The organism is Pseudomonas sp. TSO6, assembly GCF_056098905.1.
Map to the genome: position 1 here is coordinate 1 of NZ_JBLZWV010000031.1, position 57,522 is coordinate 57,522.

Consider the following 57,522-nt stretch of genomic DNA (forward strand, 5'->3'; position numbering starts at 1 on the left):
GCGTAGCGGCCCTAGGGTTTATGCAACTGCAGAGATTGCCGGGGCCGCTACGCGGCCCTATCGCGACGCAAGGCCGCTCCCACAGGGATTTCGCACAACTTCCTGAAGATCAGTTGTAGATATCGAAAGCGAAGTACTTGCTGGCGATCTTCTGGTACGTGCCGTTGGCCACGATCTGTTGCAGCGCGGTGTTCAGGCGCTGGCGCAGGGCTTCGTCGTCCTTGCGCACGGCAATGGCGGCATCGGCCTTGGTGTCGGCCACGTCGCCGAGGATCTTGCAGCAATCCCCGCCGTTCTTGGTCATCCACTCGTGCAGCGGGAATTTATCGGCAATTACCCCGTCCAGGCGCCCGGCGGCCAGGTCGGCGTTGGCTTCATCCATGGTCGGGTACAGCTTCACATCGGCCCCGGCCTTGCCATACACGTCTTCGGCGTAAATAGCCTGGGTGGACGACGACTGGGCACCGACGGTGTAGCCAACGAAGTCGGTCTGGGCGCTGTCGATCTTGCTGTCCTTGGCGACTGCGACGGTCAGCGGGGTGCGGTAGTAGTGGTCGGTGAAGGCGATTTTCTTGCGGCGCTCTTCGGTATTGATCATCGACGCGACGACGGCGTCGTACTTGCGCGCCATCAGGGCGGGGATGATGCCTTCCCAGTCCTGGGCCACCAGCGTGCACTCGACTTTCATCTGTTCGCACAGGGCATGGGTGATGTCGATATCGAAGCCGTGCAGCTTGTTATCGGCGTCTACATAGTTGAAGGGCGGGTAGGCACCCTCGGTGGCGAAGCGCAGGGTTTCGGCACTGGCGGCGCCCGTCAGCAGCAGGGCACACGCACCCACCAAGGCCATGGTCTTGTTCATCTCGCACCTCATTGCACTCTTGCTATTGTTGTTTGCCCGTCGGCCACGAGGTGTAGCCGACGAATTCGTTATGTAGAGCGGCAGTCGCTTCCAAGCGTTTTTCAACATCAGGCCCGAGTTTCTTGCAGACCTCGTTGACCATCAGGTGTACCCACGACAGCATCGTCGAGGTGGATTCCCAGAACAGATTGAACTCGGTGGGGATGCGGAACACCTCGTCGGCGTTGGCATCGGCCCAGTCACAGAAGGTGTCGGTCACCAGGGTGACCGCAATGCCCGCCTCGCGTGCCTTCTGGCACAGCAGCAGGGCGTGGCGGGAATAACGGCGCGCCTCGAACACCACCAGGGCGCTGTCTTCGGCACGGCCCAGCAGCACCTCGCCGAAGTGCCCGGCGCTGATGTCCACCAGTTGCACGCCATCGCGCAGGTACTGCAGCAGGTGGCTCATGCACATGGCGATGCCGCGCTCGGTCTGGAAACCGGCGATGAACACCCGCGGCTTGCTCGCCAGGCGTTGCGCTACGCTGTGCCAGGTGGGGCTTTGGCGGTACTCGTGCACACGCATCAAGGCGGCGATTTCCAGCTCCAGGCTGCCGGCGTTGTCACTGGCGTCCTGGTTCTGGCGGTAATCTTGCAGGCGGTCGCCCACCAGCCATGGGCCGTCGCCCAAGTCGTTCTGCAGGTCTTGCTTAAGCGCCTTGAGGTGGGCATAACCGAGTGAGCGGCAGAAGCGCCCGACGCTGGATTCGCTGACGCCCAGTTTGGCGGCAATGCTGGCCGAGGTCTGGAACGGCAGTTCGTGCAGGTTGGCGAGCATGTAAGTGGCGATCTTGCGGCCCGAGGCAGCGGCCCCTTCGAGGCTGTTTTCCAGGCGTTGCTTGATCGGTTGGCTCATGCTGCGGCTCCAGGGGTAAGGCTTGGGAAGAAAATGAATGTTTTCTGTCATCAAGTCAACATTTGACAGATTGCTGTCACATGCCGGAAAGTTTTTGTCGTTGCAACGCTGTAGCCATTCCAATACCAACAAGGAGCTTCAGATGTCCGCACCTTCCACCAGCACCGTCGTGCGTATGCCTTTTACCGAGCTGCAGGGTCTGTTGCAGGCCATTTTTCAGCGCCATGACTGCAGCGAGAGCGTGGCCCGGGTGCTGGCTTACAACTGCGCCAGCGCCCAGCGCGATGGTGCTCACAGCCACGGCGTATTCCGTATGCCTGGCTACGTCTCGACGTTGGCCAGCGGCTGGGTCGATGGCCAGGCCACACCGAAGGTCAGCGACGTAGCGGCCGGTTATGTACGTGTCGATGCAGCGGGCGGCTTTGCCCAGCCGGCGTTGGCGGCGGCCCGTGAGCTGTTGGTAGCCAAAGCGCGCAACGCGGGTATTGCCGTGCTGGCGATCCACAACTCGCACCACTTCGCCGCGCTGTGGCCGGATGTAGAACCGTTCGCCGACGAGGGCCTGGTGGCCCTGAGCGTGGTCAACAGCATGACCTGCGTGGTGCCGCATGGCGCACGCAAGCCCCTGTTCGGTACCAACCCCATCGCTTTTGCGGCGCCATGTGCCGAACACGATCCGATCGTCTTCGACATGGCCACCAGCGCCATGGCCCACGGTGACGTGCAGATTGCCGCGCGTGCCGGCCAGCAACTGCCGGAAGGCATGGGCGTGGACGCCAATGGCGAACCGACCACCGACCCCTTGGCCATTCTCGAAGGCGGCGCCTTGCTGCCGTTTGGCGGGCACAAGGGTTCGGCGTTGTCGATGATGGTCGAGTTGCTGGCGGCGGCGCTGACCGGGGGTAATTTCTCCTGGGAATTCGACTGGTCGGGCCACCCGGGGGCGAAGACACCCTGGACCGGGCAGCTGCTTATCGTTATCGACCCCGGCAAGGCAGAAGGCGAGCAATTTGCCCAGCGCAGCCGCGAACTGGTGGAGCAGATGCAGGCGGTGGGCCTGACGCGCATGCCGGGCGAGCGGCGCTATCGCGAGCGCGAGGTGGCCGAGGAGGAGGGCGTGGCATTGACCGAGCAGGAGTTGCAGGGGCTGAAAGCGCTGCTTGCCTGACCCAGCCTATCGCCGGCAAGCCAGCTCCCACAGGTACATCACCAACCTCAAGGCCTGTGGTGTACCTGTGGGAGCTGGCTTGCCGGCGATGAGGGCATCGCTGTCAGCACCAATCTCCAGCCATGCAATGTTGCATAGACAACCTTGCACAATAGTGGATGTTCCTGAGCCCACACTCCGGGTATGCTCAGGTCTGCCTTTTCGAACTGTCCTGATCCAAGGAGCTGCACGCTGTGTTCAAACATGTCGATGCCTATGCCGGCGACCCGATCCTCTCGCTGATGGAAACCTTCAAGGCCGACCCGCGCGCCGACAAGGTCAACCTGAGTATCGGCCTGTATTACGATGAGGCCGGCGTGGTGCCGCAACTGGCGGCTGTGGATGCGGTGGAAAAACGCATTGCCGGCCAGGACCACGAAGCGTCCCTTTACCTGCCGATGGAAGGCCTGGCCAGCTACCGCCAGGCCATCCAGGCGCTGCTGTTCGGTGCCGATCACCCGGCCGTGACCGGCGGTCGCGTGGCCACTGTGCAGACTGTGGGTGGCTCCGGCGCCCTGAAAGTCGGTGCCGACTTCCTCAAGCGCTACTTCCCGCAGGCCGAAGTCTGGGTCAGCAACCCGACCTGGGACAACCACCGCGCCATCTTCGAAGGCGCCGGCTTCAAGGTGCACACCTACCCGTATTTTGACCAGGCCACCCGTGGCGTGGACTTCGACGGCATGCTGGCTACCCTGCAGACCCTGCCGGCCAACAGCGTGGTACTGCTGCACCCGTGCTGCCATAACCCCACCGGTGCCGACCTTACGCAAAACCAGTGGCAACAAGTGGTCGAAGTGGTCAAGGCACGCCAGCTGATCCCGTTCCTCGACATCGCCTACCAAGGCTTCGCCGAAGGCCTGGTGGAAGACGCGTACGCCATCCGCGAAATGGCCCGCGCCGGTGTGCCGTGCCTGGTCAGCAACTCGTTCTCGAAGATCTTCTCGCTGTACGGCGAGCGGGTAGGCGGCCTGTCGGTGGTCTGCGACGATGACGCCACTGCCCAGAGCGTGCTTGGCCAGCTCAAGGCAACCGTGCGCCGCAACTACTCCAGCCCGCCCAATTTTGGCGCCCAGCTGGTTGCAGGCGTGCTCAGCGATGCAGCCCTCAATGCCCAGTGGGCCGAGGAAGTCGAAGTGATGCGCAAGCGTATCCTCGACATGCGTCAGGCGCTGGTCGATGCCCTGGCCGTGCTGCTGCCAGGCCAGGACTTCCAGTTCTTCCTGCGCCAGCGTGGCATGTTCAGCTACACCGGCTTCAGCGTCGAGCAAGTGCGCCGCCTGCGTGACGAGTTTGGCGTGTACCTGATCGACAGTGGCCGCGTGTGCATGTCCGGCTTGCGCCCGGCCAACCTGCAACAGGTTGCCGAAGCGTTCGCTGCTGTTCAGAAATAGCGCAAGATACGGGCCGTATTGCGGCCCATCCGAGGGGCGCATTGCGCCCCTTTCTCTACATGAAACGCTCCCGCCCCCCTTTGCACCTCCCCGTAGAGGTAAATATCGCCGCCCTCGAACAGGTTTGCCTGATCAAGAACACCTGATATTTCTGCCAGTTGTGCCCTGAGGCTGATCTGCCAATACTGGCGCAGCGGTAAATGAACTCAGGCGTGAGGGCGAAGGAAGGGTGAAACTATTTTATTGCGCAGGAAAAGTTCACACCCTAAAGTCGGAAGGTAGTGTTCGGCAGGTCATTCGACACGATAGGGATGTGCTTATAGAGCGGGGTGCTGTTACCCACGTGGCGTGGGGGGATAAGCAGGCTTCAGTACTTGGGGCGATAGGGCGATGGGGCCGGCAGGGGTTCATGGAAAAAGCTACGGCGTCTACGGCGTACATGAGGAATCTGCTGAATTGGCAAGTGTGATCGGCTTTTCAGGGTATTACTTCGATGCACTGTCTACATACTATCTGCTCGGTAACGGTTATCGTAGCTACAGCCCCAGTATGATGCGTTTCTTGTCACCCGATAGTCTTAGCCCCTTTAGCCGAGGCGGCCTGAATGCGTATGGGTACTGTGCCGGAGATCCGTTAAACCGAGTTGATCCGGATGGGAGATCCTGGGAATCGGCGTTTACGCTCAAGCTAGTAAAATTCAAGGTTAAAGATAGTTCTCCTGGTGTGCGGAACTTTATGAAAGCCAGGACAGGTTCGGAGAGGCCGGATATACAAATTGCAGATTTTACTGCAGCGTTCAAGGATAAATTTGATGCTACGCCTTCAGGTGAGCTAAATTTTGACGAAACGACTCCCGTTGGGGGCATTCCGGAAGTTAAGCCGATGGTTTTGTATCGGTCTATGAAAAACGCTAAGCGCGCCTATATGGCGCTTGCTGTGAATAACTTGGACATTGATTCGAAAGGGATGTTACCGCAGCATGAACGCCTAGTTAAACGGCTGGTGGAGAGGTTAAATGATGCCGGAGACTTTAGCATTTCATTCCAGGAGCATGATCGAGGATTTCAGCGCGCTCACGAAAAAAATATGACGGAAATTGATGGTTGGCTGGAGGGCATGAGAAAGGAGCGAGATGCGAGCGCCATTCAGTTAGCTGCGCGGCTTAGGCGTCAGAAGTAACTTTTAAACGTTAAGAGCGCCACTGCAAATGGGACAGGCATTTCGTCCCGATGGCTCGTCGGTGCCACCCTTGTCATGACAAGTGCAACCGCCCCTCGGAAAAGGGCTTCGCAAGTGCAACCTTTCCGTGCACAATCGCGCCCCTCTTTTCCGGTTGAGTTGGGCGAAGGCACTGTTTCGCCATTCTCAGCCTGTTACAGTCTTGCGAGTGGAGCTTCACCCGGAATGAATGAGCAGGCCCCAAGCGTTGAACAACGCTTTGTAGAATCGACCCCCGCCACTCTCGGCAGCTGGGCGCGTCACGACACCACCTGGATGCTGGGCCTGTTCGGCACGGCCATTGGCGCCGGAACCCTGTTCCTGCCGATCAACGCCGGCCTTGGCGGTTTCTGGCCGCTGCTGATCCTGGCTGTATTGGCCTTCCCAATGACCTACTTCGCCCACCGCGGGTTGACCCGCTTCGTGCTCTCCGGGCGCAATGGTGGCGACATCACCGAAGTGGTCAAAGAGCACTTCGGCAGCAACGCCGGTGCCGCGATCACGGTGCTCTACTTCTTCGCGATCTTCCCCATCCTGCTTATCTATAGCGTGGCACTGACCAACACCGTGTCCAGCTTCATGGAGCACCAGTTGCACATGCAGCCGCCGCCGCGTGTGATCCTGTCGTTCGTACTGATCCTCGGCCTGCTGGCCATCGTGCGCTGCGGCGAGCAGGCCACGGTCAAGGTCATGAGCCTGCTGGTGTACCCGTTCATCGTCGCCCTGGCCCTGCTGGGCCTGTACCTGGTGCCGCATTGGACCGGTGGCATCCTCGACAGCGCCACCCAGGTGCCGCCGGCCTCGGCCTTCCTGCACACCCTGTGGCTGGCCATTCCGGTAATGGTGTTCTCGTTCAACCACTCGCCGATCATTTCGGCCTTCGCCGTCGACCAGAAACGCCGCTACGGCGAGCATGCCGACGAGCGTAGCGGCCAGATCCTGCGCCGTGCCCACCTGCTGATGGTGGTGATGGTGCTGTTCTTCGTGTTCAGCTGCGTGCTCACCCTGAGCAGCGCCCAACTGGCCGAAGCCAAGGCACAGAACCTGTCGATCCTGTCGTACCTGGCCAACCACTTCAGCAACCCGACCATCGCGTTCGCTGCGCCGCTGATCGCCTTCGTGGCCATCGCCAAGTCGTTCCTGGGCCATTACATCGGTGCCAGTGAAGGCCTCAAGGGTATTATCGCCAAGACCGGTGCACGCCCGGGTGCCAAAACCCTGGACCGCGTGGTAGCCGCGTTGATGCTGGTGGTGTGCTGGATCGTTGCCACCCTCAACCCGAGCATCCTCGGCATGATCGAATCGCTCGGCGGCCCGATCCTTGCGGTGCTGTTGTTCCTGATGCCGATGTACGCCATCCACCGTGTACCGTCGATGCGCAAGTACAGCGGTGCAGCCTCCAACGTGTTCGTTGTAGTGGTCGGCCTGGTTGCGTTGACCTCGGTGGTGTACGGCCTGCTGGGCTGATTCGCTGCCTGAAATAAAGAATGCCCGGGTCGCTTGTCGCAACCTGGGCATTTTTTTGTCCACAAAAAATATCCGGCAATAGAACAATTTCACCTGCCCCCATAGGCACCCGGCCGCCTTCATGCTTAACTCAGTGTCCTTTTCAAACCCAGCATAAGGATTTCGTCATGGCTCAAGTGACTCTCAAAGGCGGCCCGGTTCAGGTCAACGGCGAACTGCCGAAAATCGGCGCCCAGGCTCCGGCATTCTCCCTGGTCGGTGAAGGCCTGGCTGACAAGTCGCTGAAGGACTACGCCGGCAAGCGCAAGGTGCTGAACATCTTCCCGAGCGTTGACACCCCAACCTGCGCCACCTCCGTGCGCAAGTTCAACGCCCAGGCCAACGATGTGGCCAACACCGTGGTGCTGTGCATCTCCGCCGACCTGCCGTTCGCCCAAGCACGCTTCTGCGGTGCCGAAGGCCTGGAAAACGTGAAGAACCTGTCGACCCTGCGTGGCCGCGAGTTCCTCGAAAACTACGGCGTCGCCATCGCCGACGGCCCGCTGGCCGGCCTGGCTGCCCGCGCCGTGGTGGTGCTGGATGAAAACGACAACGTGCTGCACAGCGAGCTGGTTGGCGAAATCGCTGACGAGCCGAACTACGATGCAGCGCTGGCAGTACTGAAGTAAGGGTTGCGGGGCAGGGCGGCTGAGTCCTGTGTTGGCCTCTTCGCGGGTGAACCCGCTCCCACAGGTAAAGCACAGTTTTTGAAATCTGTGCGGGATCTGTGGGAGCGGGTTCACCCGCGAAAGGGCCAGCCCAGGCAACCGAAACCTTTCAGCCCGCCACTACTCCAAGCAACACCCTGTAACGGCCCGGAACGCTTTCCGGGCCGTTTTCATTTAAAGTTCAGCGTCTTGGCAACGTCAGCCAAAGGTAAACCTCTGGTAAAGGCCCTTTGCTAAAACGATGCCATTGCTTATCGTTCACCCTCCCCAAGCCGCCATTCCGAACAAGGTTCGTTCAACCCATGCAAGTGTCCAATTCCCGTTCCCCCCGTCGCTGGCTCGTCGGCCTGCTGATCCTGCTGCTGGTGGCTGCCCTGGCCTGGTGGCTGTGGCCTGCAGCAACGCCTGCGCATAAAGAAGCCAGCGGCGGCGGGCGCGGAGGCAAGGGCATGGGCATGATCGGCGGCCGCCCAGGGTTCGGCGGCTCGAGCGAAGCGGTGCCGGTGCGCGTCGAACCGGTACGCGTGGGCGACTTCCCCCTGTATTACAAAGCCCTGGGCACAGTCACTGCCACCAACACGGTCAATGTGCGCAGCCGCGTGGCTGGCGAACTGGTGAAGATCCACTTCAAGGAAGGCCAGCAGGTCAAGGCCGGCGACCTGCTCGCCGAAATCGACCCGCGCTCGTACCGCATCGCCCTGCAGCAGGCCGAAGGTACGCTGGCGCAAAACCAGGCGCAGCTGAAGAACGCCCAGGTGGATGTAGCCCGCTACAAAGGCCTGTACGCTGAAGACAGTATCGCCAAGCAAACCCTCGACACCGCCGAAGCGCAGGTGGCGCAGTTCCAGGGGCTGGTCAAGACCAATCAGGCTCAGGTCAACGACGCCCGGCTGAACCTCGACTTCACCCAGATCCGTGCGCCGATCAACGGCCGCGTGGGCCTGCGCCAGCTGGACCTGGGCAACCTCGTTGCGGCCAACGACACCACGGCACTGGTGGTGATTACCCAGACCGAGCCGATCAACGTCGCCTTCACCCTGCCGGAAACCGAGCTGAGCACCGTGCTGGAACGCTACCGCAGCGGCGCCAGCCTGCCGGTCGAGGCCTGGGACCGCAGTGACAGCAAGCTGCAGTCCACAGGCGTGCTGGGTAGCATCGACAACCAGATCGACATTACGACCGGTACGCTCAAGTTCAAGGGCCGCTTCGAGAACAAGGACCTCGCCCTGTTCCCCAACCAGTTCGTCAACGTGCGCCTGCTGGCCGATACCCTCAAGCAGGTGATCATGGCCCCGGCAGCGGCCATCCAGTTTGGTAACGACGGTACTTTTGCCTATGTGGTGAACGCTGAAAACACGGTGAACGTGCGCAAGCTCAAGGTCGGCGCCAGCGATGGCGAGAACAGCGTCATCCTCGAAGGCCTGAAGGCGGGTGACCGCCTGGTGCTGGAAGGCACCGACCGCCTGCGCGAAGGCACCAAGGTGGAAGTGGTCGAAGACAGCTCGCAAGTACCGACCACCCCAGGCCAGCACCTGCAAGGCCAGGAAGCCAAAGGTTCGGCGCACACAGGTGAAGCGCAGCCTGGCAACGCAGCAGGCAAGGCGGGCGCATGAACCTCTCGCGTCTGTTCATCCTGCGGCCGGTCGCCACCACGCTGAGCATGCTGGCCATCGTCCTGGCCGGCCTGATCGCCTACAAGCTGCTGCCGGTTTCCGCTTTACCGCAGGTGGATTACCCGACCATCCGCGTCATGACGCTGTACCCCGGTGCCAGCCCGCAGGTGATGACCAGCGCGGTCACCGCTCCGCTGGAGCGCCAGTTCGGCCAGATGCCGGGCCTGAGCCAGATGGCCTCGACCAGCTCCGGCGGGGCGTCGGTGCTGACCCTGCGTTTCAACCTCGACATGAACATGGACGTTGCCGAGCAACAGGTGCAGGCCGCGATCAACGCCGCCAGTAACTTGCTGCCCAGCGACCTGCCGGCACCGCCGGTGTACAACAAGGTCAACCCGGCCGACACCCCGGTGCTGACCCTGGCCATTTCCAGCAAGACCATGCCGCTGCCCAAGCTCAACGACCTGGTCGATACGCGTGTGGCGCAAAAGCTCGCGCAGATCAGCGGCGTGGGCATGGTCAGCATTGCCGGCGGCCAGCGCCAGGCGGTACGCATCAAGGTCAACGTCGACGCCCTGGCGGCCAATGGCCTGAACCTGGATGACGTGCGTACGCTGATCGGTGCCTCGAACGTGAACCAGCCCAAGGGCAATTTCGATGGCCCCACCCGGGTGTCGATGCTCGATGCCAATGACCAGCTGCGTTCCCCCGAGGAATACGCCAACCTGATCCTGGCGTACACCAACGGTGCGCCGTTGCGTCTGAAAGACGTGGCCGAAATCGTCGATGGTGCAGAAAACGAGCGCCTGGCCGCCTGGGCCAACGAAAACCACGCGGTGCTGCTGAACATCCAGCGCCAGCCAGGCGCCAACGTGATCGAAGTGGTCGACCGCATCAAGGAACTGTTGCCGTCGATCACCGACAACCTGCCGGCGGGCCTCGATGTGTCGGTGCTGACCGACCGCACCCAGACCATTCGCGCCGCAGTCAAGGACGTACAGCATGAACTGCTGATCGCCATCGTCCTGGTGGTAATGGTCACCTTCGTCTTTCTGCGCCGTTTCAGCGCCACCCTCATTCCGTCGATTGCCGTGCCACTGTCGCTGATCGGCACCTTCGGCGTGATGTACCTGGCGGGTTTCTCGGTGAACAACCTGACGCTGATGGCCCTGACCATTGCCACCGGGTTTGTGGTCGACGACGCCATCGTCATGCTGGAGAACATCTCCCGGCACATCGAAGAGGGCGAGACGCCCATGCAGGCGGCGCTCAAGGGCGCCCGGCAGATCGGCTTTACCCTGATTTCGCTGACCTTCTCGCTGATTGCAGTACTGATCCCGCTGCTGTTCATGGCTGACGTGGTCGGCCGCCTGTTCCGCGAGTTCGCCATCACCCTGGCGGTGGCCATCCTGATTTCCCTGGTGGTGTCGCTGACCCTGACGCCGATGATGTGCGCGCGCCTGCTCAAGCGCGAGCCCAAGGAAGAAGAACAAGGCCGCTTCTACCGCGCCAGCGGCGCCTGGATCGACTGGCTGATCAAACATTACGGCAACGCCCTGCAGTGGGTACTCAAGCACCAGCCGCTGACCCTGCTGGTAGCCGTGGCCAGCCTGGTGCTGACCGTCTTCCTGTACATGGTGGTACCGAAGGGCTTCTTCCCGGTGCAGGACACCGGGGTGATCCAGGGCATTTCCGAAGCACCGCAGTCCACTTCGTTTGCCGCCATGAGCGAGCGCCAGCAGGCCCTGAGCAAGGTGATCCTGCAGGACCCTGCCGTGCAGAGCCTGTCGTCCTACATTGGCGTTGATGGCGACAACGCCACGCTCAACAGCGGCCGCCTGCTGATCAACCTCAAGCCACACGGCGAACGCGATGTCACCGCCACTGAAGTGATCAGCCGCTTGCAGCCGCAACTTGACCGGCTGGTGGGCATCCGCCTGTTCATGCAACCGGTGCAGGACCTGAGCATCGAAGACCGGGTCAGCCGTACCCAGTACCAGTTCAGCCTGTCATCGCCGGACGCCGACCTGCTGTCGCAGTGGAGCGGCAAGCTGGTGCAGGCGCTGCAGCAGCGCCCGGAACTGGTCGACGTGGCCAGTGACCTGCAGGACAAGGGCCTGCAGGTATACCTGCTGATCGACCGTGACATGGCCAGCCGCCTGGGCATCAACGTGGCGCAGATCACCAACGCCCTGTACGACGCCTTCGGCCAGCGGCAGATCTCGACCATCTATACCCAGGCCAGCCAGTACCGCGTGGTGTTGCAGTCGAAGGACGCGGCAGTCATCGGCCCACAGGCGCTGGAGTCGATCCACGTCAAGGCCGCCGATGGCGGCCAGGTAAGGCTGTCGGCACTGGCGCGCATCGAGCAGCGCCAGGCCCAACTGGCCATTTCCCACATCGGCCAGTTCCCGGCGGTGACCCTGTCGTTCAACCTGGCCCATGGCGCGTCGTTGGGCGAAGCCGTGCAGGTGATCGAGCAGGTGCAGAAGGACATCGGCATGCCGCTGGGGGTACAAACCCGCTTCCAGGGCGCCGCAGAGGCCTTCCAGGCGTCGCTGTCCAGTACCTTGCTGCTGATTCTGGCGGCGGTGGTGACCATGTACATCGTGCTGGGCGTGCTGTACGAAAGCTACATCCACCCGGTGACCATCCTCTCGACCCTGCCGTCGGCGGCGGTGGGGGCCTTGCTGGCCTTGCTCATCAGCGGCAACGACCTGGGCATGATCGCCATCATCGGCATCATCCTGCTGATCGGCATCGTCAAGAAGAACGCGATCATGATGATCGACTTTGCCCTTGAGGCCGAGCGCCATCAGGGCATGAGCCCGCGCGATGCGATTTACCAGGCGGCGCTGCTGCGCTTCCGGCCGATCCTGATGACCACCCTGGCCGCGCTGTTTGGTGCCGTGCCGCTGATGCTCGCCACCGGTTCCGGCGCCGAGCTGCGCCAGCCGCTGGGCCTGGTGATGGTCGGCGGGTTGCTGGTCAGCCAGGTGCTGACGCTGTTCACCACCCCGGTCATCTACCTGTACTTCGACCGCCTGGCCCGCCGCTGGCGCCCGGCCACTGACGTGAAGCAGGCAGAGGCATGAACCTGTCCGGTCCTTTCATCCGTCGCCCGGTAGCGACCATGCTGCTGAGCCTGGCGATCATGCTGCTGGGCGGGGTCAGCTTCGGCCTGTTGCCCGTGTCACCGCTGCCGCAGATGGACTTCCCCGTAATCGTGGTGTCGGCCAACTTGTCCGGCGCCAGCCCGGAGGTCATGGCCTCCACCGTGGCCACGCCACTGGAGCGCAAGCTGGGCAGCATCGCCGGCGTGACCACATTGACCAGCAGCTCCAACCAGGGCTCCACGCGGGTCATCATCGGCTTCGAGATGGGCCGCGACATCGACGGCGCGGCGCGCGAGGTGCAGGCAGCGATCAACGCCACCCGTAACCTGCTGCCCAGCGGCATGCGCAGCATGCCCACCTACAAGAAGATCAACCCGTCGCAAGCACCGATCATGGTGCTGTCGCTGACGTCGGACGTGCTGCAGAAAGGCCAGCTGTACGACCTGGCCGACACCATCCTGTCGCAGAGCCTGGCCCAGGTGTCGGGGGTAGGGGAGGTGCAGATCGGCGGCAGTTCGCTGCCGGCGGTGCGCATTGCCGTCGAGCCGCAATTGCTCAACCAGTACGGTGTGTCGCTGGACGATGTGCGCACGGCCGTGTCCAACGCCAACCAGCGCCGGCCCATGGGCTTTGTCGAGGATGCCGAGCGCAACTGGCAGGTGAGGGCCAACGACCAGCTGGAAAGCGCCAAGGATTACGAGCCGGTGGTGATCCGCCAGCAGAACGGCACCATCCTGCGCCTGTCCGACGTGGCGACCATTACCGATGGCGTGGAGAACCGCTACAACAGTGGTTTTTTCAATGACCAGAGCGCAGTGCTGCTGGTGGTCAACCGCCAGACCGGTGCCAACATCATCGAAACGGTCGACCAGATCAAGGCGCAGTTGCCAGCCCTGCAGTCGTTGCTGCCGGCCAATGTGCAACTGAACGTGGCAATGGACCGCTCGCCGGTGATCAAGGCCACCCTGAAGGAGGCCGAACACACCCTGCTGATTGCTGTGGTGCTGGTGATCCTGGTGGTGTACCTGTTCCTCGGCAGCCTGCGCGCCTCACTCATCCCCAGCCTGGCAGTGCCAGTGTCGCTGGTGGGGACTTTCGCGGTCATGTACCTGTGTGGCTTCTCGCTCAACAACCTGTCGCTGATGGCCTTGATCCTCGCCACTGGCCTGGTGGTGGACGACGCCATCGTGGTCCTGGAGAACATCTCGCGGCACATCGAGGACGGCCAGCCGCCGATGAAGGCGGCCTTCCTGGGGGCCAAGGAAGTGGGCTTCACCTTGCTGTCGATGAACGTGTCGCTGGTGGCGGTATTCGTCTCCATCCTGTTCATGGGCGGCATCGTGCGCAACCTGTTCCAGGAGTTCTCGATCACACTGGCGGCGGCGATCATCGTGTCGCTGGTGGTATCGCTGACCCTCACGCCGATGCTGTGCGCCCGCTGGCTCAAACCACACCAGGCCGAGCAGACCCGCGTGCAGCGCTGGAGCGACAAGGTGCACCAGCGCATGGTCAACGCCTATGACCGTAGCCTGGGCTGGGTCTTGCGCCACAAAGGCCTGACCCTGCTCAGCCTGCTGGCGACCATTGCTATCAACATCGCCCTGTACGTGGTGGTGCCCAAGACGCTGATGCCGCAGCAGGACACTGGCCAGCTGATGGGCTTTATCCGCGGTGATGACGGCCTGTCGTTCAGCGTGATGCAGCCGAAAATGGAGATCTACCGCCGCGCCTTGCTGGCCGACCCGGCAGTGCAGAGCGTTGCCGGTTTCATCGGTGGCAACAGCGGCACCAACAATGCCATGGTGCTGGTGCGCCTGAAGCCGATCAGCGAGCGCAAGATCGATGCACAGAAGGTGATCGAGCGCCTGCGCAAGGAAATGCCCAAAGTGCCAGGCGGGCGGCTGTTCCTGATGGCCGACCAGGACCTGCAACTGGGTGGCGGCGGGCGTGACCAGAGCTCGTCGCAGTACCTGTATACCCTGCAGAGTGGCGACCTGGCCGCATTGCGCCAGTGGTTCCCCAAGGTGGTTGCGGCGCTGCGTGCACTGCCGGAACTGACCGCCATCGACGCCCGTGACGGTTCTGGTACCCAGCAGGTGACGCTGGTGGTCGACCGTGACCAGGCCAAGCGCCTGGGCATCGACATGGACATGGTCACCTCGGTGTTGAACAACGCCTACAGCCAGCGTCAGATCTCCACCATCTACGACAGCCTCAACCAGTACCAGGTGGTGCTGGAGATCAACCCCAAGTACGCCTGGGACCCGAGCACGCTGGAGCAGGTGCAAGTGATTACCGCCGACGGCGCTCGCGTACCGCTGTCGACCATCGCCCGCTACGAGAACAGCCTGGCCAACGACCGGGTCAGCCACGAAGGCCAGTTCGCCTCGGAAGACATCGCCTTCGACGTCGCCGAAGGCTACAGCCCCGACCAGGCCATGGCGGCGCTGGAACGCGCGGTGGCGAAGGTGGGCTTGCCCGAAGAGGTAATTGCCAAGCTTGGTGGTACGGCCGATGCCTTCGCCAAGACCCAGCAGGGCCAGCCGTTCATGATCCTTGGCGCACTGCTGCTGGTGTATCTGGTGCTGGGCATTCTTTATGAAAGCTACATCCACCCGCTGACCATTCTCTCGACACTGCCTTCGGCAGGCGTTGGTGCCTTGCTGACGCTGTACGTCACTGGTGGCGAATTCAGCTTGATCTCGCTGTTGGGGCTGTTCCTGCTGATCGGTGTGGTGAAGAAGAACGCCATTTTGATGATCGACCTGGCCTTGCAGCTGGAGCGCCATCAGGGCATGTCGCCGGAAGAGTCGATCCGCCGGGCTTGCCTGCTGCGCCTGCGACCGATCCTGATGACCACCCTGGCTGCCATCCTTGGCGCCTTGCCGCTGCTGCTGAGCCATGCCGAAGGCGCGGAAATGCGCCAGCCGCTGGGCCTGACCATCATCGGTGGACTGGTGTTCAGCCAGGTCCTCACCCTTTACACGACGCCGGTTGTCTACCTGTACCTGGACCGCCTGCGCCACCGTTTCAACCGTTGGCGCGGCGTGCGCACCGACGCCGCCCTGGAAACCCCGCTATGACTTTTGCCCAGACCCCACTTCACCGTGCGCTGCAAGCGCTGACCCGTGGGCGTGGCTCGCGCCTGCTCGGCGCCGGGTTGTGCGTGGCCTTGCTCAGTGCCTGTACCCTGAGCCCGGACTATCACCGCCCAGAGCTGAACAGCCCGGCTGCGCAGTTCAAACACGCCGAAGGCTGGAGCCAGGCCACGCCATCCGATGCCATCGCCCGCGGCGCCTGGTGGGAAATCTACGGCGATGCCGGGCTGAATGCGTTGGTCGAGGAGCTTAACCGCAGCAACCAGACCGTGGCGCAATCAGAAGCGCAGTACCGCCAGGCCCAGGCGCTGGTGCGCAGCAGCCGTGCGGCGCTGTTCCCCAGCCTGGACCTGAGCGCCGGCAAGAACCGCTCGGCGCAGGGTACCGGCAGCTCCAGTTCCAGCTTGTCCAACAACAGCAGCGGCATTCGCAATACCTACAACGCCCAGCTCGGTGTCAGCTGGGAAATCGACCTGTGGGGCAAGTTGCGCGAAACCATGAATGCCAACGAGGCAAGTGCCGAAGCCAGCCTCGCCGACCTCGCTTCGATCCGTTTGAGCCAGCAATCGGAGCTGGTGCAGAACTACCTGCAATTGCGGGTCATCGATGAGCAGAAGCGCTTGCTGGAAGCCACCGTGGCGGCCTATGAGCGCTCGTTGCGAATGACCGAAAACCAGTACCGCGCTGGTGTCTCTGGCCCGGATGCCGTGGCCCAGGCGCGTACCCAGCTGAAGAGCACCCAGGCTGATCTGATCGACCTGATCTGGCAGCGTGCGCAGTTCGAGAACGCCATCGCCGTGCTGCTGGGCAAGACCCCGGCCGATTTCGCCCTGGCTGACAGCAAGGCCATTCCGGCGTTGCCGCAAATTCCGGTTTCGCTGCCGTCGCAGCTGCTGGAACGTCGCCCGGACATCGCTGCTGCCGAACGCAATGTGATGGCGGCCAACGCCAATATCGGTGTGTCGCGGGCAGCGTACTTCCCCGATCTCAGCCTGAGCATGAGTGGTGGTTATTCCAGCAGCAGCTTCAGCAACTGGATCGAACTGCCCAACCGCTACTGGTCGGTAGGCCCGCAGCTGGCGCTGACCCTGTTCGACGCCGGCAAGCGCAGCGCCGAGGTGGACCGTACGGTGGCGGTGTATGACCAGACCGTGGCGCAGTACCGCCAGACCGTGCTGGATGGCTTCAAGGAAGTGGAAAACCTGTTGGTGCAGTTGAAGGTGTATGGCGATGAAGCGGTGGTGCGCCAGGAAGCGCTGGACGCCGCCCGCGAGTCGCTGCGCCTGACCGAGAACCAGTACCGCGCTGGGCTGATTGGCTATCTGGATGTCGTCAACGTGCAGACCACGGCGCTGAGTAACGAGCGCAGCGTGTTGAACCTGCTGCAAGGCCGCCTGGTGGCCAGTGTGCAGTTGGTGGCTGCGCTGGGTGGGGGGTGGGAGAAGGGAAATCAACTGCAAATTGAGTAAGTAGAGGGGCGGGGAGCAAGCGCTTTTTTATAGAGTGCTTGCTAGCATTGCTACGCATAGTCTATAAGGTGCGGGTCTACTTCGCGGTGTCAAGTGACTTGGCACTTGGCATGGTTTTAAGTCTCACCGAGAATTCAATCGGTTAAAGGAATTTGGTGATGAGAATTGAAAGTCTTCGTCTCGAAAATTTTCGAGGTCATGTTGATACTGTTTTTGAGTTTCATTCAAATTTTAACTTGGTTGTTGGAGAGAATGGGGCGGGTAAAACCTCTCTCCTGGAGGCTGTTACGATCGCAATTGGATCATGGCTTCTAGGGTTTCCAGGGCATGATTCTAGAAATATCCGTGAAAGAGATGTTCGTCGTGTATTCGATGTGGTTGAGCGTCGGTATCGTGAACTTCCCCAGTACCCTGTTCGAGTTTCGGCGCAAGGCTATGTCCATGTCGCTAAGGCATCAAGAAATGAATCAACGGGGGAAGTTGAGTACGAGGCCCTTAGTAACGGAAAGAAAAATCCACGGGAATTGCCAGTGGAGTGGGAAAGGTCGATAGAAACTGCTGGAGGTAAGACGACCCGCCGTGGTGCTGCGGATATAAAAAGATATGCGAGTATTTTTTCCGATTCAGTACTGCAGCGAGAGCCTAGGATATTGCCGTTGATTCGCTATTTTGGTGCTGGAAGGCTATGGGAATCGGTTAGGGATACGGAAGGGAAGGCGCTCAGTAAGCACAAGGGCAAGCAGCCCGCTGACTTGTTGGAAGATGCTGATGAAATAGATATGGCACTGCGGGAGTACGATAAGCTATCCGAGCCTTTCTATGGCTATCGAATGAGTGTTGATAAGCGGTGTAATCCGGATGACTTGCTGCGCTGGATGGCTGTAGAATATCTGACCGAACTTGACGAGGATGAGTACTCTCCAGCGTTAAGGTTGGTATATAAGGCTATTGAATTGTTTTTGCCGGAGATTCAGTCAGCGCGCTATGTGAAGAGGCTTGGCTCGCTTGTTCTTAATTTTAAGAGTGGTCAGCGTCAGCCATTTAGTGATCTCAGTGATGGTTACAGGAATATTGTCGCCATCGTTGCGGATTTAGCGATCAAAGCATCAATGCTCAATCCGCAGCTTGGTGAAAAAGCACTTGATATGACGCCGGGCGTTGTTTTGATTGATGAGCTAGATCTTCATTTGCACCCCCGCTGGCAGCGGCGAGTTGTAGAAGACCTTCGTCGTACCTTCCCAAAGGTTCAGTTTATTTGTACGACGCATTCACCGTTTCTGATACAAACCTTGCGTGACGGGAGCGAATTAATTGTGCTTGACTCTCCTGGTGACTCGAATACCGACGTTGATAGTGAGTCTCCATCTATACAAGTGCTTGATAAACTTGATAATTTGGGGATTGAAACTATTTCCCGAGGTATCATGGGTGTTGACGCAGAGGCGAGTCCGCAGTACATGGCCATGCTTGAGGCGGCAAAAGAATATCTTGCCGAGTTAGATGAGGCCGCGAAGGCACCCGAGGATCGCTTGGAGGAGTATAAGCGGCAACTATCGAAGCGTATTGCGCCTTTTGCAGATAATCCAGCTTTTCAGGCTGTTTTGGAAGCTGAGCGGATATATAAAATAGGGAAATGAAATGCGGCCTGTCAGTAAAGGCAAGGTGCCATATGAGTACACGGATGGGCAGCCCTACGGTAAGGCCGTAGGCGGACTTTCGGCTAGGATTGGAAAGTACTGTTCGTACTGCGAGCGTCGATTGAATAATGGAATAGAGGTCGAGCATATCCAGGCCAAAGACATTCATGATGCCTTGGAGCGGGTTTGGTCAAATTTTTTGGTTAGTTGCAAGAATTGTAATTCGACAAAGTCAAAGAAGGATCCTGCACTGTCAGATTGGTTGATTCCAGATAGGGATAATACCGCAGCTGCTTTTTCCTATAGAAAGGACGGAGTTATTGAGGTAGTAGTTGGTGGTGTTGTTAAAAGTTGTGCTGAAAAAACTCTTGATCTCATGAATTTGAATAAAGAGGTTCGGCGTGTTTTGGATGAGCAAGGAAATCTGCTAGCGTTAGATAGGCGAACTCAGCGCTTGGAAGCTTGGGTGGCAGCAGAGAGGTGGTCGACGAGATATGCAAGTAACCAAAGTGCGGATTTGCAAGACGCGATTATTGAAATTGTAAAGTTGTCAGGCTTTTTTAGCATCTGGATGCAGGCATTTACTGGTTTTCCAGATATGCGTCGAAAGTTTATAGAGAATTTCCCGGGCACCGAAGTATCTTGTTATGATGCGGTTACAACGATGGCTGTCGGGATGCATCCAAATTCAGATGGATGGGGGGCAGGTAGTAAGTTGTGATGTTTATTTACGATTTCATTTGCGAATTGTCAAGTTTCAAGGAGGATCTAAGAACAGTAACCCTTGAAGGTTTTGGATCCATTCCCATTCGCAAAAACCCCGTGCGTTTCGCCTAAGCTTGAGTACAATCGTCAGCTTTTGCCGGGCCCCCCTGTCCCGTCGCTGGAATTCCCAATGCTGACCGGTAGCTACTCCTCTTCGCTGGTGTTGATTTCGCTGTGCGTGGCGATTCTGGCGTCCTATACCGCCCTTGACCTTACCGGCCGTATTGCCACGGCCAAGGGGCGGGCGTCGTACTTGTGGATGGGAGGCGGCGCGCTGGCCATGGGCATCGGCGTGTGGTCGATGCACTTCATCGGCATGCTCGCGTTCAGCCTGCCCATCGACCTGGGCTATGACCTGGCCCTTACCGCGTTCTCGCTGCTGATCGCCGTCCTGTCCTCGGGTTTTGCCCTGTGGCTGGTGAGCCAGCCGAGCTTGCCGTGCCTGCAACTGGGTTTTGGCGCGCTGATCATGGGCGCCGGCATTGCCTGCATGCACTACACCGGCATGGCTGCGCTGCGCATGTTGCCGGGCATCGACTACGACCCGGCGCTGTTCGGCGCCTCGCTGCTGATCGCCGTGGGCGCCTCGGCAGCGGCGTTGTGGATCGCCTTCCGTCTGCGCCGGCACACCCCCTATGTGCGGCAGATCCGTGGCCTGGCGGCGGTGGTGATGGGCATTGCCATCGTTGGCATGCACTACACCGGCATGGCGGCGGCGAATTTCCCCGAGGGCAGCTTCTGCGGTGCTTTGGGCGGCGGGCTGCAGGGCGACGGCCTGGTCTATCTGGTGCTGATCACCACCCTGGCAGTGCTGGCGGTGGCCTTGCTGACCTCGGTGCTGGACGCCCGCCTGGAGGCGCGCACTGCCGAGCTGGCCCGTTCGCTGACACTGGCCAACCAGGAACTGACCCAGCTGGCCCTGCACGACACCCTTACAGATCTGCCCAACCGTACCCTGCTGGCCGACCGCATCGAGCAGGCCATCGCCAAGGTGGCGGAGCAGGGTGGCTGTTTTGCCCTGATGTTCATCGACCTGGACGGATTCAAGCCGGTCAATGATGCCTTTGGCCATCATATCGGTGACCTGCTGCTCAAGGCAGTGGCGTCCCGCCTGCGCGGTCACCTGCACAGCCAGGACACCCTCGCGCGTATAGGCGGCGACGAATTCGTGCTGCTGGTAGACCTGCAGGAGCCTGACGATGCCATGGACGTGGCGGTCAAGCAGGTGAACCTGGTGTCACGGCCGTTCCGCGTGGCCGAGCATGACTTGCAGCTGTCGGCGAGCCTGGGCATTGTCCTGTACCCCGGCAACGGCCAGGACCAGCACGAGCTGCTGCGCAATGCCGATGCCGCCATGTACCACGCCAAAAGCGCTGGCAAGAACGGCTACAGTTTCTTTGATGTGTCGATGAACAGCAACGCACGCCAGCAACTGCAACTGCTTCAGGACCTGCGCCAGGCCCTGGAGCAACGCCAGTTCCGCTTGCATTACCAGCCCAAGTTCGACGCCCAGGCCTGCCTGCCGATTGGTGCCGAGGCGTTGTTGCGTTGGGAACACCCGCAGCACGGCCTGTTGCTGCCCGACCGCTTCATCGGCCTGGCGGAAAAGACCGGCCTGATCATCCCGATCGGTGAGTGGGTGCTTGACGAAGCCTGCCGGCAGATGCGGCATTGGCTGGATCAGGGGCACCAAGGCTGGCGCATGGCGGTGAACCTGTCGGCCATCCAGTTCTGCCATGCCGGGCTGGTCGAGAGCGTGGCCCGGGCCTTGAAGGAGAACGGGCTGCCGGCCAACTGCCTGACCCTGGAAATTACCGAAACCACTGCCATGCACGACGCCGATGCCAGCCTGACCGTGCTGCAGCGCCTGTCAGACATGGGCGTGGACCTGTCCATCGATGATTTTGGCACCGGCTACTCCAGCCTGATGTACCTCAAGCGTCTGCCGGCCAACGAGCTGAAAATCGACCGTGGCTTCGTGCGAGACCTGGAGCAGGACAGTGACGACGCAGCGATTGTTTCGGCAATCGTCGCATTGGGCCAGGCGCTGGGTCTGCGCATCGTTGCCGAAGGGGTGGAGACCGACAAGCAGCAAGACTTCCTGACCCGTCTGGGTTGTGATTCCCTGCAAGGTTACCTGCTGGGGCAGCCGGTTCCGGCCGAGCAGTTCATGGACAAGTTGCAAGCCTTGCACCAGGAGAAGAGCGCCTAGGGCTAGACAGCGTTGCGCAAGGTGAAGGCGGGGATGAAAGCGTCCATTTCCGCTTCGACGGCTTCGATGATGCGCTCTACATCAGCTGCGGCCATGATTGCCGCACACGGGATGCCGGCGATGGCCATGAGGGTTTCGCCGGTGGCGCGGTCGAACAGCCGCGCGATCATGCTGCGGGGCGCATCCATGGTGGCTTCGAAACCCAATGGGTGGAAATGCCAGCGCATCACCTGGCAGGCGTTGGGGAACGTCATCTTGTTCATGCCTGCCTCCTTGGTCCGTGCCTGGACATGGTCAATACCCCGCCACACACATGGCGGCTGCCGGGAATGTAAAGATAGCAGCTGTCACGGGCGATTCTCGCCTGCCAACATGACAAATGTGCCAATCCATGACAACGGTCACATCCGGGTCACCCTGCCGATGTGACGGCGGCTTTCAGGCAAACGTTTACCTGGCACGATCGCGCCGGTTAGCCGCTGCAATCAGGTACATCTCACAGCTTTTCGGCGCAGCGTTTTTCGGACGAGCGGCGCGCTCATCCAAGCAGCCCGGCCGCGATGTTGATGGTGAACCCCAGGATCGCCGTATTGAACACGAAACCCACCAGCGAATGTGCCAGCACCACCCGCCGCAGTTGCCTGCCGGCAACGCCCACGTCAGAGGTTTGCACGGCCACGCTGATGGTGAACGAGAAGTAGTGAAAATCCCAATAGTCCGGGTTGCGCTCGCCGTCGGCGAAACGCAAGGGTGGTTCGTGGTTCTGCCCGGTATAGAACAGGCGGGCGTAATGCAGGCTGAAGATGCAGCCGATCAGCAGCCAGGAGCCAGCCACGGTCAGGCCGGTGTAGAGGTAGTGCAGGGCCAGGGCCGTGCCCTCCAGGCCTCTGCTGGACACCAGTTGCAAGGTGACCGCAGCGAGGCTGGCGATGGCCGCGATGCACACGGTGAGCAGGACCAAGCCTGCGTTTTCGTCTTCGACGCGGGCAACCTTGCGGACCTTTTCCGGGCTGGCGTCCCAGGTGAGGTACAGCACCAGCAGCAGGTACAGCCATACGCCAAGGTTCCAGCCGGCGAGGATGTGCTGCACGGTGTCACCGGCGGGGATCAGCCAGGCGCCGACAAGGCCGACTGCGGCGGCGAAGCTCAGGCGGGGGTGGGTTCGGGTCAGGCGGTGGAAAGCCATGGGGCCTCATTTACTGGGGTTTGGCTACTACTCTAGACGGTTGCGGCAGGGGTACTGGTTTACACGGTCTTTGTGGGGCGCGTCGGCTGCTGTTTTCTTTGATGTCGCCCATCGCACGGCATTGCAACTCTCAGTACACTGCATGCTCAAACACCAACATCCGTTGAACTCGAGGTTTTTGCATGACGCTCAGTCCTTTGGCAGGCAAGCCGGCTCCGGCCAGCGTGCTGGTCGATATTCCCCGACTGCTCACCGCCTACTACACCGGCCGCCCCGACGCTGCCGTGGCGGCCCAGCGGGTGGCCTTCGGCACCTCGGGGCACCGGGGCACTTCGCTTGAATTGAGTTTCAACGAATACCACGTGCTGGCCATCACCCAGGCCATCTGCCTGTACCGCCAGGAAAAGGGCATCGATGGCCCGCTGTTCATCGGCGCCGATACCCACGCGCTGTCGGCACCGGCCACTGCCAGCGCGCTGGAAGTGCTGGCTGCCAATGGCGTGCAGGTGATGCTGTCCAAGGACGACGAATACACGCCCACGCCGGCCGTGTCCCACGCCATCCTCTGCCATAACCGTGGCCGCCAGCAGGGCCTGGCCGACGGCATCGTCATTACCCCTTCACACAACCCGCCGCAAAGCGGTGGCTTCAAGTACAACCCGCCCAATGGCGGCCCTGCCGACAGCGACGTGACCAAGTGGGTCGAGGCCAAGGCCAACGAGTTGCTGGCAGCGAACCTGGCGGGCGTCAAGCGCATGGACCATGCCCAGGCGCTGCAGGCGCCGACCACCCAGCGCCACGACTACGTGAGCAGCTATGTGGCGGACCTGGAAAACGTCATCGACTTCGACGTCATCCGCAGCGCCAAGCTGCGCCTGGGCGTCGACCCGTTGGGCGGGGCAGGGGTGCGCTACTGGTCGGCCATTGCCGAGCACTACAAGCTGGACCTGGAAGTGGTGAATACCGAGGTGGACCCGACCTTCCGCTTCATGACTGTCGACTGGGACGGCCAGATCCGCATGGACCCTTCCTCGCCATACGCCATGCAAGGCCTGATCGGCCTGCGCGAGCGCTTCGACGTGGCCTTTGCCTGCGACCCGGACCACGACCGCCACGGCATCGTCACCTCGGACGGCCTGCTGGCGCCGAACAACTACCTGGCCGTCGCCATCGACTACCTGTTCCGCCACCGCCCGCAATGGCGCACCGACGCCGCCGTGGGCAAGACCGTGGTGTCCAGCGGCCTGATCGACCGCGTCACCCAGCGCCTGGGCCGTGAGCTGTACGAAGTGCCGGTGGGCTTCAAGTACTTTGCCCAGGGGTTGTTCGACGGCTCGCTTGGCTTTGGCGGCGAAGAGAGTGCCGGTGCGTCGTTCCTGCGCCGTGATGGTTCGGTCTGGGCGACCGACAAGGACGGGCTGATCCCGGCCTTGCTGGCCGCCGAGATGACCGCCCGCACCGGGCGCAACCCGAGCCAGGCCTATGCCGACCTGACTGACGCGCTGGGCAAGCCGTTCGCCACCCGCGTCGAGGCCAAGGCCGATGTGCGGCAAAAGGCGTTGTTGAGCAAGCTGGCGCCGGAGCAGGTGAAATCGACCGAACTGGCGGGTGAGCCGATCGTGCAGATCCTCAGCCACGCACCGGGCAATGGCCAGGCGATTGGCGGGCTGAAGGTGATGACCGCCAATGGCTGGTTCGCCGCGCGGCCGTCGGGCACCGAGGACATCTACAAGATCTACGCCGAAAGCTTCATCGACGAGGCGCACCTGCAGCGCCTGGTGCAGGAAGCGCAGGGGCTGGTGGATGCGGCGATTGCCTGACTGGTAACAAACCGCTTGGTGCTGCGGCGCAACGTAAATTAGAATTAATCCTATTTACATCGCCGCAGGGCCATCCCCATGATCGACGCCGCGCCGCCACCGGAGCCTAGCCTGCCTGCCCTGTACCGGGAGCATCGCAGCTGGCTTGAAACCTGGCTACGCCGGCGCCTGGGCAATGCCTGGGATGCCGCCGACCTCAGCCAGGATACCTTCCTGCGGGTATTGACCAGTGCCCAGCCATTGGCAGACATTCGTGAGCCACGCGCCTACTTGCTGACCGTGGGCAAGCGGCTGTTGAGCAACTTCTACCAGCGGCGCAGCCTGGAGCAGGCCTACCTTGATGCCCTGGCGCATCTGCCCGAGCAGCACGTGCCCTCGCCAGAGCAGCGCTGGGTGTTGCTGGAAACCCTGCAAGCCCTGGATGAGCTGCTCGATGGCCTGAAGGCGCCGGTGCGCAAGGCCTTTCTCTGGAGCCAGCTCGAAGGCCTGGGTTACGCCGAAATAGGCAAGCGCCTGGGCGTTTGCGAACGCTCCGTCAAACGTTACATGGCGCAGGCCTACGAACATTGCCTGCTGGCCGAGTTGCAGTGACTACCCACTCACCCGAAACCCGCGAAGCTGTGCGTGCTGCCGCCCGCTGGCTGGCGCTGCTGGATTCTGGCAACGTCAGCGAGACGGACTTGTTGCGCCTGGCGCAATGGCGGGCCAGCAACAGGCTGCACGAAGACGCCTGGCAAAAGGCTTCAGTGCTGCGCGAGCGTTTTTCCGGATTACCCGGTGCCTTGGCCCTGGCCACTCTGGACCGCCCGGACCCCGGCCGCCGCGCACTCCTCAAGCAAGCCCTGGGTGTAGCAGCATTGCTACCGGCCGCGTGGCTGGCAAGCCGGGAATTGCCGCTGGAGGCCTGGACGGCCGACATGCGCACCGCAGTAGGGGAGCGCCGGCAGGTGCTGCTGAGCGATGGCACCTTTGTGCAGTTGAACACTGACAGTGCGGTGGACATCGACCTGGGCGCGCGCCGGCTGACGCTGTTGCGCGGCGAAGTGGCGATCAGGGTACCCTATAACCTGAGCCTGGCCGTGCAGGTGCCTTACGGCCAGGTTGCACTTGGCGGTGGCGGCTTCAATGCGGGTGAAGTGTGCTTGCGCCTGGTCGATCAGGCCTGCCGGGTTTCGGTCGTCACGGGGCTGGCCAGCCTGCAGCCACTGCGTGGCCCGGCCCGGGTAGTGCAGGCCGGGCAGCAGGCCAGCTTGCAGGTGGCAGACGTCGGGCCGGTCACAGCCCTGGACGAATGGTTGTTGGGTTGGCGCGAAGGCGTGCTGCGGCTGGATGACCGCCCCTTGGGCGAGCTGTTGCATGAGCTGCGGAGGTATCGCCACGGTGTGCTGCGCTGGGCGCCGGAACTGGAACGCCTGCGGGTGACTGGCACTTTCCGCCTGGACGATACCGACCGGGTGCTGGCCTTGCTGGCCGCCAGCCTGCCATTGCAGGTGCAGACGCGCACGCGTTACTGGGTGAGCCTGGCGGCGCGAGAAAATCGCGCATGAGGCTGTCCCCTTTTTTTCACTCGCCGGTCATTACCGGTAGCAGAAACTAAAGGGGAGCCTTGTTCAATGCCTGCAGTAATGTCTTGCCGCCTGCGCCCACTGGTGCGCGCAGCGCGTCCGTTGTTTGCCATGAGCCTGTTGTTGTGTGCACCCGCCTGGGCCGATGAAGCGGCGCGGCGTGCCTATCAGGTGCCAGCCGCCAGCCTGGGCGCCGCACTCACCCGGTTTGCCGACCAGGCCGGCGTCAGCCTTTCGCTGGACCCGGCACTGGTCCAGGGCCGGCAGAGCAATGGCCTGTCGGGTCGCTACAGTGTCGAAGAAGGGTTCTTGCAGCTGCTGAGTGGCAGCGGCCTGCAATTGCTGCCCGTGGGTGAGGGCGCTTTCACTCTGGTGCCGGCACCCCAGGCGGGTGGCGCGCTGGAAATTGCCCCTACCAGCATTGTCGGCGGCCTGGCGGCAGGCGGTGAAGCGCAGCCATATGCCGGTGGGCAGGTTGCGCGCCAAGGTGCACAGGGCCTGCTTGGCGCACGCGATTTCATGGAAACCCCGTTCAGCATCACCAGCTACACCAGCGAGCTGGTGAAGAACCAGCAAGCGCGCACCTTGGGCGAGCTCATCGCCACCGACCCCTCGGTGCGTGCGACCAACCCGGCGGGTGGGCGTTTCGAGCAGTTCACCATTCGCGGCTTCAGCCTGTTCAACAGTGACGTGGCGTACAACGGCCTGTACGGCATCTTGCCGACCTACTCGATCGACATGGAAATGGCCGACCGGGTCGATATCATCAAAGGCCCCAGCCAGTTGATCAACGGCATTTCGCCGCGTGGCAGCGTGGGCGGCGGCATCAATGTGCAGCCCAAGCGGGCCGGCGACAAGCCCATCACCGAGTTCACCGGCAGCTATGCGTCGGCTGGCCAGGCAGGCGGCGCAGTGGACGTTGGCCGGCGCTTTGGCGAAGGCCAACAGTTTGGCGTGCGCTTCAACGGTGTGAAGCAGGCGGGCGATACCGAATGGGACCACCAGCGCGTCGAGCGCGAAATGGCGGTGCTGGGCCTGGATTTTCGTGGCGAGCGCCTGCGCTTGTCGGCAGACCTCGGCCACACTGAGCGTGACACCGATGCGCCGCAAGAGCGTGTGCTGGTCGGTGCCAACGCCAAAGTGCCGGACGCCAACGATGTACGCCACAACTATGCCCAGGCCTGGAGCAAGGCGCGCACCAACGACACCTTTGGCGCACTGCATGCCGAGTACGACGTCAGCGAGTCGCTGCTGGCCTATGGCGCGGTCGGCGCGCGCAAAAGCAACCACGACTTCCTGCGGCACAACGTGTCCATCACCAACGATGCCGGTGATTTCACCGTGCAGCCGCGCGCCTTTACCCGCGATGAAACGGTGCGCACCGCCATGGCGGGTGTACGCAACTGGTTCCACACCGGGCCCGTCAGCCACGAGCTGAACCTGGCCGCTACCTACTTCTACATGGACTTCACCAACGGCGGCGCGCGCTATGCTTCGGCGCCCAGTAACCTCTACAACCCGGTAGCGACGCCTACGCCTGGTACCCCCACCCGCATCGATCCAGAGGTATACACGGAAAACCGCTTTTCTGGCGTGGCCCTGGCCGACACCCTCGGGTTTTTCGATGACCGCCTGCTGCTGACCCTGGGGGCGCGCTGGCAGCGGGTGCAGGTGGATGACTGGAGCGACGGCGTCAAGGGCGACACCGCCTACGACGAAGAAAAAGTCTCGCCTTCTGGCGGTGTGTTGCTCAAGGTTACTGACCAGCTGTCGCTGTACGCCAACTACATGGAAGGCCTGAGCCAGGGCAAGATCGCGCCGTCGACCTCGGTCAATGAAGACCAGATCTTCCCGCCGTTCACCAGCCGCCAGGTCGAGGTGGGGGCCAAGTACGACCTGGGCCAGGTCGCCTTTACCGCCAGTGCCTTCCGCATTCGCCAGCCGGCTTATGAGACCAACGCCACCTCGCGGGTGTTCGGCCCCAATGGCAAGCGCGACAACCGCGGTATCGAGCTGAGCGTGTTCGGTGAACCCGTACAAGGGGTGCGGGTGCTGGGTGGGGTGATGTATATCGACAGCGAGCTGACCGATACCGTGGGTGGCGCCGTTGATGGCAACCGTGCGCCGGCCACACCCGAGTACAACGTCAACCTTGGCGCCGAGTGGGACGTGCCGGGGGTGAATGGCCTGACCCTGACGGCGCGCGGCATTCACTCCAGCTCGCAGTACCTGGACCAGAACAACAGCAAGCAGATCGATGGCTGGGAGCGCTACGACCTGGGGGCGCGCTACGCCTTCAACGTGGACGCTACCGAGGTTACCTTGCGGGCCAGTGTCGAGAACGTGCTGGATGATCGCTACTGGAGCTCGGCTGGTGCCTCGGATGACAGTGAGCCGGGGCTGACCCTTTCCACGCCGCGTACCTACCTGCTATCGGCAACCGTAGGTTTCTAGCTCAAGCAGCCCCAATGGCCTCATCAGCCTACATCGCCCGCCCAAGCTTTTGCGCCTGGCCCTGCAACACGCGCATCAGGTGCATCGCCGCATGGGACGGCGGCTCGAAGCGCGAATAGACAAAGCTGATGTCGAAGTGGATTTCGTCTGCCAGTGGCACCACCGCCAGGCCGCTGTCCTGCGCCACGAATTCGTCGATCACGCTGATGCCCATGCCTTGCTTGACCAGAGCCACAGCCTCGTTGGCATTGGTGAACGACAACAGTGACGGCAATTGCGCGCCGTGCCGCTCGATGTGCTCGGCAAGCAGCTTGCCAAACGGCATGTCGGGCCTGAACAGCAGCAGCGGATGGCCTTCCAGTTGTTGCAAGGTCAGCGAGGTATGCCCGGCCAACGCGTGCTCGGGTGGCATCACCACCACCATGCGCCCGCGCATGAAGGGCTGCGAATGCAGGTGATCGTGTACCACGGGCAGGGCGGCAATCGACAGGTCGACCTTTTTCGACAGGATCTGGTTGGGCATTTCGCCCATCAGCGAGGTTTGCCACTCGATGTTCAGCGAAGGCGCCTCACGCTTGAGCTGGGCCAGGGCAATCGGGATCACCACCGTCGACAGCGAAGCGCTGCACGAGATGCGCAGCTTGCGGTGGCCGCCAGCGCCCAGTGACAGGGCGCACTCGTTGACCTCCAGCGCTGCCTGGTACACCCGCTCGACTTCGCGGAACAGCACCTGCGCCTCGGCCGTGGGCACCAGGCGGTTGTTGATGCGCTCGAACAGGCGGTAGCTCAAACGCCCTTCGATGTACTGGATCAGCTTGCTGACAGCCGGCTGCGACACGTACAGCAGCTTGGCCGCCGCGCTGATCGAGCCGGTCAGCATCACCGCACGGAACACTTCCATGTGCCGCAGTTTGAACACCATGGGGCTTGCGTCTGCGCCTTCGTTGCCAAGCAGCATATCTATTACCTTCGGTTATGGTCTTTGCCATCTGGGTATGAGCGCCAAACCCGGCCACGCAGTATCTTGAACCCAGCCAAATTGCCCTTGCGGCGCACAATAACAAGATCTGAAGGCATGCGCAGTGGCGCTGCCGGGAGTGCTGCGTGAACATCTTTGACGAACCGAAGATCGATTGCCATAACCATTTGTTTGACCCCGCCCGTTTCCCGTATCACCCCGACGCACCCTATGCGCCCTCCGGCCAGGAAGTCGCCACCCAGCAACAGTTCACCCGGGTGATGGACGCCTACGGCGTGCAACATGCCTTGCTGGTGGGCCCGAACAGCGGCTACCACACCGACAACCGCTGCCTGCTGCATGCCTTGGCCACCGGGCAGGGGCGGTTCAAGGGTGTGGCGGTGGTCGAGGCGGGTATACATCTCGATGCGCTGGCTGCGCTGCAGGCGCAGGGGGTGGTCGGTATCGCTTTCAACCCCGCGCTCTACGGGGTGGCCAGCCTGAAGGACGTTGACGGCCTGTTGGGCAAGCTTGCCGAGCTCGACCTGTTCGCCCAGGTGCAGGTCTGCGAAGACCAACTGCTTGAACTGCGAAGCCTGCTTCAGGGCTCGCGTGCACGCTTGCTGATCGACCATTGCGGCCGGCCGGACGTGGCGGCTGGCGTGCAGCAACCGGGCTTCCAGGCCTTGCTGCAACTGGCCGACAGTGGCCGCGCCAGCGTCAAGCTGTCTGGCATGCAGAAGTTCGCGGCGGCCGATGCGTTGCTGGAGCAAAGCCGTGCCTACGTGCACGCGTTGCTCGAAGCCTTCGGTGCGGATGCCTGCGTGTGGGGTTCGGATTGGCCGTTCATTCGCCAGCGCTCGCGGGTGGACTACGGCCCGCTGCTGAAACTGGCCGAGCGCCTGATGCCGGATGCCCGGCTGCGCCAGGCAGTGATGTGGGACACCCCACGACGTCTGTTCGGGTTCGCCTAGAACCTCGTTTTGCCATTCCAATAACAAGAGAGCAACCGTCATGAACACTGAACAGAACGCCAGCTTCGGGGTGTTTGACACCCCGGCACGCGCGCAGCAACGCACCCGCACCCGCTTCATGATCCTGGCGCTGATTTCGGGCGGCACCATGATCAACTACCTCGACCGCAGCGTGATGGGCATTGCCGCGCCCAGCATCAGTGCCGACCTGGGCCTGAACGCGGCGATGATGGGGGTGATTTTTTCTGCCTTTTCGTGGACCTACGCTGCCGCGCAGATCCCCGGTGGCATCCTCATCGACCGGTTGGGCACCAAGCTCACCTACTGGCTGGCACTGACGTTGTGGTCGCTGTTCACCGGCCTGCAAGGGCTGGCGCAGGGCTTTCTGTCGTTGCTGGGCATGCGCTTTCTGGTGGGCATGACCGAAGCACCGTGTTTCCCTACCAACAGCCGGGTAGTGGCTACCTGGTTCCCGCAGAGTGAGCGGGCCAGGGCGACCGGTATTTATACCTTTGCCGAATACACCGGCCTGGCGTTCCTGACGCCGCTGTTGTTCTGGGTGCTGCATGCCTATGGCTGGCGCTTTCTGCTGCTGGCCGTGGGCGTGATGGGCATCCTCTATGGCCTGGTGTGGTGGCGCAAGTACCACGAGCCGCACGAGTCGACCACCGCCAACCAGGCCGAACTCGACTACATCGCCGCCGGTGGCGGGGTGGTCGATGGCGGGCAGAAAGCCACCCAGTTCCGTTGGTCGCAGATCCCGGCGCTGCTCAAGCACCGCAACATGCTGGGCATCTGCCTGGGGCAGTTCGCCTGCAACTCCACCAACGTGTTCTTCCTGACCTGGTTCCCCACCTACCTGGTGACCGAGCGGCATATGCCCTGGCTCAAAGTCGGCTGGGTGGCGGTGCTGCCGTTCATTGCCGCTTCGCTGGGCACGCTGGTCGGCGGCTGGCTGTCCGACGCCTTGCTGCGCCGGGGCTACTCGCTGAACGTGGCGCGCAAGCTGCCGGTAATCGCCGGGCTGCTGACCGCTTCGGTGATCGTGCTTGCCAACTATGTCGAGTCCGACGCGCTGGTCATCACCATCCTGTGCATCGCCTATTTCGCCCAGGGCATGTCGGCGCTCGCCTGGATGATCGTCTCCGATATCGCCCCCAAAGGTTTGCTGGGCCTCAGTGGTGGCCTGTTCAACCTGTTTGCCAACGCGGCGGGCATCGTTACCCCCCTTACCATCGGCATCATCGTTTCGCTGACCGGCTCGTTCGTCTGGGCCCTGGCGTTCGTGTCGTCGATCACCGTGCTGGGGGCGCTGTGCTACCTGTTCATGGTCAGCGACCTGCGTCGCTTGCCGGAAATTCCTTCTGTCGAAAATGGAGTTAAACAATGAGCCAGTACCTGCAAGGCCAGACCGCAATCGTGACCGGTGGCATGCGTGGCATCGGCCTGGCAATCGCCCAGCGCCTGCATACGGCCGGCGCCCAAGTGGTGATCTGGGACCTCGCTGTCGACGGCTGGGACAGCGTGGAAAACGGCTTTGAGCCGGTGCTGCGCCAGGCGGTCGATGTGTCGTCGCTGGCCTCGGTGGAGGCGGCATTTGCCGAGACGCTGGCGCGCCTGGGGCAGGTGCAGATCCTGGTCAACAATGCCGGCATCAACGGCCCGGTGGTGGCGTCGTGGGAGTACCCGCCAGAGGCCTGGGACAAGGTCATCGCCATCGACCTGAACGGCGTGTTCTATTGCTGCCGCACCGCCATCCCGCACATGCGTGAACGTGGCTATGGGCGTATCGTCAATATCGCCTCCATGGCCGGCAAGGATGGCGTGCAGTACATCTCGGCCTATTCGGCCGCCAAGGCCGGGGTCATCGCCTTCACCAAGGCGGCGGCCAAGGAGCTGGCGCAGGACGGTGTACTGCTCAACTGCGTGGCACCGGCCATGGTCGAGACGCCGCTGATGGCCGAGATGACAGCGGAGCATATTGCCGCGAGCAAGGCCAAGATCCCCATGGGGCGCTTCCTCAAGGCCGAGGAAATCGCCAATATGGTCAGCTGGATTGCCGGGCCCGAGTGCAGCTTTACCACCGGCTTTGTCTTCGACCTCAGTGGTGGGAGGGCGACCTATTGACTGGCCTGGGTGTTGCGCACCTGACGGCGCTGCAACTGGCGCCGGCGAGGCTGGTACGCGAGGCGCGCCACGCCGGGTTCAGTGCGGTGGGGCTGCGCCTGCACCCGGTGATGGCGGGTGCACTGGCCTACCCGGTTGCGGCCGGTAGCCAGGCAATGCGTGAGCTGCGGGCGGTGCTGGCTGGGGAAGGCGTGCGGGTGACGGACATCGAGTTCGTGTCGCTGACGGCGCAAACCCGGGTGGCTGATTACCAGGCGCTGTTGGCTGCAGGTGCCGAGTTGGGCGCGGTGAGCCTGACAGTGTCCGGCGACGATGAGGATGTTGCACGGCTGACCGGCAACTTTGCAGCGCTGTGTGAGATGGCGCGTGGCCATGGCCTGCGTGTGGACCTGGAGTTCATGCGCTGGCGGCCGGTGGCGACTTTGCAACAGGCTTGCGCGGTGGTGACGGGGGCGGGGCAAGCCAACAGTGGCGTGCTGGTCGATGCCTTGCACCTGTTCCGCTCCGGTGGCCAGGTGGCCGACATCGGCGCAGTCGACCCGCATTTGCTGCGTGCGGTGCAACTGTGTGATGCACCGATGCTGGCGCCTGCAGAGGCGCTGATCATCCCGGAAGCGCGCGAGGGCCGCTTGCTGCCGGGCGAAGGGCAGCTGCCGCTGGCAACGTTGCTGGCGGCGTTGCCGGGGGACGTGGAGATCAGTGTGGAGGTGCCGTGCGCCGGCTTGCCCGCCGAGCAGCGGCTGCAAGCGGCGGCACAGGTAACCCACGCCTGGCTGCACGGCAGGCGACCTGTGTCACCCGCTGTGCAGGTTGCCGGTCACTGCTGATCCGGCACCACGGCGATCACGTCGATCTCCATCAGCCACTCGGCCTGAGCCAACCCGGCGACCACCAGCCCGGTGGAGATCGGGAACACGCCCTTCAGCCACTTGCCCACTTCCTTGTACACCGGCTCGCGGAAACGTGGGTCGGTGATGTAGGTGGTGGTCTTGACGATGTGCGACAGGTCCGAGCCCGCTTCTTCAAGCAGTTGCTTGACGTTCTTCATCGCCTGTTCGGTCTGCGCCTGGGGGTTACCCAGGCCCACCAGCTTGCCTTCGAAGTCGGTACCGACCTGGCCGCGCACATAGATGGTGTTACCGGCCCGCACGGCCTGGCACAGGTCGTTGTCCAGGGTCTGGTTGGGGTAGGTTTCCTTGGTGTTGAACATGCGGATGCGAGTATGGGTAGGCATCAGTGGGCTCCGAGGGTGCTGACGTTGCTGATCGTGTTGGTTTGCTGCTCATCCGCCTCGCGCTGTTCGCGGTCGCGGTAGGCCAGGTAGGTGCGTTGCGTGGCGATGTGGCCGGCGACATGCTTGGCGTCGTGCCACACGCCCCAGATGAACGACGAACCACGGCGCGACAACCACGGCAGGCCAAGGAAGTACACGCCAGGTTTGCGGGCAACGCCGCGCTGGTGCTGGGGCTTGCCGTTGGCATCGAAGGTGTCCACCTGCAGCCAGCTGAAGTCCACGCCATAACCGGTGGCCCAGATGATGCTGGTAACGCCGGCCTTGGCCAGGTCCAGTTCGCGCAGCGGGTTGCTCATGCAGGCCGGGTCGGCCAGGCGAGTGCGGGCTTCGGGTTCTTCCGGCAGGTCCAGGCCATTGCTTTCGATGTAGGCATCGGCAGCATCCAGCAGGGCCAGGTAGTTTTCATCGCCGCGGTTGATGTTCTCGACCAGGTTGTCCTGGAAACGCGCCACGCCGTTCTCGAACGACTGGGTAAGGCCGACCAAGGTCATGCCTTGATGGGCGAGGGCACGGAAGTCCACGGTGTGGCCGCCACGGGCGCCGCTGACGGCGATGGTCACGTGCTCGCGACCGGGCTTGGCGATTTCTGCGTCCCACTCACCCAGCACACCCAGCCACCAGCAGAAGTCGCGGTTGCGGTAGGCCCGTGGCGGGCGGTCGTGGGCACCGACCGACAAGTAAACCTGGCGGCCTGCGCGCATCAGTTCTTCGGCAATCTGCACCCCGGAAGAGCCGGCGCCCACCACCAGTACTGCGCCCTCAGGCAACTGCTGGGGGTTGAAGTAAGCTGCAGAGTGGATCTGGTGCAGGTTGCTGTCTTTCGGCGCGATAGCCGGGATCACCGGCTTCTGGAACGGGCCGGTGGCAGCGACCACACGGTTGGCGCGGATCACCCCTTCATTGGTTTCGATGGTGAAGCCAGGGCGGTCGCTGTTGCGCACCACGCGCTTCACTTCGATGCCGGTGCGCACTGGCAGGTTGTACTTGCGTACGTACTGCTCGAAGTAGTCGGCCACCTGGTCCTTGCCCGCGAAGGCGTCGGCGTCGAGGTTGAATTCCAGGCCTGGGAAGCGATCGTGCCAGACCGGGCCGTTGGCCACCAGCGAGTCCCAGCGGCCGGTGCGCCAGGCCTCGGCGATGCGGTTGCGCTCCAGCACCAGGTGCGGCACGCCAAGCTTGTTCAGGTGTTCGCTCATGGCCACGCCGGCCTGGCCGGCGCCGACGACGAGCGTGTCGATTTCGATGTTGTTCAGTGTCATGTCCGAGCCCTTGTTCAGGCGGTTTTTGTAAGGTCGGTTTGGAGGACCGCCGTTGCCTGGAGCCAGACTAGGGATGCTGCACAAATGGCGAAAATAGTATTTAGCTGGTGCTTGCCGATAAAACGGCGAAGGCCTTGGATTTTGTGGCGTGTAGTGTGTGTTGGCCCAGTGCATGTCTTGGTTTATGGGGTGGTGCAGAGATCGAGCGCCGCCCACGCGGCGCATCGCGAGCTGCGCTCGCTCCTACGTTTGTTTCGGGCCAATTATTCCTGTGGGATTTGCGCGCGTACGCCTTTGCGCATGGCTGGATATCGTGTCGTACAAACAAGGCGGTCGCGCGCGTTTGCATAGGCATGACTGGCCTGAAACAAACGTAGGAGCGAGCGCAGCTCGCGATGCGCCGCGTGGGCGGCGCTCGATCTCTGCCGGAACATATTTTTTTCCTGCCTAACCCCTCGGAAAATGTTGGTTTCGTGGGCTAGAAGGTTGCGCCCAGAATGCCCTGCATCGCACAGGACAACAGGAGCATTACCATGACCTTCTCCATCATTGGCCGCTGCCAGGAAACCGGCCAGGTCGGCATCGCCATCAGTTCGTCGAGCATCGCCGTGGGCGCCCGCTGCCCTTGGGTACGTGCGGGTGTTGGCGCTGTTTCCACCCAGAACATCACCTTGCCGGCACTGGGCCCGCAGATTCTCGATGCCCTGGAGCAGGGCCAGTTGCCACCTGCGGCTGCGCTGGACCGGGTACTGAGCGCCAATGGCTGGAGCGAGTACCGCCAGGTCACAGTGATCGACAGCCAAGGCCAGGTGGCACTGTTCACCGGTCGCGAGGCATTGGGCACGCACAATGCCGTGGCCGGTGAGCAATGCGCGGCGGCGGGTAACCTGTTGTCCTCGACCCAGGTGATCGAAGCGATGGTCCTGGCCTTTGAAGAGGCCGGCGGGCACCTGGCCGACCGCTTGCTGGCTGCCATGCATGCGGCGATGGCCGCAGGTGGCGAGGCTGGGCCGGTGCACTCGGCAGCGTTGAAGATCGCTGGCGAGCTGACCTGGCCATTGGTGGACCTGCGCGTGGACTGGGCCGATACCGACCCGATCGGTGTGCTCGATGGCCTGTGGAAGGCGTACCGCCCGCAGATGCAGGATTACGTTACCCGCGCCCTGAACCCGACGGCCGCGCCCAGCTACGGGGTGCCGGGCGATGAGTGATTTTGCCAGCCGCGCGCTGCTGGCCCGGCTGGTCGGCTTTGCAACGGTCAGCCGGGACTCCAACCTTGAGCTGATCGGCTTTATCCGTGATTACCTGGCAGAGCAGGGGGTGGAAAGTGAACTGTTCCATAACCCCGAAGGCACCAAAGCCAACCTGTTCGCCACCATCGGCCCCCAGGGCGTTGGCGGCGTGGTGCTGTCGGGGCATACCGATGTGGTGCCGGTGGACGGCCAGGCCTGGACCGTCGAGCCGTTTGCCCTGAGCGAACGTGACGGGCGCCTGTATGGCCGCGGCACGGCCGACATGAAAGGCTTCATCGCGTCGGTGCTGGCCGCGGTGCCCGCGTTCCTTGCCCAGCCGTTGCACCTGCCGGTGCACCTGGCATTTTCCTACGACGAGGAAGTGGGTTGCCTGGGTGTGCGGTCGATGCTGGCCGCGCTCGAACAGCGCCCGCACAAGCCACGCCTGTGCCTGATTGGCGAACCCACCGAGCTGAAGCCGGTGCTGGGGCACAAAGGCAAGCTGGCGATGCGCTGCCAGGTGCAAGGTGCGGCCTGCCATTCTGCGTATGCGCCGTATGGGGTGAATGCCATCGAGTATGCGGCGAAGCTGATCGGCAAGTTGGGTGACATCGGTGACGCGCTGGCATTGCCGGTGCATCACGACGTGCGCTTCGACCCACCGTTCTCCACGGTGCAGACCGGGGTGATCAAAGGGGGCAGGGCACTGAATATCGTGCCGGCAGAGTGTGAGTTCGATTTCGAAGTGCGCGCGCTGCCAGGGTTCGAGGCACAGGCAGTGGCCGACCAGTTGCAGACTTATGCAGAGGCCGAGCTGCTGCCGCGTATGCGCAAGGTCAATGCGACCAGTGACATCCGCCTGCAACCGTTGAGCGCCTACCCAGGGCTGGCGACATCGGCAGACAGCGAGGCTGCGCGGCTGGTGGCGTTGCTCAGTGGCACGGATGAATTCGGTACGGTGGCGTTTGGTACCGAAGGCGGCTTGTTCGACCAGGCAGGGATCCCGACCGTGGTGTGCGGGCCTGGCAGCATGGACCAGGGGCACAAGCCGGATGAATTCGTCAGTGTCGAGCAGTTACGGGGGTGTGATGCCATGCTGCTGAAGTTGGTGGATTACCTGCGGCAGGCTCCCGTCTGACAGGGTAAAGAACGTATGCAGGAGCGACCTTGCGTCGCTCCTGCAGGGATCGGTGTCTGCTTCAGGTTAGAAGCTGGCCTTGACCTGCAGGCCAACCACCAACGCGTTGTCGATCTTCTTCCCCGAGAACGCCCCAGGCTCGATGATGTACTGCACATCCGGGCGCAGGTTCAACCATGGCGTCGCCTGGTAGCCATAGCTCAGTTCGATCAACTGCTCGGCGCTGTCGATGTCAGGGAACTGCTGGCCAGCGTTGAAGGCGGCGTCTTCCAGCACATCGCGGCTACGCGGGTTGGGCACTGCACGGCCGTAACCCAGCGCCACCGTATCTTTCGGGCGGCCTTCGAACGGCTTGTACAGCACCACGCCGGCACCATACCACTTGGTGAACGGCGAGGCGGCCTTGCTGGATGCCGAGTACTGGCCGAAGGCATGCAGGCTGCGGCCTGGCGAGCTTTGGTCGTTCCACACGGCCTGGTCGATCAGCAGGTAGTGGCCGCCACGGCCGGATACTTCGTCATCGCTGCCGATGCGTTTCACGTCGGAGCTGTCGTAATAGTAGCCAAGCTTGTACTCGCCGGGCAGTTCACCCTGCAGTTTGTACACCAGCTCCACCGGTACCACGGTGCCGGTGGTGTGCTTGGGGCCCAGGTGCCAGGCGCGGCTGGAGTTGCCATTGCTTTCGGGGTCGACGTTGAACGCCGCCACGCGCAATTGCCAGGCAGGCGACAGGTCGTACTTCACTCGCACGCCCAGGTGAGCGTTGGGGTAGTTGGTCCAGCCGCTGCCGCCGGACATGTTCAGCGGGTGGCCGCAGAAGCCGGCGTTCATGAAGTTGCACAGGATGCCGCTGTCCAGGCCGCCCAGGTCGTTACCCATCGCCATGTAGCCCAGCTTGACGTTGAGCGCCGGGGTGAACAGGGTGCGCTCGTAGCTCAGCTCGGTCAGGCGGGTGTACAGGCCACCGAAGTTTTCCTGGATCGGCAGGCGGTTGCCTACCAGGTCTTCCGAGGCACTGTTACCACGGCGGTCGTTGATGGTTAGCTGGACCTTGCCGCCGTTGTCCAGGCCATACAGTTTCGACAGGTCGAACTGCACGCCCAGCTTCAGGTTCTGCGAATAGCGCGCCGAGCGGTGCAGGCCGCCGTGGGCGTTGTAGGCGGTTTCGCCGCTGTAGTCGCCGGCGAACTTCACGCCGTCGTCTTCAAGCTGGTGACGCAGGCCGCCCCAGTCACCGGTGAGGGTGCTGCGGGTCATCAGGTCGCCGTCGGCCAGGGCAGTGGTGCTGGCCAGGGCCAGCAGCAGGGTAGGGGTAATGCGAATTGCGGATGGCATTGCTGTGTCTCGGGTTGTTATTCAGGGCCATTCACGTATGAACCCGCGCCCGCATGGCCAGTGCTGACCATGTGGGAGCGGGTTCACCCGCGAAGGGGGCGACGCGCTCTTACGGCAAGGCGTAAGAAATCACGTAGTCGCCGCGGTCAGTCGACTGGCGGGCGCCGCCAGCAGTGATGACCACGTACTGCTTGCCGGTCTTCGGCGAAACATAGGTCATCGGGCCGCCCTGGCTGCCCACTGGCAGGCGAGCCTTCCAGATTTCGTTACCGTTGCTGCTGTCGTAGGCGCGCAGGTAGAAGTCCTGGGTGCCGGCGATGAACACCAGGCCGCCTTGGGTCGACAGGGTGCCGCCCAGGGTTGGCAGGCCGATCTTGATCGGCAGGTGCATGCGGATACCGAGCGGGCCGGTGTCTTCAACGGTGCCCACCGGTACTTGCCAGGCCACCTGGCGGGTCTTCATGTCGATGGCGGTCAGGGTGCCGAACGGTGGTGCCTGGCACGGGATGCCGGCTACCGACAGGAAGCGGTTCTTGTTCACCGCATACGGGGTGCCCTTGAGCGGCACTGCGCCCATGCCGGTGTTCAGCGCTTCGCCACCGGAAGATGTACCACCTTTGTTCTGCGACGGAATCATCTGGATCCACAGGCCCAGGCGCATGTCGTTGACGAAGATAAAACCATGTACCGGGTCGGTGGAAATGCTGCCCCAGTTCATGCCTCCCAGGGAACCCGGGAAGCTCAGCGACAGGTCGGTGCCCGGCGCGGTGTACAGGCCGTCGTAGCGCATTTTCTTGAAGTCGATGCGGCACAGCAGCTGGTCGTACGGGGTGGCGCCCCACATGTCCGACTCGGTCAGGGTTTGCGCGCCGATCTGCGGCATGCCCACCGACTTCGGCTGGGTTGGGGAGTATGGCTCGTTCGGGATGTTGCTTGGTTTGACCGGTACTTCGTCGACCTGGGTCAGCGGCTTGCCGGTGGCGCGGTCGAGCACGTAGATCTGCCCGGCCTTGGTGCCGATCACCACCGCAGGAACCGACTGGCCGTCGTCCTTGGTGAAGTCGATCAGGCTCGGCTGCATCGGCAGGTCGAAGTCCCACAGGTCGTTGTGCACGGTCTGGAACACCCACTTCTGGTTGCCGGTGGTGGCGTCCAGGGCCAGCACCGAAGCGCCGTAGGTGTGGTCCAGCTTGCTGCGCTCTACACCGTAGATGTCGGTGGACGACGAACCCATCGGCAGGAACACGGTGTTCATCGCCGGGTCGTAGGACATCGGCGCCCAGCTGTTCGGGGTGCTGCGCACATAGGTGCTGTCGCCCTGCGGTGCCTGGCGATCTTCCGGGTTGCCCGGGTCGAAGGCCCAGCGCATTTCACCGGTGATCACGTCGAAACCACGGATCACGCCGCCTGGCATGTCGGTCTGGACGTTGTCGGCAACACGGCCGCCGACCACCACGGTGGTACCGGCCATCAGCGGTGCGGAGGACAGTTGGTAGAAGGAGTCCGGCACGTTACCCAGGCCGGCCATCAGGTTGACCTGGCCGTTGTTGCCGAAGCCCTGGCAGAACTCGCCGTTGTCGGCGTCGACGGCAATCAGGCGGCCATCGATGGTGTTGGTCAGCAGACGACGCTGGCAGTTGGCCCCGGCCGGCACGCTACCGCCGGCGACCGGCGAGCTGTTCGGCTGGGTCGGCTGGGCGATGGCTGCAGTGGCGTCGAAATACGCCATGCCGCGGCAACGCTGCCAGACCTTGGACTGGGCGTTGATTTCGTTTTTCCACAGCTCTTTGCCGGTGTCGGCATCGAGGGCGATCAGGTTGTTGTGCGGGGTGCAGATGAACACCTTGTTGCCGATCTGCAACGGGGTCAGCTGGTCCTCGGCACCATTGCCGTCGCTGATGGCCACGTCACCGGTGTGATAGGTCCAGGCGACTTTCAGCTTGTTGACGTTGTCGCGGTTGATCTGGTCCAGCGCGGCGAAGCGGCTGCCACCTTCGGTGTTGCCGTAGTGGGCCCAGTCCTTTTGCTCTTTGCCAGCCTCGACCGGGGTCATGCCCGGGCCTTTGCCGGTAGGGGCGACGCTTGGGTGGGCGACGAACATGTTGCCGGCGGCGATCACCAGTGCAATGGCCATCACCCCGGCAACACCGTAGGCACCACGGCCGGCACTGGCGCCGTTGGCGCGGGCCAGCAGCGGGTAGACCAGCGCCACGACCATGCCGATCGCAGCAAACATGAACAGGCGCGAGAACAGTGGCCAGAACACCAGGCCGGTGTCGATCAGCGCCCAGATCGCGGTACCGATCAGGAACGCTGCGTACAGCCATGCGCCGGCCTTCTTGCGGCGGGCGATGAGGACACCGGCGATGGCCATGGCCAGGCCGCCGATCAGGAAGTACAAGGAACCGCCCAGGCCGGCCAGCTTGATGCCGCCAGCAGCCAGGAGGAGGCCGAGCAGGGCGATGATCACGCCCAGGCCGATCAGGATGATGTTTGTGGCGCCAGAAGCGCGCGGTGTTTCGTTCATGCCAGGGATCTCAGCAGGTGGAATGCGCGCAGTCTAAGCCCTTAGCTTGCTAATTAACAAGTTGGTACATAATTTAATGAGGCTGATTGTCGCAGGGCTGAACGTGCGATGGTGTGGCTAAAAGTGTAGATCAGGTGCTGAAAAATGCATTAAACGGGGTGTTCATGCGCGTTATGTAATAGGCATTCATACTTTGGTCGAGTACAAAAGTGGCCAGGTATCACGCTGGCCACGGGGTGGAGCTGGTGTAGAACACTGCCAGCCAGATGGTGGCTGTGCCGGGGGCGGTCCACTCCACGCGGTGGCGGTAGTGGGGCGGGATGTCCAGGCAATCACCCGGCGCCAGCAAACGGGTGTGGTGCTCGTGCTCAAAACGCAGGCCGGCCGCACCGCTGAGCAGCACGATCCACTCGCCTTCGGCCTGGTCGTACCAGAAACCGGGCGGGCTGGCCTGGCCGCTGGAGACAATACGCTCCACACGCACGCCAGGGCGGCTGAGCAGCTCGTCGACACGTTCGGCACTGGTGGGGTCGCAGGGTGGCAGGGCGGTCAGCAGGTTATTCGGTGTCATGGAAAGCCTCGCTTTGAAGGTGTGTTGCCACTATGGACGCAATTACCCTGCAGCGCGCTTCTTGACCCGCTCCGCTGTTTGTAAGACCTTTCCGAGATTTGGATGACGGGCAGCAAATGGACAAACTCCAGGCGATGAAGATGTTCGTGGCCACTGTCGATGCCCAAGGCTTTTCTGCCGCTGCGCGCAGGCTTGGGCTGGCGACTTCGTCGGTAACGCGCCTGGTTGATGCGCTGGAAACGGCGCTGGGCACCACGTTGCTCAACCGCTCGACTCGCCAGGTCAGCCTGACCGAAGCCGGCGCCCGTTACTATGAGCGTGCGCGAGGCATTTTCGAGGCGCTGGATGAGGCCGATGCCAGTGTTGCCGACCGTGGCGAGGAGCCTGTCGGCGTGTTGCGCCTGTGCCTGCCAGTGGAGTTCGGCAGGCGGGTCATCGCCCCGCATCTGGGGCCGTTTCTGGCACGGCACCCGTCGCTGGAGCTGGACATCGACCTCAGCGACCGCCTGGATGACCTGCTGGACGGGCGCTATGACCTTTCGATTCGCCTGGGCGACCCGTCGGCCAATGACGAATTGGTGTGTCGCCAGCTCGGCCGCTTCGAGCGTTGGCTGGTGGCCAGCCCGGCTTACCTGGCCGGGCGAGATACGCTGCAGCACCCCCGGCAGTTGCTGGAGCACGCCTGCCTGCGTTTTCGCTACGGGCAGAAAGCGCGCCCCTGGCGCCTGGTGCTTGGCCAGGAAAGCCTGGAGTTGAACGTAAGCGGGCCGCTGCGCAGTGCCAATGCCGACATGTTGCGCGAAGCCGCACTGGCGGGCAGTGGCATCGCGCTGCTGGCCGACTGGCTGGTGCGCGAGGATGTGCTGGCCGGGCGCCTGCTGCGGGTGTTCCCAGGTTGGCGGGCCAGCCCTGGCACGGCCAACGACAGCATCAACGCCCTGTACCTGCCCAACCACCGTGGTTCGCGGCGGGTGAATGCGTTTATCGATTTTTGCGAAGGTTTGTTAGGCCGGCACGGCTAGCGTTGCGCTGTGCGCAAAGGCGTGTTGCGCCAGGGTTGGATTCCCGGCATTGACGCGCCTGGTTAAGGTAGCCGGCATATTCCACCCCTTGTCGAGGAACCTCGCATGAATCCCTCCCTTGCCGCCGCGCAACCTGCAGCAACCGGCCTGAGCCGGGCACTGGTCGTGCTGCTGGCGTTCTGCTGCGGCGCGATCGTGGCCAACATCTACTACGCCCAGCCCATCGTCGGTTTGATCGCCCCGGACCTGGGGCTGTCCACCGAGCATGCCAGCCTGATCGTTTCACTCACTCAGCTGGGTTATGCCCTGGGCCTGCTATTGCTGGTGCCGCTGGCTGACCTTTTGGAAAACCGCCGCTTGATGGTCGCCACCGCTGTGCTGGCTTGTGTCAGCCTGCTGCTGGCAGGGACCAGCAGCAGCGGCCAGGGCCAGCTGTTCCTGGGCTATGCGCTGTTGATCGGGTTCAGCTCGGTGGCTGTGCAGATGCTCATTCCGCTGGCGGCGCACCTGGCGCCGGAGCAGCAGCGTGGCCGGGTGGTCGGCAACATCATGGGCGGGTTGTTGCTGGGTATCCTGCTGGCGCGGCCGTTGTCCAGCCTGGTGGCCGACCACTTCGGGTGGCGGGCGGTGTTCATTGGCGCTGCCGGGGTGATGCTGGCGATCATCATGCTGCTGGCCCTGACCCTGCCGCAGCGGCGGCCCGAACACAAGGCCAGCTATGCCGGGTTGATGCTGTCTTTGCTCACACTGTTGCGCCGCTATCCGCTGCTGCGCCAGCGCTCGTTGTACCAGGCACTGATGTTCGCAGCGTTCAGCCTTTACTGGACGGCGGTGCCCATGGCGCTGGCGGGTGAGCACGGCCTGTCGCAAAGCCAGATCGCCGTGTTTGCCCTGGTGGGCGCGGTGGGCGCCGTTGCCGCGCCCTTGGCTGGCCGCCTGGCAGATGCCGGGCATGCACGGGCCGGCTCGCTGCTGGCGCTGCTACTGGCCCCGGCGGCCTTGTTGCTGGGCTTGACGGCGCCGGGCTACAGCGTGATCGGCCTGGGCCTGACCGGCGTGTTGCTGGACTTTGCAGTACAAATGAACATGGTCATCGGCCAGCGCGAAGTGTATGCACTGGACCCGGCCAGCCGCGGGCGGCTGAACGCGGTGTACATGACCAGCATCTTCCTGGGTGGGGCGCTGGGGTCGGCGGTGGCCAGTGCGTTGTTTAGCCAGTTTGGCTGGCAAGGTGTGGCGCTGGTGGGGGCAGGGTTGCCCGGCCTGGCATTGATCGCTTTTATGGCCAAAGCTCCCCGATCCTGAACGGTATGCGGTCCCTGTAGGTGCTATCGGCCAAGCGGCAGCGCCACGCCAATCAAGGCAAACAGGCTGCCGCAGCAGCGATTGAAACCTTTGCCACCCTTGGCCAGCCACGGCCGGATGCGAAACGCCAGGCGGGCCAGCACGTACTCGACCAGAAACTCCACACTGGCAAAGGTCGCCGCCATCACTACGAACTGCAGCATCAGCCCGCGTTGCGGGTCGATGAATTGCGGCAGGAAGGCACCATAGAACAGCAGCACTTTGGGGTTGGCCATGGCCGACAACAAGCCTTGGCGGAACAAGCCCGCATTGCCGAGCCGTGCACTGCGCTCGGTCAATTCCAGGTGCAGGCCCGGGCTGCGCCACAGCTGGATACCCAGCCAGACCAGGTAAGCGCCGCCCACCCACTTGAGCACGCTCAACACCGAAGCCGAGGTTTGGAGCAACGCGCTGAGGCCAAACATGGCCAGGGCGATAAGCGCGCTGAAGCCGAACACGCCGCCAACAATGGTGAACAACGTACGGCGGGCGCCATACAGGGCGCCATGGGTCAGGGCCAGCAGGCTGTTGGGGCCTGGTGTCAGCGACAGGCCGATGCTGGCCAGCAGGTAGATGAGCCAGGTGTCGAGTGCCATGGTGCAACGCCTTCATGATTTGGAGTGTGCCAGTCTATGGCGCGGCGCCCAGTCAGCAAGGGTATGATCTGGACATTGAATAGTCGTTTCTGGACGCGTTGCCATGCTGCCTGATATCCGCCTGCTGATCTTGCCGTTACCGGATTTCGCCCTTCTGCCATTCGGCGGCTTTCTCGACAAATTGCGCTTCAGCGCCGACGACGAAGACTACAGCCAGCAACGCTATTGCAGCTGGACCGTGGCAGGGCTCACGCTCGACCCGGTACCGTCGAGCAGCGGTGCAGTGGTGCAGGTCGAGGCGGTGGCCGGCCAGCTGGAACTGGCCAGTTTCGACTACCTGGTGGTGTTCGGCGGCCGCAATGCCATGGCTACAGCTGCGTTGGCGCCGCGCTACCAAACCTTGCTCAGGCAGGCCGGCAAAGCCGGGGTCAAGCTGGTAGGGGTCGACAATGGCGCCTTCCTGTTGGCCGCGTGTGGGTTGTTACGGGGGCACAAGGTGGTCGTGCACTGGCGTCACGAAGCCGAGTTTCGCGCAGCGTTCCCACAGTTGCAGGTGCTGCGCGAGCAACTGTATTGCATCGACGCAAACCGTATCACCTGTGCTGGCGGCACGGCGGCCATCGACCTGGCGGTGGCGCTGTTGTCACAAGCCTGTGGGCGGAGCCGGGCGCTCAAAGGGCTGGCCGACATGCTGGTGGACGAAACCCGCGACAGCCGCCATGCCTTGCGTTCGCTGGAACTGGGCGCCGGCCAGGGGCGCCAGGTGCAGCGGGCACAGGCCCTGATGCGTCACCACCTGGGCACCCCGCTGGCGGTCGAGCAACTGGCCGCTGAACTGGGCATCAGCCGGCGCCAGCTGGACCGGCAGTTCCACGCCAGCTACGGCATGAGCGCCAAGGCCTGGTGGCTGGAAATGCGCTTGCAGCAGGCGCGCTGGCGCTTGCTCAACTCAAGCCACAGCCTGGCGCAGATTGCCGATGAGGTGGGGCTGGGCGATGCCAGCTACCTGGGTAAATGTGTGCGGCGGCGGTTTGGTTGGTCAGCCCTTGAGTTGCGGGCAGGCAACCCCCCAACCTGAAGCCGCTGCAAAGTTACTGCGGCGTCCCGAATAACCCCGTCCAGTAAATCCCTGCGTCACTCTTCGGGTCCACGGCATAGGCGGCACCCAGCTCACGGAAATCCGGGTTCATCAACGTGGCGCAATGCCCCGGGCTCTCCAGCCAGCCATCAACCACCTTGTGCGCGGTGTCACGCCCGGCGGCGATGTTTTCACCGACTTGCTGGTACAGGTAGCCCGCCAGCTCCGCCCGGTCGCCGGGGGTGCGGCCATCCTTGTCGATGTGGTCGAAGAAGTTCTGGTTGGCCATGGCCCGCGTGTGGTTGGCGGCGACCCCGGCCAGTACCGTGCTCCAGCTCAGTGCGGGGGCTGCGGCGTACGGCTGGCCGCCGCATTGGCGCGGCACCTTGCGCGCAGCGTTGATCTCTTGCAATACCTTCTGCCCCTCGGCCTGCCAGTCGCCCAGGCGACCGCTGAGCAGCGGCCGGGCCAGCACGATGCGCCAGTCGCGGCCCTCCTGGCTGACGCCGATATCGACGAACTGCGGGTCTAGCACCACTTGGCAGAAGCTTTCTTCGATGGCATGCATGGCCGCGCGCGCATCGCGTGGCCCCGACAGGCTGATGGCCTGCACGTTGACCATGGGGTAGGCGGCGCGTGTCATGGCCTGCTGCAGGTCACGGGTGCCCTCTGGGGACAGTGCCAGGCGGGTGTCGCTGTTGAGCGGTGGCAGCTCCAGCGAGGCTTCGCCACCGCAGGGCTGGGCCTTGCTGCGGTAGATATTGATCGAATCGATCAGCTGCGCCTCTTCGCCGGTGACAGCCAGTACCCCGGTCGAGACGACCAGGCCCAGCGACAAGGCGGCAAGGGATGACAGGACGCGCATGTGGATCTCCCTATGACTGGCAGCGTCGTGGTATGCGCTGCTCATCCTACACAAGCTGGGGGCTTTTGGCCCTAGCGGGTGCAAAGCAATGAAAACGCCGGCAATCGTTGCTGGCGGCAAAAGAGGGAGTAGACCACTGGTCGCTGGAAAAGTGCGATGAGTTGCTAATCATTCGTATCGAGCTGGCGGTTTCAGCTGTTTCGGTATCAACGGGCCAACGCCGGGTGCGGCTTGTAGAACAGGAAGTGCGTGGTCTGCGCAGTCTTGCGGTAGGCCTTGGCCCAGTCGGGGTGGACCGTACGGTCGTGGAAGTACAGCGCACCGCCGGTGGGGTCTTTCAATTGCTGGTTGAGCGCCTTGCGTGCGATCTCCTTGGCCACATCGTAGCGTTTCGCTTCCTCGACCTGGTCCGGGCGCCCGTCGCACCACCAGGAAAACTGGCAGGCCTTGGTCTCGATGCCCTGCTTGACCACGCCGCAGATGGTGTCGGGGAAACCATCATGCCCAAGGCGGTTGAGCACCACGCTGGCCACCGCCGACATGTCTTCGGCATCGGCGCCCTTGGCTTCCCAGTAGATGGTGCGGGCCAGGCAGGTGATGCTGTCGTCCAGTGGCGCCTGGCCGGCCGGGTCGACTGCCTGGGTTTCGCTTGAGGTGAGTTTTTCTGTTTTTTTCGGCGGCGGGGCATCGTTGACCACCTTTTTTTCCAGTACTTCGGCCTTGTCTTCGGCCACTGCGGCCTTGGCCGTGTCGGCTGCGTGCAAGGGGGCTGCGAGCAGGGCCGAGGTCAAGCCGATCACTATCCAGACAGGGCGCATGGCGAGGCATCCTAGTGGGGGCTGATTGCCAGTCTAGCCAAGCGTAAGCATTAATACCAAAGGCAGGGTGGCGGCGGCCGCTACGGTCTGCAGGGCAATGATGGTAGCCATCAGCGGGGCGTTGCCACCCATTTGCCTGGCCATCACATAGGAGGACGAAGCAGTGGGCAGGGCCTGGAACAGCACCGCCACCACGGCTGCCTGGCCACTCAGGCCCAGCACGCGGCACAGGCCCCATGTGGTCAGGGGCATGACCAGGAACTTGAACGCCGACGCCGCCATCAGCGGGCGTACCTGCTGGCCCAGGCTGGCCCCACCTAGCGCTGCGCCCACACAAAGCAGGCCCATTGGCAGGGCGGCCTGGCCCAGCGCCTTGACCGTGGGTTCGATGCCCGGCGGCAAGCCCAGCCCCGTCACCCGCAGCAGCAGGCCACCAGCACAGCCGACGATCAACGGGTTGGCGAAGATTGCCCGCAGCACCGTGGCCGGTGAGCTGTGGCGGGCGCTGAAACGCGCGAACACCAGTACGCAGAGCAGGTTCACCAAGGGCACGATGGCGGCGTTGGCCACTGCTGCAAGGGCAATGCCGGCGCTGCCATAGATGCCGGCGGCCAGGGTGGCGCCGATGTAGTTGTTGAAGCGGATGCCGCCCTGGAAGACCGAGGTGAAGTCAGCGCCGTCGTGGTTGATCGCGCCTTGGTACATCACCAGCAGCACCGCGCCGGCCAGGGTCGAGAGCATCAGTACCCCGACCATGCCCATCACCGGTACGCCATCGAGGTTGGCGGTGGCCAGGCCATGCAGGAACAGCGAAGGTAGCAGTACGTAGTAGCTCAGGCGCTCGGCACCGGGCCAGAAACCCTCGGCCAGAAAGCCGCGCAGGCGCAGGAACGTACCCAGGGTAATCAGCAGGATGATCGGTAGCAGGGTGGTCAGCAGCAAGTGAAGCATGGTCGACGTTCCGTGGTCGGGTACGGGCACAGACTACGGGTGCGCAATGGTTTGTAAAAACGTTGTTTTCTGCACTGACTGTTGAGAATAAATGCATGTTTCGCAGGGGGGCGCTTTGCGCCCCAATCGCGACGCAAGGCCGCTCCCACAGGGTTGAGTGCAGCACGGACCCTGTGGGAGCGGCCTTGCGTCGCGATTGGGCTGCAAAGCAGCCCCTGCATTCTCAAGCTTCAAGCGCAGTCTTCAACACCGCACTCAAATGCCGCCGTTGGCTTTTCTCATGCTCCAGCAACACCACCCGCCGGGTCAGTTGCGGTTCGCCAAATGGCAGGCAGGTGGCCGGCGGCAGGCGTTTCAGGTCGTCGTCTGCCATGGGGATGATCGCCACGCCCAGGCCCATGACGGCCATGCTTGCCAGCGCTTCCTGGCTGTCCAGTTCCATCTGCTCGCTCACTTGCAAATGCTGGCGACGCAGTTCCTGCTCGATCTGCCGCCCGGCCCAGGCACGCTTGTCGAAGCGCAGGAACGGTTGACTGGCGAGCAGCTGCGGTACGTTGTACCCGGCCAGTTCGGGGCTGGCGATGGCCCAGAAGCGGTCCTCGAACAGCGGTGTGAAATCCAGGCTTTGCGGGTATGGGCTGACCGGCTCAGTGGTGATTGCCGCGTCCAGCTCACCGTCTTCCACCCGGCGTGCCAGCTCCGCCGACATGCCCGAGGCCACGCTGATGTGCAACTGTGGGTGGTTGGCCTTGATCCATACCAGCGCCTTGGGCAAGCGCCGCGCCAGCACGGTATGGATCGCCCCCAGACGCAGGCGGCCGCGCAGGCTCGGGCCGCTGGCCACAGCGTCGGCCAGTTCGTCGTAGGCAGCCAAGATGCTCTCGGCGCGGGCCACCGCCAACTGGCCTGCTTCGGTCAGCACCACCTGCCTGCGGCTGCGGTCGAACAGGGGTGCCTGCAACTCGTCTTCAAGGGTTTTGATGTGCAGGCTCACCGCCGAAGGGGTGAGGCTGAGCAGGTCGGCGGCACGCGCAAAGGTGCCGTGGCGGGCGATGGTTACCAGGGTGCGCAAGGCTTTGAGAGACATGCGGAGGCGGTCCGGTTACAAGCTGACAGGGCGGTATTGTCAGGCCCGGCCCTATCGCCGGCAAGCCAGCTCCCACAGGTACTTCACAGGCAGCGGCCATTGTGGTGACCGGCGATAGGGCCGGTACAGGCAACATTGTTCAGCGCTCAATACGCCCATACGCCTGGCTGATCCGGTCGATCACCATGGCCAGGGCGACGATCGCCAGCCCGGCCTCCACACCCTGGCCGACATTCAAGGTCTGGATGCCCGCCAGCACATCCTCACCCAACCCGCGGGCACCGATCATCGATGCCACCACCACCATCGACAAGGCCATCATTACCGACTGGTTGAGCCCGGCCATGATGCTTGGCAGCGCCAGCGGCAGGGCAATGCGCCGCAATCGCTGCCAGCGGCTGGCCCCCAGGCCGTGTGCGGCCTGCAGCAACGAAGGGTCGATCTGGCTCAGGCCCAGTTCGGTCAACCGCACCAGTGGCGGCAGGGCGTAGATCAGCGTGGCGAACACGGCGGGAACCTTGCCCAGGCCGAACAGCATCAGCACCGGGATCAGGTATACGAAGGCCGGCAGCGTCTGCATTACATCCAGTACCGGTAACAGTAGCCGCCTGGCCAGTGGCCGGGAAGCGAGCAATATGCCCAGCGGCACGCCCACCAGCACGCACAGGCCGGTACTCACCAGTACCAGGGCCAAGGTTTGCAGCAGCTTGTCCCACAGCCCGAGCATGCCGATCAGGGCCAGCAGCGCTACCAGCACCGCGCTGCGCAGCAGGCTGCGGCTGGCGTGCCAGGCAAGCAGGCCAACCAGCAGCAACAGCAGCCACCAGGGCAGCAGGCGCAGCAGGTTCTCCAGGCTGACCAGCAGTTGCAGCAGTTGGTCAGAGACCGCGCGCAGGTGATCGCCGTAATTCAGTACCAGCCAGTCGACCAGCCTGTTTACGCTGTCCGCGAACGAAAATTGCAGGGCTTGGGGAAAGCCGTTGCTCACAGGCTGCCCTCGACCTTGTTGGCAACGTCGGCAGGCAGCCAGGCTTTCCACACCTCTGGGTTGTCACGCAGGAAGGTCTGGGCGGCCTCGCGCGGTGGTGTGCGCTTTTCGCTCATGACGGCCAGCGCCTTGTTAAGTCGATCGATCGGCAGGTCGACCTGCTCGAACACCGCGACCAGGTCCGGGTAGCCATCACGGAAGGCTTTGGATACACCGATGGACAGTTTCGCCGGCAGTGAGCGGCTGCCCTTCGGGTCAGGGTTGGCGGCATCTGTCAGGGTGGCCCAGGCCTGGGCATCGAACGGCGGCTCTTGCAGGCGGATGAGTTTGTATCGCCCCATCAACGGGGTCGGGTTCCAGTAATAGAACAGCACCGGCTGGCCACGGCGGATGGCCGAGCCGATTTCGGCATCCATCGCTGCACCGGAGCCACTGCGGAAGTTGATGTACAGCTCATCCAGGCCATACGCTTTGAGTTTCTGGCTGTTGACCGTTTCCGATGTCCAGCCGCTGGGGCTGTTCAGAAAACGGCCCTTGTCGGGTGACTCGGGGTCACGAAATACCTGCGGGTAGCGCTTGAGGTCGTCGACGCTGCGTAGGTCGGGCGCCAAAGGCTTCAACTTGCGAGCAGCGTCGCCTTCGATCACGTACGCGGGTACCCACCAGCCTTCTTCTGCATGCTTGACCGTGTCGCCCAGTGCGAATACCTGGCCTGCCTGCTCGGCCTTGACCCAGGCAGGGCTGCGCCCGGCCCACTCTTCGGCGATCACCTGGAGGTCGTTGCGGGCCAGGGCCACTTCCATACTGACGGTGCTGCCGGGGAGGGTATCGGTGGTGTAGCCATACCCGCGCTCCACGATCAGCCGCAGGATTTCGGTGGTGAGGGCACCGCTTTCCCAGCCGATGGCACCGAAATGGATCGGTGGGCGTTGCTCTGCCGATACAGCGTTGTGGGTGTTGGCCAGGCCTACGGCCAGCATCAGGCCGGCCAGCAGCGTTGAAAACTTGTTCATCCAGACCTCGTCGTTTGCCGCGCCTTGGGGGTGGGGGCAAGTGTAGACGACGAGCTGTTGGCGGGGCTCGGGGCCGCGCGGGGCGGCCCCGTTTGCCTCAGACGCGGAACTGGTCCATCAGCGCCTGCTGCTGGTTGGCCAGGCTGTTCAGGGACTGGCTGACACGCGCTGACTCGTTGGCCTGCCCCGACAGCGATTCGGTGACATCGCGGATGGTTGCCACGTTGCTGTTGATCTCTTCGGCCACCGCGCTTTGCTCTTCGGCGGCCGAGGCGATCTGCAGGTTCATGTCGGTGATCACCGTCACCGCCTGGCCGATACGCTGCAACGCAGTCACGGCCTGGCCAACCTGTTCGACACCTCCCTGGGCCTGACGGTGGCTGTTGTCCATGGCACCGACCACTTCGCGGGTGCCGTCCTGCAAGGCCTCGATCACCTGGCGGGTTTCTTCTACCGACTCCTGGGTGCGTCGGGCCAGGTTGCGTACTTCATCGGCAACCACGGCAAAGCCACGGCCGGCTTCACCCGCGCGGGCTGCCTCGATGGCGGCGTTGAGCGCCAGCAGGTTGGTCTGTTCGGCAATCGAGCGGATCACTTCCAGCACCGAACCGATCTTTTCGCTGTTCTGCGCCAGGCCTTCGACTTCGGCCATGGCGTTGCTCATGTCGGCGGCCAGGGCATCGATGCTTTGGGTGGTGCGGTCGATGACTGCCAGGCCTTCGCGGGTGGCCTGGTCGGCATCACGGGCGGCCTGGGCGGCCTGCGAAGCACTGCGCGCCACGTCCTGGGCCGTAGCGCTCATTTCGTGCGAGGCCGTGGCCACCTGGTCGACCTGGCGGTATTGCTGCTCCATGCCGGCGCTGGTTTGCGTGGCAATTGCCGAGGACTGGTCGGCGGTGCCTCGTGCAGCCTGCACCGAGCGTTTGACCTCGGCGATGGTCGGCTGCAACTTGTCGAGGAAGCGGTTGAACCAGCCGGCCAGCTCACCCAGCTCGTCCTGCTTCTGATAGGTCAGGCGGCGGGTCAGGTCGCCTTCGCCGCTGGCAATGTCCTTGAGCATGGCGGCCACGCCGAGGATCGGCCGGGTAACGCCGCGGGCCATCAGCCACACCATCAGCAGGCCGGCAATGGCTGCCGCCAGGCCCAGGCCCAGCTCCAGCAGGGTACCACTGGTGTTCAGCGCGTCCAGTTCCTGTTTCAGTGTTTCGGCAGGTCCGGTCAGGGCATTTTCCGGCACATCCAGCAGCACGCCCCAAGGTTGCGCGTCTGGGATCGGCCGGAACGCGGCCAGCACTTTCAGGCGCTGCTGGTCGTGCAGGATGGTCATCTTGCCATCGGCCAGCTTGCGTACCAGTTCGGCGCCCTTGGCCGAGTCCACCTGGTCGAAGCGCTGGGCCAGCTTGCTGGCATCGGCGCTGTAGCCGGCCAGCAGGCCGACCGGGCTGAGGATACCGACCGTGGTGCGCCCCTCGTACAGGCTGCGGCTGGCCTCTTGGCTCAGGGCCTGCAGGCTGTTGAGGTTAATGTCGATGGACAGCGTGGCAATGATCTTGCCATTGACCGCCAGCGGGAAGACGATGCTGGTCATCAGCACCTGCTGGCCATCGATGTCATAGAAGTAGGGCTCCACCACGCACACCTTGCCGGTGGTACGCGGGCACACCCACCAGGTGTTGGCTGGCTGGCCGCTGGGGCCGATCTCGGTGTTGGCCATGTCGTGTTCAGGCAGCGCCATGGCGGTCAGCTGGCCGGCGCGCGGCTGCGACCAGTACAGGGCAAAGCGCCCGGTTTCGTTGCTGCCCAGCTCTGCCTTGCCGGCGAACAGGCTGTCCTTGGTGTCCAGCGCGTTGGGCTCGAACACCAGCGACAGGCCGAGCAGGTCGGGGTTGGCCTGCAGGGCGGTGCGCACCTGGCGGGTCATGTCTTCACGCAGGTCAAAAGCGTCGAGGTAGCGCTTTTCTGCCTGTTCGCGCAGGAACAGCACCTGGCGGGCGAAGCCGGCGCCGTACTGGTAGGCGTCCATGAACTGGCGACGGATGTTCAACGCTTGCACCTCACCCTGCGACTCGATGCGTGATTGCGCCGCCTCGGTCAGCATCTGCATGCTGCTGGCCTTGACCAGGTCCGAGCTGTGGTCCATGCGGTACAACGACAGGCCGACGAGCAAGGTGACGATGCCAGCCAGGCAGAGGCCGGCGAGCAGGGTGATCTTCCACTGGATGGAAAGTTGGCGCAAAGGCATGGGGGCGGATCCCTTTTTTTGGGCACTAAGGGTTATGGCTTTGGGGCTGGGTTGGGCGGGGAGCCCACCACCTTATCGGCCCCTGTAATTTTTTCTTTATTCAAACATTCAATTTAAATTCAGGCCGCTGAGAAATCCGCCGCAACATGGCGCTTTTGACATCTGCCGCCCACTGCTTCAGAGTGCGCGCTTTTTTCTGTCGTAATGAGGTAAGCCAACCATGAATGCAGTGATCGCCGCGGTCGGCATCATGCTGATACTCAGCCTGTCCCGCGTGCATGTGGTCATCGCCCTGATCATCGGTGCCCTGGTCGGTGGGCTGGTGGGCGGCCTGGGCATCGAAGGCACGCTCAAGGCGTTCAACGGTGGCCTGGGCGGTGGCGCCACGGTTGCCTTGTCCTATGCGCTGCTGGGCGCTTTTGCGGTGGCCATTGCCAAGTCCGGCCTGGCCCATGCCTTGGCTGACCGTGCACTGGCCATGATCGATCGCCAGGGCCACGCCAATGGCGGCAAGGTCAAATGGCTGATGATCGGCCTGATGCTGGTGGTGGCGGTGTCGTCGCAGAACATCCTGCCCATCCATATCGCCTTCATTCCGCTGCTGGTACCGCCGTTGCTGTATGTGCTGACCCGCCTGCGCATCGACCGTCGGCTGATCGCCTGCGTGATCACCTTCGGCCTGATCACCCCGTACATGTTCCTGCCGGTGGGCTTCGGCAACATCTTCCTCAACGAAATCCTGCTGGCCAACGTCGCCCGTGCCGGTGTCGACGTGAGCGGTGTCAACGTTACCCACGCCATGGCCATCCCGGCTGCGGGCATGTTGGCCGGCCTGCTGCTGGCAGTGTTCATCAGCTACCGCAAGAAGCGTGACTACGACCTGGCGCGCATCGAACAGGTGGAGCAGGTGAGCGTGCAGTACAACCCGCTGACGCTGCTGGTGGCGGGGCTGGCAATTGCCGCAGCGTTCATCGTCCAGTTGTTGCTGGACTCGATGATCATCGGTGCCATGGTCGGCTTCCTGATTTTCTCGCTGTCAGGCATCGTCAAGTGGAAGGACACCGACGGCCTGTTCACCGAGGGCATGAAGATGATGGCCATGATCGGCTTCATCATGATCGCCGCCTCGGGCTTTGCCGACGTGATGAAGGCAACCGGTGAGGTGAAGAGCCTGGTGGAAACCTCGGCCCAGTGGATCGAGCACAGCAAGGGCATCGGTGCCTTGCTGATGCTGCTGGTGGGCTTGCTGGTGACCATGGGCATCGGCTCGTCGTTCTCCACCGTGCCGATCCTGGCCGCGATCTTTGTGCCACTGTGCGTGCAGCTGGGCTTCGACCCGCTGGCCACAGTGTGCATCGTCGGTACTGCCGGTGCCTTGGGGGACGCAGGCTCGCCGGCCTCGGATTCGACCTTGGGGCCGACCTCGGGCCTGAACGTGGATGGCCAGCACCACCATATCTGGGACACCGTGGTACCGACCTTCATCCACTACAACCTGCCATTGCTGGCGTTTGGGTGGGTGGCGGCGATGACGCTGTAAGGGGCGAGGGGGTCAGCCCTTGTCGGGCGGCGGCGAGATACGGTTGAGCACGGTGCTGCCGTCCTTGCTGCGGGTGAGGTAGATCGGCAGCACCTTGGGCAGGTTGTTGACCAGGCGCGCGACCTCACGGGTGTTGTAGATACCACTGATGCGAATGCGGCCGGTGCTGGCATCTGCCAGCTTGAGCGGCGCGTCGAGGTAGCGGTTGATCACCGGCAGCGCCTGCTCCAGGCTCAGGTTGTCGAGCACCAGCTTGCCGCTGCGCCAAGCCAGGCTGTTGCCGTAGTCGTCGCTCTGTTCAAGCTGCGGCTCGAAGTCGCCCTTGTGATAACTGGCCTGCATCCCAGGGCCCAGACGGTAGCCACCGGTGGTGCCGTCGCTGGACACCAGCACCGAGCCTTCCACCAGCGTGACCTTGACCTGGTCCTGGTATTTCCACACGTTGAATTGGGTGCCAGTGACTCGGGTCTGGCCACGGCCTGCATGCACGATGAACGGGTGGCTGCTGTCGTGCTGCACCTTGAAGAACGCCTCGCCGCGCTTGAGCGTGACCTGGCGCTGGTCCTTGTAGTTGAGGTAGGTCAGCTCTGTGTGGAGGTTGAGCTGTACGGTGCTGCCGTCGCTCAACTCCACGGTCTGCATGCGGTCGCCGGCTTCGAAATGCTGGTAGTGGTTGGGCAGCCAGCCTTGTTCCCAGCCCAGCCAGCCGGCCAGCGGCAACACGGCCAGGGCGATGGCGGCGGCAGATGCCAGCGGGCGCCAGTTGCGCGGGCGGGCAGGTTGACGGGTGGGTGGGTTGAAGTCGACGACGGTGGCGTTGCGTGGCAACAGGTCGGCGGTTTGCCAGATCTCCAGCATTGCCTGGTATTCCTCGGCATGCCGCGGGTCCGCCGCCAGCCAGCGGGCAAACGCCTCGCGCTCGGAAGCCGTGCAATCATCGGCGTGCAGGCGCATGCACCAGTGCGCGGCGGCGTCGGTGATGGCATCGTCAGGGCTGATGTTGAGGCGGTCGTGATTCATTGCGGCTCCGGATTTTGCGTATTCTACCCTTGCTGGAGGGCTCCCGAGAACCGACGTAATGGCGAATGACTATCAGTTGTGACTGTTTTTCGTCAGATTTGCAACGGTTTTTCAGCGTCTGAGAACCCTTCGCGTAAAGAATGGCGATGGCCGGAATTGCTTTTGTAGGAGCAGTCTTGTGCTGCGAAGAGGCCAGTGTTTGCTGTACAGATGTGGCAATCCTGCGGGGGCCTCTTCGCAGCGCAAGGCTGCTCCTACAAAAAGCGTGCCCTCGGTACGCTGTTTAGAACTGCGCCGCCTCCAGCCCATAAAGGCTGCCGCTGCCCGCCCTGATACTGGCTTCCAGCCCCAGACCACGCGGCAGCACACGCTGGAAGAAGAACGCCGCACATGCAAGCTTGGCCCCATGAAACGCGTCATCTTCCTCACGCCTGGCCAAGGCCACTGCCGCCATCCGCGCCCACATGTAGGCATACGCCGTCAGCCCGAACAGCTGCAGGTACTCCACCGCCACCGCACTGACCAGGTTGGCATCCTCGCCTGCCCGTGCCCGCAGCCAGGCGCTGGTAGCCTCCAGCCGCGCCAGGCTCGCCTGCAAGGCCTCGCGGTGCAGCGGTGCATCCACACTGAAAGCACGTACTTCGGCGGCGAAGCTGGCCAGTGCCTGGCCACCGTCCCCCAGTACCTTGCGCCCCAGCAGGTCGAGCGCCTGGATACCGTTGGTACCTTCATAGATTTGCGCAATGCGCACATCGCGCACCCGCTGCTCCTGCCCCCATTCGCGGATGTAACCATGGCCACCGTATACCTGCTGGCCGAGCACGCAGCTTTCCAGGCCGTTGTCGGTGAAGAAGGCCTTGG

46 protein-coding genes and 1 pseudogene (1 of these 47 only partly in view) are annotated in these 57,522 nt (G+C 62.9%); 26 read left to right on the top strand and 21 right to left on the bottom strand.

Features of this window, described 5'->3' with window-relative positions; translation table 11 throughout:
* Window positions 1-109 precede the first annotated feature (109 nt).
* A complete protein-coding gene (locus tag ACN6NG_RS12205) occupies window positions 110-862 on the bottom strand; it encodes a transporter substrate-binding domain-containing protein (RefSeq protein WP_016499314.1) in 753 nt (250 codons plus the stop codon).
* Window positions 863-884: 22 nt separating this feature from the next.
* A complete protein-coding gene (locus ACN6NG_RS12210) occupies window positions 885-1,757 on the bottom strand; it encodes a MurR/RpiR family transcriptional regulator (protein ID WP_016499315.1) in 873 nt (290 codons plus the stop codon).
* Between the two features lie 142 nt (window positions 1,758-1,899).
* Here ACN6NG_RS12210 and ACN6NG_RS12215 point away from each other — a divergent pair, with 142 nt between their 5' ends.
* The 12 genes from ACN6NG_RS12215 (at window position 1,900) to ACN6NG_RS12270 (ending at window position 21,657) form a co-directional block, all read left to right on the top strand.
* The gene (locus ACN6NG_RS12215; RefSeq protein ID WP_229609660.1) at window positions 1,900-2,925 is read left to right on the top strand and encodes an Ldh family oxidoreductase; all 1,026 of its coding nucleotides are present in this window, start codon (window positions 1,900-1,902) and stop codon (window positions 2,923-2,925) included.
* A gap of 233 nt (window positions 2,926-3,158) precedes the next feature.
* Window positions 3,159-4,355 carry an amino acid aminotransferase gene (locus tag ACN6NG_RS12220; protein ID WP_016499317.1) on the top strand — a complete coding sequence of 399 codons (1,197 nt, stop codon included), beginning with the start codon at window positions 3,159-3,161 and terminating at the stop codon, window positions 4,353-4,355.
* Between the two features lie 390 nt (window positions 4,356-4,745).
* On the top strand, window positions 4,746-5,534 hold the full coding sequence (locus ACN6NG_RS12225) for an RHS repeat-associated core domain-containing protein (protein ID WP_474314131.1): 789 nt from the start codon (window positions 4,746-4,748) through the stop codon (window positions 5,532-5,534).
* 225 nt (window positions 5,535-5,759) lie between these two features.
* A complete protein-coding gene (locus ACN6NG_RS12230; RefSeq protein WP_197899561.1) occupies window positions 5,760-7,040 on the top strand; it encodes a serine/threonine transporter in 1,281 nt (426 codons plus the stop codon).
* 167 nt (window positions 7,041-7,207) lie between these two features.
* Complete coding sequence (gene tpx, locus ACN6NG_RS12235) at window positions 7,208-7,708, top strand: thiol peroxidase (RefSeq protein WP_016487454.1); 501 nt, start codon at window positions 7,208-7,210, stop codon at window positions 7,706-7,708.
* A 341-nt stretch (window positions 7,709-8,049) separates the two neighbouring features.
* Window positions 8,050-9,360 (top strand): MdtA/MuxA family multidrug efflux RND transporter periplasmic adaptor subunit, encoded by a 1,311-nt coding sequence (locus ACN6NG_RS12240; RefSeq protein ID WP_197899591.1) that lies wholly within the window; start codon window positions 8,050-8,052, stop codon window positions 9,358-9,360.
* The gene (locus ACN6NG_RS12245; RefSeq protein WP_063424635.1) at window positions 9,357-12,455 is read left to right on the top strand and encodes an MdtB/MuxB family multidrug efflux RND transporter permease subunit; all 3,099 of its coding nucleotides are present in this window, start codon (window positions 9,357-9,359) and stop codon (window positions 12,453-12,455) included. Before ACN6NG_RS12240 ends, ACN6NG_RS12245 begins: the two co-directional genes overlap by 4 nt.
* A complete protein-coding gene (locus ACN6NG_RS12250) occupies window positions 12,452-15,559 on the top strand; it encodes an efflux RND transporter permease subunit (RefSeq protein ID WP_474314135.1) in 3,108 nt (1,035 codons plus the stop codon). The genes ACN6NG_RS12245 and ACN6NG_RS12250 overlap by 4 nt, the downstream gene beginning before the upstream one ends.
* A complete protein-coding gene (locus ACN6NG_RS12255) occupies window positions 15,556-17,043 on the top strand; it encodes an efflux transporter outer membrane subunit (RefSeq protein ID WP_474314138.1) in 1,488 nt (495 codons plus the stop codon). The genes ACN6NG_RS12250 and ACN6NG_RS12255 overlap by 4 nt, the downstream gene beginning before the upstream one ends.
* Before the next feature lie 158 nt (window positions 17,044-17,201).
* On the top strand, window positions 17,202-18,680 hold the full coding sequence (locus ACN6NG_RS12260) for an AAA family ATPase (protein ID WP_474314140.1): 1,479 nt from the start codon (window positions 17,202-17,204) through the stop codon (window positions 18,678-18,680).
* A 1-nt stretch (window position 18,681) separates the two neighbouring features.
* Window positions 18,682-19,401, top strand: coding sequence for an HNH endonuclease signature motif containing protein (locus ACN6NG_RS12265; RefSeq protein WP_474314143.1), 720 nt, complete (start codon window positions 18,682-18,684; stop codon window positions 19,399-19,401).
* Between the two features lie 174 nt (window positions 19,402-19,575).
* Window positions 19,576-21,657, top strand: a complete 2,082-nt coding sequence (locus ACN6NG_RS12270) for a putative bifunctional diguanylate cyclase/phosphodiesterase (protein WP_197899595.1) — start codon at window positions 19,576-19,578, stop codon at window positions 21,655-21,657.
* Between the two features lie 2 nt (window positions 21,658-21,659).
* Here ACN6NG_RS12270 and ACN6NG_RS12275 read toward each other — a convergent pair whose 3' ends face one another.
* Window positions 21,660-21,920, bottom strand: a complete 261-nt coding sequence (locus tag ACN6NG_RS12275; protein ID WP_016499326.1) for a DUF1652 domain-containing protein — start codon at window positions 21,918-21,920, stop codon at window positions 21,660-21,662.
* A gap of 275 nt (window positions 21,921-22,195) precedes the next feature.
* Window positions 22,196-22,843 (bottom strand): DUF1345 domain-containing protein, encoded by a 648-nt coding sequence (locus tag ACN6NG_RS12280; RefSeq protein WP_063424628.1) that lies wholly within the window; start codon window positions 22,841-22,843, stop codon window positions 22,196-22,198.
* 182 nt (window positions 22,844-23,025) lie between these two features.
* Between ACN6NG_RS12280 and pgm the strand changes: the two genes are divergently transcribed.
* From pgm to ACN6NG_RS12300, 4 genes are all read left to right on the top strand, one after another.
* Entirely contained in the window at window positions 23,026-24,663 is a 1,638-nt protein-coding gene (gene pgm / locus ACN6NG_RS12285) for a phosphoglucomutase (alpha-D-glucose-1,6-bisphosphate-dependent) (protein WP_474314147.1), read from the top strand.
* A 78-nt stretch (window positions 24,664-24,741) separates the two neighbouring features.
* Window positions 24,742-25,254, top strand: coding sequence for a sigma-70 family RNA polymerase sigma factor (locus ACN6NG_RS12290; RefSeq protein ID WP_049275930.1), 513 nt, complete (start codon window positions 24,742-24,744; stop codon window positions 25,252-25,254).
* The gene (locus ACN6NG_RS12295) at window positions 25,251-26,210 is read left to right on the top strand and encodes a FecR domain-containing protein (protein WP_474314150.1); all 960 of its coding nucleotides are present in this window, start codon (window positions 25,251-25,253) and stop codon (window positions 26,208-26,210) included. Before ACN6NG_RS12290 ends, ACN6NG_RS12295 begins: the two co-directional genes overlap by 4 nt.
* A gap of 66 nt (window positions 26,211-26,276) precedes the next feature.
* The gene (locus ACN6NG_RS12300) at window positions 26,277-28,682 is read left to right on the top strand and encodes a TonB-dependent siderophore receptor (protein ID WP_474314152.1); all 2,406 of its coding nucleotides are present in this window, start codon (window positions 26,277-26,279) and stop codon (window positions 28,680-28,682) included.
* Window positions 28,683-28,710: 28 nt separating this feature from the next.
* On the opposite strand, the gene ACN6NG_RS12305 is transcribed toward ACN6NG_RS12300, so the two are convergent.
* The gene (locus tag ACN6NG_RS12305) at window positions 28,711-29,640 is read right to left on the bottom strand and encodes a LysR family transcriptional regulator (protein WP_061204139.1); all 930 of its coding nucleotides are present in this window, start codon (window positions 29,638-29,640) and stop codon (window positions 28,711-28,713) included.
* A 146-nt stretch (window positions 29,641-29,786) separates the two neighbouring features.
* Between ACN6NG_RS12305 and ACN6NG_RS12310 the strand changes: the two genes are divergently transcribed.
* Genes ACN6NG_RS12310 through ACN6NG_RS12325 form a run of 4 tightly spaced genes read left to right on the top strand, consistent with a single transcriptional unit; the run spans window position 29,787 to window position 33,568 of the window.
* Entirely contained in the window at window positions 29,787-30,614 is an 828-nt protein-coding gene (locus ACN6NG_RS12310) for an amidohydrolase family protein (RefSeq protein WP_474314155.1), read from the top strand.
* A gap of 40 nt (window positions 30,615-30,654) precedes the next feature.
* Window positions 30,655-32,004 carry an MFS transporter gene (locus ACN6NG_RS12315; protein ID WP_474314158.1) on the top strand — a complete coding sequence of 450 codons (1,350 nt, stop codon included), beginning with the start codon at window positions 30,655-30,657 and terminating at the stop codon, window positions 32,002-32,004.
* Window positions 32,001-32,741, top strand: a complete 741-nt coding sequence (locus tag ACN6NG_RS12320) for an SDR family NAD(P)-dependent oxidoreductase (protein WP_049275924.1) — start codon at window positions 32,001-32,003, stop codon at window positions 32,739-32,741. Before ACN6NG_RS12315 ends, ACN6NG_RS12320 begins: the two co-directional genes overlap by 4 nt.
* The gene (locus ACN6NG_RS12325) at window positions 32,738-33,568 is read left to right on the top strand and encodes a sugar phosphate isomerase/epimerase family protein (protein ID WP_197899632.1); all 831 of its coding nucleotides are present in this window, start codon (window positions 32,738-32,740) and stop codon (window positions 33,566-33,568) included. The genes ACN6NG_RS12320 and ACN6NG_RS12325 overlap by 4 nt, the downstream gene beginning before the upstream one ends.
* Here ACN6NG_RS12325 and ACN6NG_RS12330 read toward each other — a convergent pair.
* A complete protein-coding gene (locus ACN6NG_RS12330) occupies window positions 33,559-33,975 on the bottom strand; it encodes a RidA family protein (protein WP_016499337.1) in 417 nt (138 codons plus the stop codon). The genes ACN6NG_RS12325 and ACN6NG_RS12330 overlap by 10 nt on opposite strands.
* Complete coding sequence (locus ACN6NG_RS12335) at window positions 33,975-35,294, bottom strand: flavin-containing monooxygenase (protein ID WP_474314163.1); 1,320 nt, start codon at window positions 35,292-35,294, stop codon at window positions 33,975-33,977. The genes ACN6NG_RS12330 and ACN6NG_RS12335 overlap by 1 nt, the downstream gene beginning before the upstream one ends.
* Window positions 35,295-35,827: 533 nt before the next feature.
* Here ACN6NG_RS12335 and ACN6NG_RS12340 point away from each other — a divergent pair.
* The gene (locus tag ACN6NG_RS12340; RefSeq protein ID WP_063424610.1) at window positions 35,828-36,505 is read left to right on the top strand and encodes a DUF1028 domain-containing protein; all 678 of its coding nucleotides are present in this window, start codon (window positions 35,828-35,830) and stop codon (window positions 36,503-36,505) included.
* Window positions 36,498-37,664: an acetylornithine deacetylase gene (gene argE / locus ACN6NG_RS12345; protein WP_353457369.1), complete on the top strand. Its 1,167-nt coding sequence runs from the start codon at window positions 36,498-36,500 to the stop codon at window positions 37,662-37,664. The genes ACN6NG_RS12340 and argE overlap by 8 nt, the downstream gene beginning before the upstream one ends.
* 66 nt (window positions 37,665-37,730) lie before the next feature.
* Here the strand turns inward: argE and ACN6NG_RS12350 are convergent, their stop codons facing one another.
* The 3 genes from ACN6NG_RS12350 to ACN6NG_RS12360 form a co-directional block, all read right to left on the bottom strand.
* The gene (locus ACN6NG_RS12350; protein WP_353457367.1) at window positions 37,731-38,999 is read right to left on the bottom strand and encodes a carbohydrate porin; all 1,269 of its coding nucleotides are present in this window, start codon (window positions 38,997-38,999) and stop codon (window positions 37,731-37,733) included.
* A gap of 109 nt (window positions 39,000-39,108) precedes the next feature.
* Window positions 39,109-41,526 carry a glucose/quinate/shikimate family membrane-bound PQQ-dependent dehydrogenase gene (locus ACN6NG_RS12355; RefSeq protein ID WP_353457366.1) on the bottom strand — a complete coding sequence of 806 codons (2,418 nt, stop codon included), beginning with the start codon at window positions 41,524-41,526 and terminating at the stop codon, window positions 39,109-39,111.
* Between the two features lie 220 nt (window positions 41,527-41,746).
* On the bottom strand, window positions 41,747-42,097 hold the full coding sequence (locus ACN6NG_RS12360; RefSeq protein WP_043196586.1) for a cupin domain-containing protein: 351 nt from the start codon (window positions 42,095-42,097) through the stop codon (window positions 41,747-41,749).
* A gap of 116 nt (window positions 42,098-42,213) precedes the next feature.
* Here ACN6NG_RS12360 and ACN6NG_RS12365 point away from each other — a divergent pair, with 116 nt between their 5' ends.
* Window positions 42,214-43,119, top strand: a complete 906-nt coding sequence (locus tag ACN6NG_RS12365; protein WP_063424602.1) for a LysR family transcriptional regulator — start codon at window positions 42,214-42,216, stop codon at window positions 43,117-43,119.
* Window positions 43,120-43,224: 105 nt separating this feature from the next.
* Window positions 43,225-44,424, top strand: a complete 1,200-nt coding sequence (locus tag ACN6NG_RS12370) for an MFS transporter (protein WP_063424600.1) — start codon at window positions 43,225-43,227, stop codon at window positions 44,422-44,424.
* Between the two features lie 23 nt (window positions 44,425-44,447).
* On the opposite strand, the gene ACN6NG_RS12375 is transcribed toward ACN6NG_RS12370, so the two are convergent.
* Window positions 44,448-45,059 (bottom strand): LysE family translocator, encoded by a 612-nt coding sequence (locus tag ACN6NG_RS12375; protein ID WP_049272822.1) that lies wholly within the window; start codon window positions 45,057-45,059, stop codon window positions 44,448-44,450.
* Window positions 45,060-45,162: 103 nt separating this feature from the next.
* On the opposite strand from ACN6NG_RS12375, the gene ACN6NG_RS12380 reads away from it, so the two are divergent.
* Window positions 45,163-46,137 (top strand): GlxA family transcriptional regulator, encoded by a 975-nt coding sequence (locus ACN6NG_RS12380; RefSeq protein ID WP_474314169.1) that lies wholly within the window; start codon window positions 45,163-45,165, stop codon window positions 46,135-46,137.
* A 13-nt stretch (window positions 46,138-46,150) separates the two neighbouring features.
* Here ACN6NG_RS12380 and ACN6NG_RS12385 read toward each other — a convergent pair whose 3' ends face one another.
* The 8 genes and pseudogenes from ACN6NG_RS12385 to ACN6NG_RS12420 form a co-directional block, all read right to left on the bottom strand.
* Window positions 46,151-47,002, bottom strand: coding sequence for a CAP domain-containing protein (locus ACN6NG_RS12385; RefSeq protein ID WP_474314172.1), 852 nt, complete (start codon window positions 47,000-47,002; stop codon window positions 46,151-46,153).
* Between the two features lie 206 nt (window positions 47,003-47,208).
* Window positions 47,209-47,820, bottom strand: coding sequence for a cell wall hydrolase (locus ACN6NG_RS12390; protein WP_474314175.1), 612 nt, complete (start codon window positions 47,818-47,820; stop codon window positions 47,209-47,211).
* 33 nt (window positions 47,821-47,853) lie between these two features.
* Entirely contained in the window at window positions 47,854-48,771 is a 918-nt protein-coding gene (locus tag ACN6NG_RS12395) for an AEC family transporter (RefSeq protein ID WP_063424593.1), read from the bottom strand.
* A gap of 223 nt (window positions 48,772-48,994) precedes the next feature.
* Window positions 48,995-49,858, bottom strand: a complete 864-nt coding sequence (locus tag ACN6NG_RS12400; RefSeq protein ID WP_063424591.1) for a LysR family transcriptional regulator — start codon at window positions 49,856-49,858, stop codon at window positions 48,995-48,997.
* A gap of 139 nt (window positions 49,859-49,997) precedes the next feature.
* Window positions 49,998-50,846 carry an ABC transporter permease gene (locus ACN6NG_RS12405; RefSeq protein WP_474314179.1) on the bottom strand — a complete coding sequence of 283 codons (849 nt, stop codon included), beginning with the start codon at window positions 50,844-50,846 and terminating at the stop codon, window positions 49,998-50,000.
* On the bottom strand, window positions 50,843-51,859 hold the full coding sequence (locus tag ACN6NG_RS12410) for an ABC transporter substrate-binding protein (protein ID WP_474314181.1): 1,017 nt from the start codon (window positions 51,857-51,859) through the stop codon (window positions 50,843-50,845). The genes ACN6NG_RS12405 and ACN6NG_RS12410 overlap by 4 nt, the downstream gene beginning before the upstream one ends.
* 97 nt (window positions 51,860-51,956) lie before the next feature.
* Entirely contained in the window at window positions 51,957-52,712 is a 756-nt protein-coding gene (locus ACN6NG_RS12415; RefSeq protein ID WP_370453613.1) for a methyl-accepting chemotaxis protein, read from the bottom strand.
* Between the two features lie 102 nt (window positions 52,713-52,814).
* A pseudogene (locus ACN6NG_RS12420) lies at window positions 52,815-54,101 on the bottom strand (methyl-accepting chemotaxis protein); the annotation flags it as partial.
* Window positions 54,102-54,321: 220 nt separating this feature from the next.
* Between ACN6NG_RS12420 and ACN6NG_RS12425 the strand changes: the two are divergent.
* On the top strand, window positions 54,322-55,641 hold the full coding sequence (locus ACN6NG_RS12425; RefSeq protein WP_063425633.1) for a Na+/H+ antiporter family protein: 1,320 nt from the start codon (window positions 54,322-54,324) through the stop codon (window positions 55,639-55,641).
* Between the two features lie 12 nt (window positions 55,642-55,653).
* On the opposite strand, the gene ACN6NG_RS12430 is transcribed toward ACN6NG_RS12425, so the two are convergent.
* Complete coding sequence (locus ACN6NG_RS12430; protein WP_063425635.1) at window positions 55,654-56,661, bottom strand: FecR family protein; 1,008 nt, start codon at window positions 56,659-56,661, stop codon at window positions 55,654-55,656.
* 283 nt (window positions 56,662-56,944) lie between these two features.
* Window positions 56,945-57,522: the 3' portion of an acyl-CoA dehydrogenase C-terminal domain-containing protein gene (locus ACN6NG_RS12435; RefSeq protein ID WP_474314184.1), read on the bottom strand. Its footprint extends 1,204 nt past the window's final position; only the last 578 of its 1,782 coding nucleotides appear in the window; the start codon falls outside the window, past its right edge; its stop codon occupies window positions 56,945-56,947.

What these genes read in the sequence shown, in the direction of transcription:
- ACN6NG_RS12205 (WP_016499314.1), bottom strand. Translation starts at nt 862, where the DNA reads ATGAACAAGACCATGGCCTTGGTGGGTGCGTGTGCCCTGCTGCTGACG.
- ACN6NG_RS12210 (WP_016499315.1), bottom strand. Translation starts at nt 1,757, where the DNA reads ATGAGCCAACCGATCAAGCAACGCCTGGAAAACAGCCTCGAAGGGGCC.
- ACN6NG_RS12215 (WP_229609660.1), top strand. Translation starts at nt 1,900, where the DNA reads ATGTCCGCACCTTCCACCAGCACCGTCGTGCGTATGCCTTTTACCGAG.
- ACN6NG_RS12225 (WP_474314131.1), top strand. Translation starts at nt 4,746, where the DNA reads ATGGGGCCGGCAGGGGTTCATGGAAAAAGCTACGGCGTCTACGGCGTA.
- ACN6NG_RS12230 (WP_197899561.1), top strand. Translation starts at nt 5,760, where the DNA reads ATGAATGAGCAGGCCCCAAGCGTTGAACAACGCTTTGTAGAATCGACC.
- tpx (WP_016487454.1), top strand. Translation starts at nt 7,208, where the DNA reads ATGGCTCAAGTGACTCTCAAAGGCGGCCCGGTTCAGGTCAACGGCGAA.
- ACN6NG_RS12240 (WP_197899591.1), top strand. Translation starts at nt 8,050, where the DNA reads ATGCAAGTGTCCAATTCCCGTTCCCCCCGTCGCTGGCTCGTCGGCCTG.
- ACN6NG_RS12245 (WP_063424635.1), top strand. Translation starts at nt 9,357, where the DNA reads ATGAACCTCTCGCGTCTGTTCATCCTGCGGCCGGTCGCCACCACGCTG.
- ACN6NG_RS12250 (WP_474314135.1), top strand. Translation starts at nt 12,452, where the DNA reads ATGAACCTGTCCGGTCCTTTCATCCGTCGCCCGGTAGCGACCATGCTG.
- ACN6NG_RS12255 (WP_474314138.1), top strand. Translation starts at nt 15,556, where the DNA reads ATGACTTTTGCCCAGACCCCACTTCACCGTGCGCTGCAAGCGCTGACC.
- ACN6NG_RS12260 (WP_474314140.1), top strand. Translation starts at nt 17,202, where the DNA reads ATGAGAATTGAAAGTCTTCGTCTCGAAAATTTTCGAGGTCATGTTGAT.
- ACN6NG_RS12265 (WP_474314143.1), top strand. Translation starts at nt 18,682, where the DNA reads ATGCGGCCTGTCAGTAAAGGCAAGGTGCCATATGAGTACACGGATGGG.
- ACN6NG_RS12270 (WP_197899595.1), top strand. Translation starts at nt 19,576, where the DNA reads ATGCTGACCGGTAGCTACTCCTCTTCGCTGGTGTTGATTTCGCTGTGC.
- ACN6NG_RS12275 (WP_016499326.1), bottom strand. Translation starts at nt 21,920, where the DNA reads ATGAACAAGATGACGTTCCCCAACGCCTGCCAGGTGATGCGCTGGCAT.
- ACN6NG_RS12280 (WP_063424628.1), bottom strand. Translation starts at nt 22,843, where the DNA reads ATGGCTTTCCACCGCCTGACCCGAACCCACCCCCGCCTGAGCTTCGCC.
- pgm (WP_474314147.1), top strand. Translation starts at nt 23,026, where the DNA reads ATGACGCTCAGTCCTTTGGCAGGCAAGCCGGCTCCGGCCAGCGTGCTG.
- ACN6NG_RS12290 (WP_049275930.1), top strand. Translation starts at nt 24,742, where the DNA reads ATGATCGACGCCGCGCCGCCACCGGAGCCTAGCCTGCCTGCCCTGTAC.
- ACN6NG_RS12300 (WP_474314152.1), top strand. Translation starts at nt 26,277, where the DNA reads ATGCCTGCAGTAATGTCTTGCCGCCTGCGCCCACTGGTGCGCGCAGCG.
- ACN6NG_RS12305 (WP_061204139.1), bottom strand. Translation starts at nt 29,640, where the DNA reads ATGCTGCTTGGCAACGAAGGCGCAGACGCAAGCCCCATGGTGTTCAAA.
- ACN6NG_RS12315 (WP_474314158.1), top strand. Translation starts at nt 30,655, where the DNA reads ATGAACACTGAACAGAACGCCAGCTTCGGGGTGTTTGACACCCCGGCA.
- ACN6NG_RS12320 (WP_049275924.1), top strand. Translation starts at nt 32,001, where the DNA reads ATGAGCCAGTACCTGCAAGGCCAGACCGCAATCGTGACCGGTGGCATG.
- ACN6NG_RS12330 (WP_016499337.1), bottom strand. Translation starts at nt 33,975, where the DNA reads ATGCCTACCCATACTCGCATCCGCATGTTCAACACCAAGGAAACCTAC.
- ACN6NG_RS12335 (WP_474314163.1), bottom strand. Translation starts at nt 35,294, where the DNA reads ATGACACTGAACAACATCGAAATCGACACGCTCGTCGTCGGCGCCGGC.
- ACN6NG_RS12340 (WP_063424610.1), top strand. Translation starts at nt 35,828, where the DNA reads ATGACCTTCTCCATCATTGGCCGCTGCCAGGAAACCGGCCAGGTCGGC.
- argE (WP_353457369.1), top strand. Translation starts at nt 36,498, where the DNA reads ATGAGTGATTTTGCCAGCCGCGCGCTGCTGGCCCGGCTGGTCGGCTTT.
- ACN6NG_RS12350 (WP_353457367.1), bottom strand. Translation starts at nt 38,999, where the DNA reads ATGCCATCCGCAATTCGCATTACCCCTACCCTGCTGCTGGCCCTGGCC.
- ACN6NG_RS12355 (WP_353457366.1), bottom strand. Translation starts at nt 41,526, where the DNA reads ATGAACGAAACACCGCGCGCTTCTGGCGCCACAAACATCATCCTGATC.
- ACN6NG_RS12360 (WP_043196586.1), bottom strand. Translation starts at nt 42,097, where the DNA reads ATGACACCGAATAACCTGCTGACCGCCCTGCCACCCTGCGACCCCACC.
- ACN6NG_RS12365 (WP_063424602.1), top strand. Translation starts at nt 42,214, where the DNA reads ATGGACAAACTCCAGGCGATGAAGATGTTCGTGGCCACTGTCGATGCC.
- ACN6NG_RS12370 (WP_063424600.1), top strand. Translation starts at nt 43,225, where the DNA reads ATGAATCCCTCCCTTGCCGCCGCGCAACCTGCAGCAACCGGCCTGAGC.
- ACN6NG_RS12375 (WP_049272822.1), bottom strand. Translation starts at nt 45,059, where the DNA reads ATGGCACTCGACACCTGGCTCATCTACCTGCTGGCCAGCATCGGCCTG.
- ACN6NG_RS12380 (WP_474314169.1), top strand. Translation starts at nt 45,163, where the DNA reads ATGCTGCCTGATATCCGCCTGCTGATCTTGCCGTTACCGGATTTCGCC.
- ACN6NG_RS12385 (WP_474314172.1), bottom strand. Translation starts at nt 47,002, where the DNA reads ATGCGCGTCCTGTCATCCCTTGCCGCCTTGTCGCTGGGCCTGGTCGTC.
- ACN6NG_RS12390 (WP_474314175.1), bottom strand. Translation starts at nt 47,820, where the DNA reads ATGCGCCCTGTCTGGATAGTGATCGGCTTGACCTCGGCCCTGCTCGCA.
- ACN6NG_RS12395 (WP_063424593.1), bottom strand. Translation starts at nt 48,771, where the DNA reads ATGCTTCACTTGCTGCTGACCACCCTGCTACCGATCATCCTGCTGATT.
- ACN6NG_RS12400 (WP_063424591.1), bottom strand. Translation starts at nt 49,858, where the DNA reads ATGTCTCTCAAAGCCTTGCGCACCCTGGTAACCATCGCCCGCCACGGC.
- ACN6NG_RS12410 (WP_474314181.1), bottom strand. Translation starts at nt 51,859, where the DNA reads ATGAACAAGTTTTCAACGCTGCTGGCCGGCCTGATGCTGGCCGTAGGC.
- ACN6NG_RS12415 (WP_370453613.1), bottom strand. Translation starts at nt 52,712, where the DNA reads ATGGAGCAGCAATACCGCCAGGTCGACCAGGTGGCCACGGCCTCGCAC.
- ACN6NG_RS12425 (WP_063425633.1), top strand. Translation starts at nt 54,322, where the DNA reads ATGAATGCAGTGATCGCCGCGGTCGGCATCATGCTGATACTCAGCCTG.
- ACN6NG_RS12430 (WP_063425635.1), bottom strand. Translation starts at nt 56,661, where the DNA reads ATGAATCACGACCGCCTCAACATCAGCCCTGACGATGCCATCACCGAC.